The 57,671-nt window shown below is 51.2% G+C and carries 54 protein-coding genes and 1 pseudogene (1 of these 55 only partly in view); 31 read left to right on the plus strand and 24 right to left on the minus strand.

What is annotated here, in order from left to right:
- Positions 1-90: 90 nt before the first annotated feature.
- The 3 genes and pseudogenes from DW47_RS0105960 to DW47_RS17835 all read left to right on the plus strand — a co-directional run.
- Positions 91-342: a YdgH/BhsA/McbA family protein gene (locus DW47_RS0105960; RefSeq protein ID WP_029685479.1), complete on the plus strand. Its 252-nt coding sequence runs from the start codon at positions 91-93 to the stop codon at positions 340-342.
- 56 nt (positions 343-398) lie between these two features.
- On the plus strand, positions 399-740 hold the full coding sequence (locus DW47_RS0105965; RefSeq protein ID WP_029685480.1) for a helix-turn-helix domain-containing protein: 342 nt from the start codon (positions 399-401) through the stop codon (positions 738-740).
- Positions 741-812: 72 nt separating this feature from the next.
- Positions 813-1,093, plus strand: a pseudogene (locus tag DW47_RS17835) (type 2 periplasmic-binding domain-containing protein); the annotation flags it as partial.
- 440 nt (positions 1,094-1,533) lie between these two features.
- On the opposite strand, the gene yjjJ reads toward DW47_RS17835, so the two are convergent.
- Positions 1,534-2,841: a type II toxin-antitoxin system HipA family toxin YjjJ gene (gene yjjJ, locus DW47_RS0105970; RefSeq protein ID WP_029685481.1), complete on the minus strand. Its 1,308-nt coding sequence runs from the start codon at positions 2,839-2,841 to the stop codon at positions 1,534-1,536.
- A 280-nt stretch (positions 2,842-3,121) separates the two neighbouring features.
- Here yjjJ and DW47_RS0105975 point away from each other — a divergent pair, with 280 nt between their 5' ends.
- Entirely contained in the window at positions 3,122-3,613 is a 492-nt protein-coding gene (locus DW47_RS0105975; RefSeq protein ID WP_029685482.1) for a M48 metallopeptidase family protein, read from the plus strand.
- Positions 3,614-4,004: 391 nt separating this feature from the next.
- On the plus strand, positions 4,005-5,162 hold the full coding sequence (gene hpxO, locus DW47_RS0105980) for an FAD-dependent urate hydroxylase HpxO (RefSeq protein ID WP_029685483.1): 1,158 nt from the start codon (positions 4,005-4,007) through the stop codon (positions 5,160-5,162).
- A 36-nt stretch (positions 5,163-5,198) separates the two neighbouring features.
- Here hpxO and xdhC read toward each other — a convergent pair whose 3' ends face one another.
- Genes xdhC through guaD form a run of 4 tightly spaced genes read right to left on the minus strand, consistent with a single transcriptional unit; the run spans position 5,199 to position 11,093 of the window.
- Positions 5,199-5,978, minus strand: a complete 780-nt coding sequence (gene xdhC, locus DW47_RS0105985; protein WP_029685484.1) for a xanthine dehydrogenase accessory protein XdhC — start codon at positions 5,976-5,978, stop codon at positions 5,199-5,201.
- Complete coding sequence (xdhB, locus tag DW47_RS0105990) at positions 5,971-8,331, minus strand: xanthine dehydrogenase molybdopterin binding subunit (RefSeq protein ID WP_029685485.1); 2,361 nt, start codon at positions 8,329-8,331, stop codon at positions 5,971-5,973. The genes xdhC and xdhB overlap by 8 nt, the downstream gene beginning before the upstream one ends.
- Positions 8,321-9,769 carry a xanthine dehydrogenase small subunit gene (xdhA, locus tag DW47_RS0105995; RefSeq protein WP_029685486.1) on the minus strand — a complete coding sequence of 483 codons (1,449 nt, stop codon included), beginning with the start codon at positions 9,767-9,769 and terminating at the stop codon, positions 8,321-8,323. Before xdhA ends, xdhB begins: the two co-directional genes overlap by 11 nt.
- Entirely contained in the window at positions 9,750-11,093 is a 1,344-nt protein-coding gene (gene guaD / locus DW47_RS0106000) for a guanine deaminase (protein WP_029685487.1), read from the minus strand. The genes xdhA and guaD overlap by 20 nt, the downstream gene beginning before the upstream one ends.
- A gap of 364 nt (positions 11,094-11,457) precedes the next feature.
- On the opposite strand from guaD, the gene ydfG reads away from it, so the two are divergent.
- The 3 genes from ydfG to DW47_RS0106015 all read left to right on the plus strand — a co-directional run bounded on the left by ydfG (position 11,458) and on the right by DW47_RS0106015 (position 12,995).
- Complete coding sequence (ydfG, locus tag DW47_RS0106005; RefSeq protein WP_029685488.1) at positions 11,458-12,204, plus strand: bifunctional NADP-dependent 3-hydroxy acid dehydrogenase/3-hydroxypropionate dehydrogenase YdfG; 747 nt, start codon at positions 11,458-11,460, stop codon at positions 12,202-12,204.
- A gap of 128 nt (positions 12,205-12,332) precedes the next feature.
- Positions 12,333-12,677: a DUF1283 family protein gene (locus tag DW47_RS0106010; protein WP_029685489.1), complete on the plus strand. Its 345-nt coding sequence runs from the start codon at positions 12,333-12,335 to the stop codon at positions 12,675-12,677.
- A gap of 39 nt (positions 12,678-12,716) precedes the next feature.
- On the plus strand, positions 12,717-12,995 hold the full coding sequence (locus DW47_RS0106015) for a DUF1161 domain-containing protein (protein ID WP_029685490.1): 279 nt from the start codon (positions 12,717-12,719) through the stop codon (positions 12,993-12,995).
- Positions 12,996-13,034: 39 nt separating this feature from the next.
- Here the strand turns inward: DW47_RS0106015 and bioD are convergent, their stop codons facing one another.
- Both bioD and DW47_RS0106025 read right to left on the minus strand, forming a co-directional pair.
- Positions 13,035-13,715, minus strand: coding sequence for a dethiobiotin synthase (gene bioD, locus DW47_RS0106020; RefSeq protein ID WP_029685491.1), 681 nt, complete (start codon positions 13,713-13,715; stop codon positions 13,035-13,037).
- A 672-nt stretch (positions 13,716-14,387) separates the two neighbouring features.
- Complete coding sequence (locus DW47_RS0106025) at positions 14,388-15,278, minus strand: LysR family transcriptional regulator (protein WP_029685492.1); 891 nt, start codon at positions 15,276-15,278, stop codon at positions 14,388-14,390.
- Positions 15,279-15,370: 92 nt separating this feature from the next.
- Here DW47_RS0106025 and DW47_RS0106030 point away from each other — a divergent pair, with 92 nt between their 5' ends.
- Together DW47_RS0106030 and DW47_RS0106035 are read left to right on the plus strand one after the other, a co-directional pair.
- The gene (locus tag DW47_RS0106030; protein WP_029685493.1) at positions 15,371-16,636 is read left to right on the plus strand and encodes an MFS transporter; all 1,266 of its coding nucleotides are present in this window, start codon (positions 15,371-15,373) and stop codon (positions 16,634-16,636) included.
- Between the two features lie 266 nt (positions 16,637-16,902).
- Positions 16,903-18,123 carry a sugar transporter gene (locus DW47_RS0106035; protein WP_152473137.1) on the plus strand — a complete coding sequence of 407 codons (1,221 nt, stop codon included), beginning with the start codon at positions 16,903-16,905 and terminating at the stop codon, positions 18,121-18,123.
- Between the two features lie 107 nt (positions 18,124-18,230).
- On the opposite strand, the gene DW47_RS0106040 is transcribed toward DW47_RS0106035, so the two are convergent.
- Positions 18,231-18,794 (minus strand): Smr/MutS family protein, encoded by a 564-nt coding sequence (locus tag DW47_RS0106040; protein ID WP_029685495.1) that lies wholly within the window; start codon positions 18,792-18,794, stop codon positions 18,231-18,233.
- A 304-nt stretch (positions 18,795-19,098) separates the two neighbouring features.
- On the opposite strand from DW47_RS0106040, the gene DW47_RS0106045 reads away from it, so the two are divergent.
- The 4 genes from DW47_RS0106045 to DW47_RS0106060 all read left to right on the plus strand — a co-directional run bounded on the left by DW47_RS0106045 (position 19,099) and on the right by DW47_RS0106060 (position 23,771).
- Positions 19,099-19,854 (plus strand): FNR family transcription factor, encoded by a 756-nt coding sequence (locus DW47_RS0106045; RefSeq protein ID WP_029685496.1) that lies wholly within the window; start codon positions 19,099-19,101, stop codon positions 19,852-19,854.
- 148 nt (positions 19,855-20,002) lie between these two features.
- Positions 20,003-20,959 carry a universal stress protein UspE gene (gene uspE / locus DW47_RS0106050; protein ID WP_029685497.1) on the plus strand — a complete coding sequence of 319 codons (957 nt, stop codon included), beginning with the start codon at positions 20,003-20,005 and terminating at the stop codon, positions 20,957-20,959.
- A 223-nt stretch (positions 20,960-21,182) separates the two neighbouring features.
- Positions 21,183-22,136: a DUF1471 family protein YdgH gene (ydgH, locus tag DW47_RS0106055; protein WP_029685498.1), complete on the plus strand. Its 954-nt coding sequence runs from the start codon at positions 21,183-21,185 to the stop codon at positions 22,134-22,136.
- Between the two features lie 234 nt (positions 22,137-22,370).
- Complete coding sequence (locus tag DW47_RS0106060; protein WP_029685500.1) at positions 22,371-23,771, plus strand: basic amino acid/polyamine antiporter; 1,401 nt, start codon at positions 22,371-22,373, stop codon at positions 23,769-23,771.
- Between the two features lie 5 nt (positions 23,772-23,776).
- On the opposite strand, the gene DW47_RS0106065 is transcribed toward DW47_RS0106060, so the two are convergent.
- Positions 23,777-24,184, minus strand: coding sequence for a hypothetical protein (locus tag DW47_RS0106065; RefSeq protein WP_029685501.1), 408 nt, complete (start codon positions 24,182-24,184; stop codon positions 23,777-23,779).
- Between the two features lie 165 nt (positions 24,185-24,349).
- On the opposite strand from DW47_RS0106065, the gene rstA reads away from it, so the two are divergent.
- The 6 genes from rstA (at position 24,350) to DW47_RS0106095 (ending at position 29,576) form a co-directional block, all read left to right on the plus strand.
- The gene (gene rstA / locus DW47_RS0106070) at positions 24,350-25,075 is read left to right on the plus strand and encodes a two-component system response regulator RstA (RefSeq protein WP_029685502.1); all 726 of its coding nucleotides are present in this window, start codon (positions 24,350-24,352) and stop codon (positions 25,073-25,075) included.
- A complete protein-coding gene (gene rstB / locus DW47_RS0106075; protein WP_029685503.1) occupies positions 25,075-26,403 on the plus strand; it encodes a two-component system sensor histidine kinase RstB in 1,329 nt (442 codons plus the stop codon). Before rstA ends, rstB begins: the two co-directional genes overlap by 1 nt.
- Entirely contained in the window at positions 26,396-27,880 is a 1,485-nt protein-coding gene (locus tag DW47_RS0106080; RefSeq protein WP_029685504.1) for a carboxypeptidase M32, read from the plus strand. Before rstB ends, DW47_RS0106080 begins: the two co-directional genes overlap by 8 nt.
- Before the next feature lie 183 nt (positions 27,881-28,063).
- The gene (gene asr / locus DW47_RS0106085; RefSeq protein WP_029685505.1) at positions 28,064-28,468 is read left to right on the plus strand and encodes an acid resistance repetitive basic protein Asr; all 405 of its coding nucleotides are present in this window, start codon (positions 28,064-28,066) and stop codon (positions 28,466-28,468) included.
- A 104-nt stretch (positions 28,469-28,572) separates the two neighbouring features.
- On the plus strand, positions 28,573-28,650 hold the full coding sequence (gene ydgU / locus DW47_RS17935) for a small membrane protein YdgU (RefSeq protein WP_479650930.1): 78 nt from the start codon (positions 28,573-28,575) through the stop codon (positions 28,648-28,650).
- 110 nt (positions 28,651-28,760) lie between these two features.
- Entirely contained in the window at positions 28,761-29,576 is an 816-nt protein-coding gene (locus DW47_RS0106095) for a trypsin-like serine peptidase (RefSeq protein ID WP_029685506.1), read from the plus strand.
- 41 nt (positions 29,577-29,617) lie between these two features.
- Here the strand turns inward: DW47_RS0106095 and hrpA are convergent, their stop codons facing one another.
- Positions 29,618-33,520 (minus strand): ATP-dependent RNA helicase HrpA, encoded by a 3,903-nt coding sequence (gene hrpA, locus DW47_RS0106100; RefSeq protein ID WP_029685507.1) that lies wholly within the window; start codon positions 33,518-33,520, stop codon positions 29,618-29,620.
- Between the two features lie 251 nt (positions 33,521-33,771).
- Between hrpA and DW47_RS0106105 the strand changes: the two genes are divergently transcribed.
- Positions 33,772-34,371, plus strand: coding sequence for an FMN-dependent NADH-azoreductase (locus DW47_RS0106105; protein WP_029685508.1), 600 nt, complete (start codon positions 33,772-33,774; stop codon positions 34,369-34,371).
- Positions 34,372-34,424: 53 nt separating this feature from the next.
- Here the strand turns inward: DW47_RS0106105 and DW47_RS0106110 are convergent, their stop codons facing one another.
- Positions 34,425-34,619, minus strand: coding sequence for a YnbE family lipoprotein (locus DW47_RS0106110; RefSeq protein WP_029685509.1), 195 nt, complete (start codon positions 34,617-34,619; stop codon positions 34,425-34,427).
- Positions 34,619-37,249, minus strand: coding sequence for a YdbH family protein (locus DW47_RS0106115; RefSeq protein WP_029685510.1), 2,631 nt, complete (start codon positions 37,247-37,249; stop codon positions 34,619-34,621). The genes DW47_RS0106110 and DW47_RS0106115 overlap by 1 nt, the downstream gene beginning before the upstream one ends.
- 177 nt (positions 37,250-37,426) lie before the next feature.
- On the opposite strand from DW47_RS0106115, the gene DW47_RS0106120 reads away from it, so the two are divergent.
- Entirely contained in the window at positions 37,427-38,419 is a 993-nt protein-coding gene (locus DW47_RS0106120) for a 2-hydroxyacid dehydrogenase (RefSeq protein WP_029685511.1), read from the plus strand.
- 24 nt (positions 38,420-38,443) lie between these two features.
- Here DW47_RS0106120 and DW47_RS0106125 read toward each other — a convergent pair whose 3' ends face one another.
- The 3 genes from DW47_RS0106125 to zntB form a co-directional block, all read right to left on the minus strand.
- Positions 38,444-38,719, minus strand: coding sequence for a putative hemolysin (locus tag DW47_RS0106125; RefSeq protein WP_029685512.1), 276 nt, complete (start codon positions 38,717-38,719; stop codon positions 38,444-38,446).
- A gap of 162 nt (positions 38,720-38,881) precedes the next feature.
- Positions 38,882-39,775: a tRNA 2-thiocytidine(32) synthetase TtcA gene (ttcA, locus tag DW47_RS0106130; protein WP_029685513.1), complete on the minus strand. Its 894-nt coding sequence runs from the start codon at positions 39,773-39,775 to the stop codon at positions 38,882-38,884.
- Positions 39,776-40,109: 334 nt separating this feature from the next.
- On the minus strand, positions 40,110-41,093 hold the full coding sequence (gene zntB, locus DW47_RS0106135) for a zinc transporter ZntB (RefSeq protein WP_029685514.1): 984 nt from the start codon (positions 41,091-41,093) through the stop codon (positions 40,110-40,112).
- A 274-nt stretch (positions 41,094-41,367) separates the two neighbouring features.
- On the opposite strand from zntB, the gene tpx reads away from it, so the two are divergent.
- Entirely contained in the window at positions 41,368-41,871 is a 504-nt protein-coding gene (gene tpx / locus DW47_RS0106140; RefSeq protein ID WP_029685516.1) for a thiol peroxidase, read from the plus strand.
- A gap of 35 nt (positions 41,872-41,906) precedes the next feature.
- On the opposite strand, the gene tyrR is transcribed toward tpx, so the two are convergent.
- From tyrR to pspA, 7 genes are all read right to left on the minus strand, one after another.
- A complete protein-coding gene (tyrR, locus tag DW47_RS0106145; protein WP_029685517.1) occupies positions 41,907-43,475 on the minus strand; it encodes a transcriptional regulator TyrR in 1,569 nt (522 codons plus the stop codon).
- A 203-nt stretch (positions 43,476-43,678) separates the two neighbouring features.
- The gene (locus tag DW47_RS0106150; protein WP_029685518.1) at positions 43,679-44,758 is read right to left on the minus strand and encodes a YcjF family protein; all 1,080 of its coding nucleotides are present in this window, start codon (positions 44,756-44,758) and stop codon (positions 43,679-43,681) included.
- A complete protein-coding gene (locus DW47_RS0106155) occupies positions 44,755-46,143 on the minus strand; it encodes a YcjX family GTP-binding protein (RefSeq protein ID WP_029685519.1) in 1,389 nt (462 codons plus the stop codon). The genes DW47_RS0106150 and DW47_RS0106155 overlap by 4 nt, the downstream gene beginning before the upstream one ends.
- Positions 46,124-46,372: a phage shock protein PspD gene (locus tag DW47_RS0106160; RefSeq protein ID WP_029685520.1), complete on the minus strand. Its 249-nt coding sequence runs from the start codon at positions 46,370-46,372 to the stop codon at positions 46,124-46,126. The genes DW47_RS0106155 and DW47_RS0106160 overlap by 20 nt, the downstream gene beginning before the upstream one ends.
- A 31-nt stretch (positions 46,373-46,403) precedes the next feature.
- A complete protein-coding gene (pspC, locus tag DW47_RS0106165) occupies positions 46,404-46,766 on the minus strand; it encodes an envelope stress response membrane protein PspC (RefSeq protein ID WP_029685521.1) in 363 nt (120 codons plus the stop codon).
- A complete protein-coding gene (pspB, locus tag DW47_RS0106170; RefSeq protein WP_029685522.1) occupies positions 46,763-46,993 on the minus strand; it encodes an envelope stress response membrane protein PspB in 231 nt (76 codons plus the stop codon). Before pspB ends, pspC begins: the two co-directional genes overlap by 4 nt.
- Before the next feature lie 33 nt (positions 46,994-47,026).
- Positions 47,027-47,698: a phage shock protein PspA gene (gene pspA / locus DW47_RS0106175; protein ID WP_029685523.1), complete on the minus strand. Its 672-nt coding sequence runs from the start codon at positions 47,696-47,698 to the stop codon at positions 47,027-47,029.
- A 169-nt stretch (positions 47,699-47,867) separates the two neighbouring features.
- Between pspA and pspF the strand changes: the two genes are divergently transcribed.
- The 3 genes from pspF (at position 47,868) to sapB (ending at position 51,587) form a co-directional block, all read left to right on the plus strand.
- Complete coding sequence (gene pspF / locus DW47_RS0106180; RefSeq protein ID WP_051150846.1) at positions 47,868-48,914, plus strand: phage shock protein operon transcriptional activator; 1,047 nt, start codon at positions 47,868-47,870, stop codon at positions 48,912-48,914.
- Between the two features lie 82 nt (positions 48,915-48,996).
- Positions 48,997-50,625, plus strand: coding sequence for an ABC transporter substrate-binding protein SapA (sapA, locus tag DW47_RS0106185; RefSeq protein ID WP_029685525.1), 1,629 nt, complete (start codon positions 48,997-48,999; stop codon positions 50,623-50,625).
- Entirely contained in the window at positions 50,622-51,587 is a 966-nt protein-coding gene (gene sapB, locus DW47_RS0106190; RefSeq protein WP_029685526.1) for a putrescine export ABC transporter permease SapB, read from the plus strand. The genes sapA and sapB overlap by 4 nt, the downstream gene beginning before the upstream one ends.
- A gap of 82 nt (positions 51,588-51,669) precedes the next feature.
- Here sapB and DW47_RS0106195 read toward each other — a convergent pair whose 3' ends face one another.
- On the minus strand, positions 51,670-52,137 hold the full coding sequence (locus DW47_RS0106195) for a hypothetical protein (protein ID WP_029685527.1): 468 nt from the start codon (positions 52,135-52,137) through the stop codon (positions 51,670-51,672).
- A 368-nt stretch (positions 52,138-52,505) separates the two neighbouring features.
- On the opposite strand from DW47_RS0106195, the gene sapC reads away from it, so the two are divergent.
- From sapC to fabI, 4 genes are all read left to right on the plus strand, one after another.
- Positions 52,506-53,396: a putrescine export ABC transporter permease SapC gene (sapC, locus tag DW47_RS0106200; RefSeq protein WP_029685528.1), complete on the plus strand. Its 891-nt coding sequence runs from the start codon at positions 52,506-52,508 to the stop codon at positions 53,394-53,396.
- A complete protein-coding gene (sapD, locus tag DW47_RS0106205) occupies positions 53,396-54,391 on the plus strand; it encodes a putrescine export ABC transporter ATP-binding protein SapD (protein WP_029685529.1) in 996 nt (331 codons plus the stop codon). Before sapC ends, sapD begins: the two co-directional genes overlap by 1 nt.
- Before the next feature lie 2 nt (positions 54,392-54,393).
- Positions 54,394-55,200 carry a putrescine export ABC transporter ATP-binding protein SapF gene (gene sapF / locus DW47_RS0106210; RefSeq protein WP_029685530.1) on the plus strand — a complete coding sequence of 269 codons (807 nt, stop codon included), beginning with the start codon at positions 54,394-54,396 and terminating at the stop codon, positions 55,198-55,200.
- A gap of 141 nt (positions 55,201-55,341) precedes the next feature.
- Complete coding sequence (gene fabI / locus DW47_RS0106215) at positions 55,342-56,130, plus strand: enoyl-ACP reductase FabI (protein ID WP_029685531.1); 789 nt, start codon at positions 55,342-55,344, stop codon at positions 56,128-56,130.
- Positions 56,131-56,227: 97 nt separating this feature from the next.
- Here fabI and DW47_RS0106220 read toward each other — a convergent pair whose 3' ends face one another.
- Positions 56,228-57,154: a LysR family transcriptional regulator gene (locus DW47_RS0106220; protein ID WP_029685532.1), complete on the minus strand. Its 927-nt coding sequence runs from the start codon at positions 57,152-57,154 to the stop codon at positions 56,228-56,230.
- A 214-nt stretch (positions 57,155-57,368) separates the two neighbouring features.
- Here DW47_RS0106220 and DW47_RS0106225 point away from each other — a divergent pair, with 214 nt between their 5' ends.
- Positions 57,369-57,671, plus strand: partial view of an FdhF/YdeP family oxidoreductase gene (locus tag DW47_RS0106225; protein ID WP_029685533.1) — the beginning only. It continues 2,007 nt past the right edge of the window; 303 of the gene's 2,310 nt are visible here — the first part of the coding sequence; its start codon is at positions 57,369-57,371; the stop codon falls past the right edge of the window.

Consider the following 57,671-nt stretch of genomic DNA (forward strand, 5'->3'; position numbering starts at 1 on the left):
CTTAGGTCTGTATATTTACATATACAGACGGGGATAATTCCCCTGATACGAATCCAGTTTTAAACATAGATTTTAAAATAGGTATTAAATATGAAAGCACTACTTATTACTACATTGGTCATGGGATTTATTTCAGTGAATAATGCCTCTGCTGACCAAGAAATTAATCATGCAGATGGGAAAGAAAAGATCGGTGTCGTCTCAACCAGCAATGCCTATACGCTTGATGAGTTATCGGATGTTCTTTCTCGCAAGGCTGACGAGCAAGGGGCAACCTCATTCAAAATCCTGTCGACAGCGGGGGATAATAGACTACACGGGGTTGCTGAAATCTATAAATAAATCATAAGCATCCCGAACAGGATGTGTCACAGCCCTCTTAAAGTGAGCGTCGATATATGTTCAGAACAGAAGGGATCATCGATGAGATAACTCAATGGATTGATTCAAACTTACACAAGCCGCTGAAGATAGAGGATGTTGCTGCGCGGGCAGGTTATTCCAAGTGGCATCTTCAGCGGATTTTTGTGCAGGTAAAAGAAGTTAGCCTTGGAAAGTATATTAAAGATAAAAAGCTCAGACTTGCGGCGAAAGATCTTATTGAAACTAATGAACCAGTGATAAACATAGCCTTTAAATATGGATTTGATTCACAACAGACTTTCACTCGGGTGTTCTCTAAAAAATACAAATTGCCACCATTAAAATATCGAAACACCGAAAGGATAAGAAACATGTAACTTTGCAGTCGATTCATGGCACAAAGCGGAAGAGCCAACAAAGTAGAAGGTCCGATGTGAGCGATATCCGCCGTCAAGGAAGATGTAGTTGCCTGGCGATTATCTCCAGATGTACGCTGAGTTATCGCCTCATCTCCGGACTACCTGGAACGCTACGGAACAACTGAACATTCAGATGATTTATTTCACAATTGCTGGATAAGCAACCGTCTCAGTGAAGATCGTAGTTATCGCTGGGAACGCTTAAAAAACGGCGAATCGTATCAATCACTATGCCTGACTCAGTGACGGTCAATCAGCTTGAAACGGGTTTTGTGGCCGTATTGTGCGGGGCTAGCCAAATGCATTTACCGCTGCACCTATTGTCGGAAAGGTACTATGCAATCGCACATCGAATATAAATTAATATTACTGAACCCTAAAACCTGATCTAACTCACAAAATTAAAATGTTTAGTTCATGAACTAATGGACGCAACTGAGGGTGATTTATGGACACTTTTCAACACAGTTATGAACCGAAACTTAGTTCATAACTGTAAATTAGGATTTAACTTTTAAAAATATAATTTTAAAACAACTGGTTACGCTAAATCTTGTGATGCTTCAGATTATGTATATTCCTCAAACCCAGAATAGTTAAATCAGATAATGTGCATAGGGACTCGCCATGAATCGGATCTTCTGACTAACTCTACGATCGTAACGCTAACCTATAGCCTCTACCCTTCTTATCCAGCATCCAATATTGGCCGGTTTACGTATCCATCAAATACGTTAGCGGCCAAAGGTTATTATGCCAGCCGCGCAATACGTCTTGCTGCATCATCAAGATGCTCACGTAATGCCTGTAAGCAAGGTTTGAAATTCTCTGACAACAGACTGCTGTCATTAGCCAAACTCACAAACTGCTCTGCCAACTCTAAAGCCTGGTGCCATATTGCTACTGAAATAACTTCCGGTAATGCGATCGCTCGTAGGCTGTTAACCAGTTCTCCTCCAGATTTCGGCGCAAAGCCCATTGGTAATATGTCATAGGCTGGAGCCAAATGGTATGGCCGACCATGGCTACTGATAAAGGAAAGGTTTCCGTGATGCATATCGGTATTACCCGTCAATGTGCCATAGGCCCACAGTAACGCGACCTGATCAGCCGCGCTGGCTTCAACATGTTTTTGCTTGATTAATTCCTCGACCAGTACTGGCCAACTTTCTCTGGCCCGCCCAGTAAACTCAGCATCTAATGCCCGTAATGAAAACAGTCCAATACGGCCTAATCTACCCACACGATCAAAACGCGGGATCTCAAGAAAGCGCTGGCCAGAGAAATCGAAAATGTCAGTCTCCACGCCTAACACTTTTAAGGAAAGATGTTCAGCAGCCAGCAGATCCCGCCAACGCTCGCTGACAGGATGATTATCTGCAGCAGAGAACTTTACCAATACATGGCCTCGGTCGGTGAAAGTACAGAATTTGGGTTGTTCACCACCTGCGGAAGACCCTGGGATCTCTCCAGAACTTGCCGCTTTAGCCAGTGCAGGAAAACCAACGTCCCGGTCAATGGCCACTGGAGCTTGCATGTTTAGGAACTGCTCTCGTGCTTGTTCACCGATCAATAAATTACCTATTGCATCCGCGCCATGAGCCAGCAATGAACGGATAACTTCCGCATCGTTCCAATGCTCAGGATTTGCGGGTAGTCCTAGCGTCGCGGAAAAACGAGAGGCATAAGCTCGACCAAGATATCCTTGTGGACGCATATCGAACAACCACCATGGCAGACTGTCACTGTAAATGCTCTTTCCATCTGTTTGCTGCATCACAAAACCGTGAGGATAAACCGGAACTAATCGCCCCAGTGCACTCACCTGCCCTGCTTCGCTGATACGATAAACCGGTGCCGAACTAAACCCCCGGAAGCGATCATAAAGCGCATACTGAATAGATGGACCCGCGCCAATCCTAACAACCTCGTCAGCTACTGCTTTCAGTTCACGAGACAGTGTTGGTTGGCTAATTCCAATATTATCAGCAAGTTGCCTTGCATTCATCGGTGACTGACGCAGTAGACTGCGTAGTGTATCTGCTCGGGTAGTTGCCATTATGAATAGGTTATTGAATAGGTTATTGAATAGGTTGTTGAATAGATAAAATAGCAGATATTGTTGTCGCTGTCATCCTGATAGGACTCATCGAGATGCTCAGTAGATGACTTACGCCCGACATTACGGTCCTGTCACAGTATCTACTGGCCGTTTGGGATCCTGCGCGATCCAAAAGTACAGTCAGGCGCCTGGAACTGTGCCCCGCTAGCCCTTTAGCAATACGGCCACTCTCGTGTATTGTGCTATCATGCTCTCTTTTCCAATTAATGCCATGACTATGACACAGTTAAAATATTTGCAGGGTTACCCTGCAGATATCCTCAATAAGGCACAAACTCTGGCTGAACAGGGGCGCCTTGCTCCTTGGATTGAGAATAAATATCCAGAGGGTCATCAGGTGCAAAGTGATAAATCACTGTATCAGTTTGTTGACCGTTACAAGCAGCGCTTCCTGAAAAATAGTCCATTGATATCAAAAGTTTATTACGACAATAAACAACACCCTATCACTGGTACATTAGGCACCCATAGTTATGTCTCGCGAGTTCAGGGTGGAAAACTCAAATCCAACCATGAAATCCGTATCGCGACCCTATTCCGCAAAGCACCGGAACCTTTTTTACGGATGATTGTGGTCCACGAACTGGCCCATATAAAGGAAAAGGAACATAACAAGGCGTTTTATCAACTATGCTGCCATATGGAGCCAGATTACCATCAGCTAGAGTTTGATATGCGCTTATGGCTAAATGTCCGTAACAGTGCTTAAGCTTTGTCTTCGCCTGTAGATATTTTGTTTTCGTGACTTGATGTACGACACCAATCATTAAGGCATACAATGTATGTTGTAACTAATAAAGTGGAAATGAAACCACTTTTCCAAGTAGTTAAAGCCACCATATGTGACAATGTCACTTTTATAATACTAATACGAATCTTTCAGATATAATATTGAAACGTTTGATTCATCTACTCTACACTGCCGCATAAAAGTGCCCTTTATTACCCTCTTTGCACTATTCAGGTTCATCCTCGCTTATCAAAAATTAAGCCGCAATTCTTATCTTATTGATTTTGTAAAGTAAAAACTATATTACCCTGTTCATTGCGGACTGGTACAAAAGTTGCAGTCTTAGGGTGATGAGAATAAGGAGAACATGATGAAAGCACTGATTATCGGCGCCGGTATTGGCGGTATGAGCACTGCCCTAGCCCTAACGCGTTGCGGTTTTGATACTGAAGTCTTTGAAGCAGTTAAAGAAATAAAACCTGTCGGCGCGGCAATTTCTATCTGGCCAAATGGGGTGAAATGCCTCAATTACCTAGGGTTAGGTGAGCAGATCAAAGCGCTGGGTGGTAATATGGCCTGGATGGCCTACCGCGATTTCAATCATGGCAACGATCTCACCCGCTTCAGTCTTGCACCGCTGGTTGCTCGTGTTGGGGAATACCCCTATCCGGTCGCTCGGGCCGAACTTCAAGGTATGCTTATTAACAGCTATGGTGCTGAAAAAATTGCCTTTGGAAAACGAGTCTGTGCAGTACAACAGGATGATAACGGTGTAAGTGTCCAATTTGATGATGGCACCACTGCAAGCGGTGACTTCTTAATCGCCGCCGATGGTACCCATTCGGTAGTGCGTGAGTATGTGCTCGACAAGCGTGTTGAACGCCGTTATGCCGGCTATGTGAACTGGAACGGATTGGTTGAGATTGACGAAAAAATAGCCCCTGCTGACCAATGGACAACCTGGGTCGGTGAAGGTAAACGTGTTTCGCTGATGCCGGTGAATGGTAACCGCTTCTATTTCTTCTTTGATGTCCCTCTGGAGAAAGGTCTAGAAGAAGATCGCTCAACCTTGGTCAACGACTTGAAAAAATATTTCGCTGGCTGGGCGGATCCGGTACAGCAGCTGATCGCTAACATTAACCCTCAAACCACCAATCGGGTGGAGATCCACGATATAGAACCCTTTATGCAGTTCGTGAAAGGCCGTGTTGCCCTGCTGGGTGATGCGGCCCACAGTACGACGCCAGATATCGGTCAGGGCGGATGCGCAGCGATGGAAGATGCAGTGGTGTTGGCGACCACACTGGCCAGTCACTCATTGGGGATCGACGATGCCTTATTGCGTTATCAGCAGCGCCGTAATGAACGCGTAAAGGATCTGGTACTGAAAGCCCGTAAGCGCTGTGATGTCACCCACGCAAAAGATCCACAAACCACCGCAAATTGGTACCGAGAATTATCCACCGAAACCGGTGAACGTGTATTGGCGGGTATGTGTGACACCATCGAAGGCGGCCCACTCGGCTGATCGGTTATCTAGAGCCGGGAAACCGGCTCTAGATGGTTATTGCATGGATTGTCGCTGATATTCCGCGATGATTTCACCGCTGATGGAAACGGCAATTTCTGCAGGCAATTTACCGGTGACTGCATTCAGGCCCGCCGGACAACGAAACTTCTCCAGCTGCTGGTCACTAATCCCTTTACCGCGTAGTCGATAACGAAAACGCTGGCTTTTAGTCTGTGAACCAATAACCCCTAAATACCGAAAATCTTCACGGCGTAAAATCTGCTCTGTGAGGTGCAAATCTAAATCGTGGTTATGCGTCATGACCACAAAATAGCTGCCCGCCGCCGCTCGACTCACCACATCCGACAACTCCTCCTCTAAGCACAGCTCGACACCCGGAGCTGGGTGCGTGAGATATTCACTGCGACTATCGGCCCAAATTACGTGACAGGGTAACGTTGATAAAATCGAGGTGAGCGCCCTGCCAACATGGCCAGCACCAAACACAATGATCTGCGGCTGAGGCGTGATTAAAGGCTCAAATAACACAGTAACCGCGCCGCCACAACATTGGCCACTGCGGGCGGCCAATGGAAACTGTTCACAGCGGGGCTCAGCATCTTGCTGTTGCAACATCTGCCGTGCAATGTCCATACAGCGATATTCCAAATTACCACCACCGATGGTCAACCAACTTTGTTGCGCCGTCACCACCATCTTACTGCCGCCACCACGGGGCACAGAACCCCGTTCGGCCATGATAGTGATCAGTACACAAGGCTGCCGCTGCTGCTGCAGCGTGTTCAGTAACGGGATCCACTCTTCGTTATGCATCGACCGTTTCCCGTAAGCGCTGGATCCCCTGCAGTACCCGTTCTGGGGTCACTGGACTGTCGGTGAGCGGATAACGCCCCTGCGTAGAAGTGGCGGCAATCGCGTCCTGCAGGGCACTAAATACCGAGATGGCCAACATAAACGGCGGTTCCCCCACTGCCTTAGAATGATAAACCGTCGGTTGCGCATTGCTGCGGTTTTCCAGTAGGCTGACGCGGAAATCCGCCGGCATATCACTGACCGCAGGGATTTTATAGCTGTCCGGTCCGCGGGTCATTAGGCTGCCTTTGTCATTACGGTACAGCTCTTCGCAGGTCAGCCATCCCTGCCCTTGGACAAATCCCCCCTCAATCTGACCAATATCCAACGCTGGATTAAGTGAACGACCGACATCATGCAAGATATCAGTGCGCAATAACCGGTATTCGCCGGTCAAGGTGTCGATAATCACTTCACTGCATGCAGCACCATAGGCGAAATAATAAAAGGGTTCGCCACGTCCTGCGTCGCGATCATAATGCAGACCAGGCACTTTGTAATAGCCGGTGGCAGAAAGTTGTACTTGACTAAACCACGCCATAGAGGCGACTTCCGCGAAGCTGTAATAGGTTTCGCCGACCCGCACTACACCGTGACGAAAATCAATCTCTTCTGGCGCACATTGCTGCTTATCAGCCAGCATAGTGGTCAGTCGCTCGCGTAAGGTATGTGCGGCAATTTGTGCCGCTTTACCGTTAAGGTCGGCACCACTTGACGCAGCAGTAGGTGAAGTATTAGGCACCTTGCCGGTATCGGTGGCCATCACACGGATCTGCTGTGGATCAATACCCAACACCTGAGCCACTACTTGAATCACTTTAGTGTTCAGTCCTTGGCCCATCTCGGTACCGCCATGATTGAGTTGAACCGTGCCATCGGTGTAGATCAGGAGCAGTGCTCCGGCCTGATTAAGGAAGCCAGAAGTAAAGGAAATGCCGAATTTCACTGGGGTCAGGGCTAAGCCGCGTTTCAAGGTGCTATGGCTGGCATTGAACTGGTGAATGGCTTCTCTGCGGGCATAGTACTCCGCACTCTCGATAAGTTGCGCCGTAATTTCCGGCATCCGGTCATCATTAACCGGCTGGTAATAATGGGTCATATTGCGCCCTTCACCGCCGTAATAATTCAGTTGGCGGATCTCCAGCGGATCACGCCCAAGGAAGCTGGCGATATGCCCCATAATCTGTTCAATCGCCATCATCCCTTGCGGCCCACCGAATCCGCGATAAGCGGTATTCGAGGCAGTATGGGTGCGGCAGCGGTAACCGGTGATGCGGGCATCCCCGAGATAGTAGGCGTTATCAGCGTGGAACATGGCACGGTCAACAATCGAACCGCTGAGATCCAGTGAATAACCACAATCTGCCGCCAAATCGATGATGACCCCCTGCAAGCGACCGTGCTGGTCAATCCCCACCTGGTAACGCACCAGGAACGGATGACGTTTACCGGTAATTTGCATATCGTCACTGCGAGCTAAACGCATTTTTGCAGGTCGTCCGGTCAGCCGGGCAATCACTGCGCACAGACAGGCGACGCCTGCGGCTTGGGTTTCTTTCCCCCCGAAACCACCGCCCATACGCCGCATATCGATATTCACTTGGCTCATGGGCACTGCCAACACCGAGGCCACCAGCTTCTGAACTTCCGTCGGGTTTTGAGTCGAGGAATAGACCGTCACACTGGCGTCTTCGCCAGGAATGACCAGCGCCGTCTGGGTTTCTAAGTAGAAATGCTCCTGGCCGCCAATATGAAACTCGCCCTGTAAACGGTGAGCGGCACGCTGCAACGCACTGTCTGCATCACCACGTTGATGACGATGCGGTTCCTGAACATAAAACTGCTGCTTCAGTGCCTCACGTACATCCAGTATCGCGTCCAGTGGCTGATACTCTATCTTAGCCAATGCCGCAGCTTCAAAAGCGGCCTCACGGTTTTCCGCGGCAACCACCAGCAGCACTTGGCCGACATAAAAGACGTCATCTTCCGCCAGTAGAGGGTCACCCGCCTCCAGGGGTCCGACATCGTTAATCCCAGGCACATCTTGATAGGTGATGACCCGTACCACTCCCGCCACCTGATAGCACGGAGTGGTATCTATAGACAGGATCTTGGCGCGGGCATGTTCACTTAGACGTGGCGCAAGATGCAACGTACCGGCCTGATCGGCCTTGTCGTCAATATATTGCGCCGCCCCGGTGACATGCTTAGTGGCGCTTTCGTGGATCAGGCTCTGGCCCACTATCTCACTGGCAGAGCGATGAAAAAGGGCTTTCAATGTTTCGCGGTCAATCGGGGCTGAATTATGAGACATAGTCGGCGATCTCCATAACATCGCGAGGGGCACAGTGACAGAAGTACCAGTGACGCAATAGATTAGCCGCTACCTGACGACGATAATCAGCGCTGGCACGGAAATCCGACAGGGGCGTAAAGTCGGTCGCTAATGCCTGGCAGGCTTGCTCAATGGTTTGAGTACTCAATCGTTTACCGATCAAGGTAGTTTCACAGCCTACAGCCCGTGCTGGCGTTGCGGCCATACCACCAAAGGCAATCCGCGCGCTGGTCACAACGTCTTCAGCATCAAGGGTAAGATTAATGGCCGCAAACACCGCAGAAATATCATCGTCGAGACGTTTAGAAATTTTTCTCAAATACAGTGACTGACAGTCCGACAGCGACGGGATAATAATCGAATGAATAAACTCTCCAGGTTGTAACAACGTTTGACGATAGCCGACAAAGAACTCATCTAAAGGAATCTGACGTTGGGTGTTTCCCTGTTGCAGTACCAGCTGTGCGCCCATCGCCAGCAGCATGGGGGCGCAGTCACCTACCGGCGAGGCATTAGCTAGGTTACCGGCTAGGGTGCCCTGATTACGGATCTGTAATGAGGCAAAACGCTCAAAGAAGGTTTTAGTCACCGGTATATATTCACTGAGAAACTCCGCCACCTGATTCAGGCTGGCTCCGGCACCGATCACTAACGATTCACCCTGATGCAGACACTGCTTCAATTCTGTCACCTCTTTCAAGGCGATCAACGTCGAAAAACGCTGATGATTCCGGGTGACTGCCAACATCAAGTCGGTACCACCGGCCACCAGCCGTGCCTCTGGAAACTGGCGATACAGCGCCGCCAGTTGCGGCAATGTTTTCGGTAGATAGCAGACCCGATCCTGGTAGTGCAGTGTTTCAATGTGTTCCGTCACCATCTTCGACAACTGTTGACGGGTATCCTCTTGCCAGTGAATAAACGCATCCATAATCGTCGTCTGAGAGGTGATCTGTCGAGCAGCATCCAGTATCGGGCGGTAGCCGGTACAACGACACAGATTACCGGCTAGCGCCTGCTCGATTTGATGTTGCGGATGATGAATAGGTTGTTTACTGAGGGCAAACAGTGACATAACAAAGCCTGGGGTACAGAATCCGCACTGTGAGGCATGACTATCAACCATCGCCTGTTGTACCGGATGCAGTTGTTCCCCTTGCTGCAGGTCTTCTACAGTAATCAGTTGTTTGCCCTGCAGCGCACTGACCGGCGTCAGACAGCTATTAACGGTCTGATACTGCAACTCGCCATCGGTCACGGACGCCAATACAACCGTACAGGCCCCGCAGTCACCAGAGGCACAGCCTTCTTTGGTGCCACATTTATGTTTCTCTTCGCGCAAGTAACGGAGAACCGTCATATTCGGATCGATCTCCTCGATACTGATCCGCTGCTGATTAAGCAAAAACTGCATGATGACTCTCCTCTGTGATGCCCTGTTGCCAGACACATTCGCCGTTCACCCAGGTCTGTGCAATATTACGTTCATCTCCGAGGGTCATCAGAACAAATAGTTGCCCGAAGATATCTTTACTGTTGTGATGCCGTAGTGCTTGCAATGGCGTCACCGCCGGATCAATGACAATGAAATCCGCTTCTTTACCTGGGGAAAGGTTACCGATCACTGAGTGCAGATCCAGCGCATGCGCTCCGCCGAGGGTGGCATGATAGAAAGCTTCACAGGCATTCAGTTTATAATTCTGCAATTGCTGCACTTTATAACCATCGCCTAAGGTACGCAGTAGACTAAAGCTGGTTCCTGCCCCAACATCCGTCCCTATACCAACCGGGATATGGTGCGCTTTAGCGGCTGACAGATTAAACAAACCGCTACCGAGAAACAGATTCGACGAGGGGCAAAAAGAGACCGAGGAACCGGTATTATGCAGACACTGCCACTCCTGGTCTTCCAAGTGGATACAATGAGCAAACACGCTGCGTTTACCTGTAAGACGATAATGATCATACACCGCCAAATAACTCTCCTGCTGTGGATAGAGCTGTTTGACCCAAGCAATCTCTTTCTGATTTTCACTCAAGTGGGTCTGCATCCACACATCCGGATAGCGCTGCCGCAGCTCCCCTGCTTTTTCCAGCAGTTGCGGTGAGGAAGTTGGAACAAAGCGCGGAGTAATGGCATAGCCTAAACGCCCCTTACCGTGCCAACGTTCAATCAAGGCTTCCGTCTGTTGTACACTCTGTTGCACCGTTTCTTCTAATCCCGTCGGCACATTACGATCCATCATCACTTTGCCGGCAATCAATCGCATTGCATATTTTTCAGCTTCACCGAACAACGCCTCTACCGACTCCGGGTGTACCGAGCCGAATACCAGCGCAGTGGTAGTACCATGACTGAACAATTGGCGAATGAAAAAGGTCGCCATCTGCCGAGCATAAGCTTCATCACCGTATTTACTCTCGGTAGGAAAGGTATACTGCTCAAGCCATTCCAACAGTTGCTCACCAAAGGCGGCGATCATTTCTGTCTGCGGGTAATGAATATGGGTATCAATCATGCCAGGCATAATGATTTTACCGCGTAAATCCATGACCTCACAGGCGAGTTGCTGTTCTGCCTCAAGGGTCCAAGGTAACAGGTCACGAATTTTCCCGTCCTCAACCACCAGCAGACCGTCTGCAATATATCGAAACTGCTCAGCAATCTGTTCGCTACTGTGCGCCAGATCGTTAAAATCCACCAAGGTGGCGCGGAATGCCTTAAGCGTAGTGTCTGACATTATGGTTCCTTATCGTCACTGCTGTGGTTCAGTAGGCAGATCGTGTGAAGAGCATTAAGTATTGATAACGCTACTGCAAGTAGCGTGCCACACAGAAAAACTCATTTAAACTCATTAATATCAATCACTTACAAATCACCTCTATTAAAAACCCAAACCCACCGAGCAACCATTTGCTTTGCCATTGCAATCGGTTGCTTTTGATAATATTTTGGGGGCGCCAATAAATACGCACACTTTAGGTGCAAACCCTCGAAAATTAGCACATCTTTAGTGCGACTCTATTCTGAGTGGGCATCCCGCCAAGAACAATGCTATGTTTACTCATACCCCCTGATATAACCCCCCATAGGAAGGTACTGATATGATTATTTTGGTGACAGGCGCAACCGCAGGATTCGGAGAAGAAATTACCTCTCGCTTTATTGATGCGGGCCATAAGGTGATTGCCACCGGGCGCCGTGATGAGCGCCTACAGCAGTTAAAGGATAAGTTTGGTGAAAGTGTTTATCCGCTGAAAATTGATGTTCGCGATCGTGCCGGTATCGAAAAAGCGATCGCCTCTTTACCCGAAGAGTGGCAAGCCATTGATGTGTTAGTGAATAACGCAGGTTTGGCATTAGGCATGGAAGGCGCGCCAAAGGCCAATCTCGATGACTGGGAAACCATGATCGACACCAATACCAAAGGCGTGGTCTTTATGACCCGTACCGTGCTGCCACTGATGGTAAAACGTAATAAAGGCCATGTGATCAATATTGGTTCTACCGCGGGCAGTTGGCCCTATCAAGGCGGTAACGTCTACGGTGCCACCAAGGCATTTGTCCGTCAGTTCAGCCTGAATTTGCGGACAGACCTGCACGGTACGCCACTGCGCGTGACCAACATCGAGCCAGGCCTGGTGGGTGGAACCGAATTTTCGAATATCCGTTTTAAGGGCGATGATGCCAAAGCCAACGCCGTTTATGATGGAGCCCAGCCTCTAAAACCTGAGGATGTCACTGAAGCAGTTTATTGGGTGGCCACCCTGCCTGCCCACGTCAATGTGAATACCCTAGAGCTGATGCCTGTCTGCCAAACTTACGCAGGATTAAAAGTCGATAAGGTCTGATTAGGGCGACAGAGTACTGTTCTGTAAGGCGGCATAGGGAAGTAGCCGCCTGTTTCGGACAAATGTTATACTTTCGGGTGGCAGGGGTCCCTGCCGGTTTGTCTGGCTGCGTCAATAAGGAAATTACGATGAGAACAGCATTAAAAAGGTTACCGGTAGTCATGGGCATGGCACTGTCTGTTAGCCTTTTCTCCCTGGCCCCTCAAGCCAGTGCCACCACCCGCTACCTCAGCATTGATAACGGCGACAATGCCCTGACCCGTGAACAGGCCAGAGAGCAAAAAGAACAGTGGGATGATACCCGCGCCCTGCGCCGTCAAAAGAATCAGCGTGCCGGAAAAGAGTTTGATAAAGCCGACCGCGCGTATGATGCCCAAGATAAGTGTATGCAGAGTGAAAATCTGAACGCTTACTGGGAACCACAGACCAGACGTTGTCTGGACCGTCAGACAGGTCGTCCGGTTAAGCCTTAACTCACCCGATATTGCGGGTCTTTCAAAAAAGAGTCGATTATGAAATCTAAATATCTTGTTGCTGTCGCATTGCTGGCTGCCTGTCCATTACTGGCTCAGGCTTCTTGTGATTCGGTGAAAGCCGATATCAGTAAAAAAATCGTCGCTAACGGTGTACCGGAATCTGGTTTTAGCTTAGACATCGTGCCGAGTGACCAAGCTTTTCAGGCCGGTGGTCTGGTTGTTGGTCATTGCCAGAACGATACTCAGAAAATCGTTTACAAGCGTCTGAGTAATGACGACGCTGGCAGCAGTGCCGCCGCCTCAGCCAGCCAGTAATCGCTGGACAGGAACAGCGACCTGCTGTTCCTGTTTTCGCTAGGCCGTGGTGAGAGAACTTTGTAGACGACTGAGATCAAGATACCGAGTGAGATCGCGCTGTTCAGCCCTAGGAAGATAAGGGATTTCTCCGAGTAACGGCGCCGGCAGCTGTTTTCCCAGTACACTAATTATACTGGCATATTCTGCCAAGCCAGGATTGATACGATTCGCTATCCAGCCACATAGCGGCAAACCATCACCAAGGATCGCTTCCGCGGTTAACAATGCATGATTGATACAGCCCAGTTTAATGCCTACTACTAAGATCACCGGTAACTTTTCGCTTATCACCCAATCGGAGAGTGGTCGTTCATTGTTCATTAAACAACGCCAGCCGCCAGTCCCTTCGATAACAACTTGCTCAGCAGAGCCACTGAGGGCTGATAAGCCCTGACTCAAGGTCGCGTAATCCACTCTGCATCCCGGACTGGTACTGATTTCATCCCCTTCGAGAGCAAAGGGGTTAATGGCTGGATAGGCTAATGTCAGTGCAGACGCTTGTTGTAACAATAGGGCGTCGCCATTACGCATCCCCTCCTCTGTCTGGCGGGCATTTTTAGCAACCGGTTTATAACCGACACAACAGATCCCCGCCGCTGCTGCCACCTGCATCAGCGCCAATGAGACCACTGTCTTCCCCACGGCAGTATCAGTTCCAGTAATAAAGACTTTGTTCACGTCAGCTCCCTGGATCAATCCTTACGATTGTTCAGTGATTTATTGGTAAAAAGCATTGTAGGAGAGCTGCTAGGTGCATTAATTGCGTTAACGCAAGTTTATCGCTGCTAGCCCTGAAAAGATGCGTTAACAGCCGCCCATTATGCAGGGCATCTTTGACCAGTACAGTGGCAGCGTTGATGAAACCAAGACTAAAGAAAGAGTTGTAGCACTTCTGTTAACACCGTACAGAATATTTCTGCTGAAGGGTTCAGCGGTGAATTAATTAACAAAAATTCACTGTTGAGCGTTGAGCAGCGCCACCAGACTAGCCTGCGCAGCGATAAGCCCTGTAGCCGGATGCCCCGGCCCCCAACGATTTCAGCCTTAGCATCACAGACAGGACCTGCATTTTTTAGCACACGAGTACTTTTAGTGACACTGGCCAGTGCCAAAAGTGCCAACTCAGAAAGAGCAATACGGAACACCGGCCCACAGGTATCACTTAGCCGGTAGACTCACCCTATATGGGTCGGTCGGATATCGTCAACATGTCCTGCCGTGTTTTGCCACCGCACAACGTTCCCGTTAAGCCAGTCAATGTGCTAAAGATACGGGGGATTGTGCGACAAGCTGTCACGGAGTAGTCAGCCGAACAGAGGAAGTGTGAGTGATTTCACGGAACCATGGTGTTCAGTGTAGCGAAGACATCAATTCCAGCATGTGCTGCAACGGGGCCGTTATCTGACGTTGTGCTGACCACACCAGCCAAAGTTCTGAACGGGCATCGGCTTCACTCAGTTCCAGCCATACCACTTCACTGAGCCGTGCACGGCGGAACGAGGAAGGGAGTATCGACACACCGAGACCAGTTGCCACCAGCCCGAGAATGGCCATTGCATCCCCGACTTCCAAGGTAATGTCCGGTGTGATCTGGTAGCGTTGTAATAACCCAAGTATTTCACTGTACAGGGCGGTCCCCCCCTGGTGGTCAAAGAAGATAAAGGGTTCCTCGCGTAACTGGCGCAGAGAAATACGCCGACTGCCCGCCAGAGGATGATCTTTATGCACCACCGCACACATCGCTTCTTCCTGTAATAAACGGTATTGTAGATCATCGGGTAGTGGCGTATTACGCATTATCGCCAAATCCATCTTTCCTTCCTGTAAGGGGGTCAGTAAATGACGACTATTGCGATCCTGTAGGTGCAGGTGAACATCCGGATAACGACGACGAAACTGATAGACCACGTCAGGGATTTTTTTAATAAGTGGCGCGGAGGAGGTAAATCCAATCCGCAATTCACCGCTGTCCCCGTAATGGAGACGTGAAGCGCGCTCACTGGCCTGATCAACCTGCAATAAAATCCCACGGGCATCTTTAAGAAATTGTTCCCCAGCACAGGTCAACTCAACACGGCGGTTATTACGCACAAACAAGCGGGCATCTACCGCCTCTTCCAATTGACGGATCTGCTGGCTCAGCGGCGGTTGTGAGATATTCAGTCGTAGTGCTGCACGGCCAAAATGAAGCTCTTCGGCCACAGCAATAAAATAACGCAGGTGCCTTAACTCAAGATTCATATTTAAATTATCTTATTTGAGATTATTAATATATTAGACAACTTATTGGCGGTTTCCTAGAGTATCAACAACTGAATAACAGAGGAAAACCCATGAACAGCAGCACCCGGGCGACCACACTTCCGATTGCGGAAGAAGAGAGTCCTGACCAACGCCGCAGCCGATCTCCCTATATCACCCGCGGCACCCGTACTTTCCTTCAGGTCACCCTCGCCCTCTTCTCCGCCGGCCTCGCCACCTTCGCCCAGCTCTATTGTGTACAACCTATCTTACCCATGTTGTCACACCAGTTCGATGTCACCCCTGCTATGAGCAGTGTTTCTCTGTCTATCTCTACCGCTTGTATGGCGATTGGTTTACTGATCACCGGCCCCATATCCGATGCCATCGGTAGAAAGCCAATGATGGTTGGCGCACTATTGCTGGCAGCGGCCTGTACCGTTGCCTCAGCCATGATGACTAGTTGGGGAGGAATACTAGTTATGCGCGCCTTACTAGGTTTCTCCCTCAGTGGTCTGGCCGCGGTGGCTATGACCTACCTCAGTGAAGAGATGCATCCCGGTGTGCTGGCATTTTCTATGGGGCTGTATATCAGCGGTAACTCGATTGGTGGCATGAGTGGTCGTCTGCTGACTGGGGTGATCACCGACCTTTCCAGCTGGCGGGTCGCGTTGATGAGCATCGGCTGCTGCGCCTTGGCGGCGGCGTTTATGTTCTGGAAAATATTACCGGCGTCCCGCCACTTCCGTCCAGTGCCACTGCGCCCTAAAGCGCTACTGATTAATTTCCGTCTACATTTCCGTGATAAAGGTCTGCCGTTGCTGTTCATTATCGGTTTCCTAGTGATGGGGGCGTTTGTCACACTGTTCAACTATATCGGCTACCGCTTACTACACGGTCCGTATAATATGAGTCAGGCCACCGTCGGTCTTATCTCAGTGGTCTATCTGGCTGGCTCATGGAGTTCGCCAAAAGCGGGTGCCCTGAGTGCACGATACGGACGCGGACCGGTATTTCTCTTCTCTACGGGGATGATGCTGGCTGGCGTAGTGTTATCACTGTTTGCCTCAGTGTGGTTAATCTTACCGGGCTTACTGATGTTTACTGGGGGCTTCTTTGCCGCACACTCAATTGCCAGCAGCTGGATTGGTCTCCGCGCTCGCCGTGCCAAAGGTCAGGCTTCCTCCATGTATCTGTTCTGTTATTACGGCGGCTCCAGCATCGCCGGCACCTCAGGGGGCATTTTCTGGAAAAATTACGGCTGGCCAGGGGTTGCTGGTTTTATCGCCGTGTTATTACTGTTAGCCCTGGCTGTCGGCTATAAACTGATGACTCGATTGAAACAAGTCAACGCCTAATCCTTAGGGTGAGCCTGTCATGGGCTCATCCTAACCTCTCCTATGACGCAGAAAATACCGTCAGCCTGCTGGGAGACTTCCCTATTTTGTTCTCCCAAGCCCCTCAATACAGAATATGCTATCGACAGTGCTAACTCCCACAAAATAACGCGCGATTTTCCGTGTAATAAAGAGAATTAAAGGTTTAATCCGCCCTGCAAAATCGTACAATTGTTCTATAGTGTGATGTAGATCACTTAAAACTGACTAAGGTAAATGATTCACTTATGACAGCAGATTCACCAGAACTGCAGGAAAACAGCCTGCATGCCCCGCATGTTTCCCGCAAGGTCGCTTGGTTGCGGGTATTACTTATGGCTATTGCTGCCTTTATTTTTAATACCACAGAATTTGTCCCTGTTGGGTTGTTATCCGACATTGCCAGCAGCTTTGATATGAAGACCGCAGACGTCGGTATTATGCTGACTATTTATGCTTGGTGTGTGGCTCTGCTGTCGCTGCCACTGATGCTGCTGACGAGAAATATTGAACGGCGCATGCTGCTGGTCGTCTTGTTGGTGATCTTTATCGCCAGTCATATTCTGTCGGCGATGGCTTGGAACTTTAATACACTATTGGTTTCTAGGATCGGTATTGCTATCACCCATGCGGTGTTCTGGTCGATTAATGCGTCGCTTGCGATCCGTATTGCGCCACCAGGCAAACGTACCCAAGCCCTCAGTATGATTGCCACCGGTACTGCGCTGGCAATGGTTCTCGGCGTACCACTGGGGCGTATCATCGGTCAGACCATGGGTTGGAGAACCACCTTCGGTATTATCGCTGTGGCCTCGTTTGTGATGATGTTGATGCTTGCAAAACTGCTGCCGAAACTGCCAAGTGAACACTCAGGCTCGCTGAAAAGCTTGCCGGAGCTATTCCGCCGTCCAGCGCTGGTCAGTATTTATCTGTTGGTCACCCTGGTGGTCACCGCACACTACACGGCTTATAGCTATATCGAACCCTTTATGCAGCAGATTGGTCATGTGGATGAGAACTTCACCACCCTGTTACTGCTGCTATTCGGCGGTGCGGGCATCCTTGGTAGTGTACTGTTCAGCGCCATTGGTAAACGTCTGCCATCAGCCCTACTAGCCGGTGCTATTTTCCTTATCACCCTCTGTATGGGCCTGCTGTGGTTGGCTGCCACTCATCCGCTGGAAATCAGCGTACTCTGTATTGTCTGGGGTATCGCCATGATGTCGATTAACCTAGCGATGCAGGTTCGGGTACTGTCACTGGCACCGGATGCCACCGATGTTGCCATGTCTCTGATGTCTGGGATCTACAATATCGGTATCGGTGCTGGAGCGTTGATCGGTAATCAGGTCAGCAGTCATGCGGGAATGACCTGGGTAGGTTATGTCGGTGCCGCATTCGGACTGATAAGCCTGTTGTGGTGTCTGTTCAGCTTGAAACGTTATCCGCAATTACGCTCTAACCTCTAATTTGTCCACTGCTGAATGCGAGAGCTAAACACCCCTGCTAACACAGGGGTGTTTTTTTGTTCGTCGATAACCCCAACTCGTTTTTCCTGCTGCGAGTCATTCTCTCCTCAGCGCTGACCGGCTCGGCCACCGTGGAGTTCTCGTGTGTGATCGCGCTGGGCTTCACTTTTCGACAGCGCCACATAGAGCGCACCCGAGCCACCGTTTTTCCGAGCAGCCACGCAAAAAGTAGCCACCTCCTCCAATTGTGATAACCAATTCACGAGGTAACTGCGGCGGACATTCGCCGGACCATCAGCCTCCCGAGGCTTACCATGAACGATCAGTACATTTCGTCCGCCGCGCCGCTGCACTTCCGCCAAGAACACCAGCAGCGCATGACGGGTTTGCTCCGGCGTCAAGTGAAGCACTGATAAGCTACCGTCTAGCCGGTATCCACCACGCCGCAGCTTTTCCATTACGCCTGGCTGGACTCCGTGGCGACGAAATAACGGACTTTCGTCTGTATCAAGCAGCACCAGCGGGTCAAGCGGTAAACGTTGCTCCTCAGAGGAACGCGGTTGCGGACATTTTCGGCTCCGCGGTGGCTGATAAGGTTGCTGAGTTTGTTTAAGCGGGCTGACATCGTTCATCGCCGTTAAAAACAGCGCGTGGTCATCGGAATCGGTCATCGGGCTTTACTCCGGATTTATCTTTCTGTAAAACAATTCGTCGTCCTTTGTCAGCAGCAAAAGAGAATACTTTCACTTTCAGTGACGCTGGATAGTCGTTATCGGCTAAAATCCTCAACTTAGGAAAAGGTTAGCGCCACTGTCCTCAATGCTAGTCAGATAACTAACATGATGAAATTCTGACACATTTACAAATATATTTTAAAATTTAAAAATATTTAGATAGCATTCGGTGGCATAACCTGTTTTTTTTCGCGAAAAATGTTAAAATTATGGTCAGTTAATCACTACCGGAACTGAATGTATGATTCCAGAAAAAAGGGTTATTCGACGGGTACAATCAGGCGGTTGCGCGATCCATTGTCAGGATTGTAGCATCAACCAATTATGTATCCCCTTTACCCTCAATGAGCATGAGCTAGACCAGCTTGATAACATCATTGAGCGTAAAAAACCGATTCAGAAAGGCCAGTCGCTTTTCCAAGCCGGTGACCAGCTAAAATCTCTGTATGCCATTCGTTCCGGTACCCTTAAAAGTTACACTATTACTGAACAGGGCGATGAACAAATTACCGGTTTTCATCTTGCCGGAGACTTAGTCGGTTTTGATGCCATTATTACCAGTCACCATCCGAGCTTCGCGCAAGCATTAGAGACCTCAATGGTCTGTGAGATCCCCTTTGATACCCTCGATGATCTCTCCGGTAAAATGCCTGCCCTGCGTCAGCAGATGATGCGTTTGATGAGTGGTGAAATCAAAAGCGATCAAGATATGATCTTGCTGCTATCGAAAAAAAGTGCCGAAGAGCGTTTGGCGGCCTTTATCTGGAACCTATCGCGTCGTTTTGCCCAGCGCGGATTTTCACAACGTGAGTTCCGTCTCACCATGACCCGAGGTGATATTGGTAACTACCTCGGATTGACCGTGGAAACCATTAGTCGTTTACTCGGACGTTTTCAGAAAAGCGGTATGTTGGCGGTGAAAGGGAAATATATCACCATCGAAAATCACGCCATGCTCAGTGACCTAGCCGGCCAAGTGCCTGCCTGCAGTAATTAATCTCCCCCCTGACAGCTACCCTTAGGGTGGCTGTCTGCCGGTTGTCCTTATTGACGTTATTGCTGACACCCTTAATAACTTTGCTTCTCCCTGCGGATAACTTAGGCTATCTTTAGTCATCAAAGTCCCTTTGCATGGAGATGTCATTATGTCCCGATACCAAAACGTGTTGGTCGCTATCGACTCTGAGCAGGATGATCAGCCCGCACTGCGCCGTGCGGTTTACCTCAACCAGCGTATCGGCGGGAAAATTAAAGCCTTTCTGCCTATCTATGACTTTTCCTATGAAATGACCACCTTGTTGTCTCCGGATGAGCGACTCACCATGCGCCAGGGCGTGATTGACCAACGAACGGAGTGGATCAGACAGCAGGCACAGGCCTACATCAATGCCGGCGTACAAATAGAAATAAAAGTGGTGTGGCATAACCGCCCCCACGAAGCCATCATCCAAGAAGTCATTGATTTCGACCATGACCTGGTGTTGAAAATGGCTCACCAGCACGACCGGCTCGAATCGGTGATTTTTACTCCTACCGACTGGCACTTGCTACGCAAATGTCCCTCACCGGTATGGATGGTTAAAGACCAGCCGTGGCCGGAGAACGGTAAAGCACTGGTGGCAGTAAACTTGGCCAGTGATGAACCCTATCATGATGCACTTAACCAGAAACTGGTCCGCGAAAGCCAGAGTCTGGCAGAAATGGTCAACCATACCGAGGTGCATCTGGTGGGCGCCTACCCTTTGACGCCGGTGAACATTGCCATTGAATTGCCAGATTTCGATCCAGAAACTTATAACGAAGCCATACGTGGCCAACATCTGATCGCCATGAAAGCCTTACGCCAGCAGTTCTCGATTGGTGATGAATTTACCCATGTGCAAAAAGGTGAAGCGGAAAACGTGATCCCGGAAACCGCCGCGCAACTCGATGCTGGGGTTGTGGTACTGGGGACTCAGGGCCGCACTGGGCTTTCTGCGGCGTTTCTCGGTAATACCGCTGAACAGGTGATCGATCATCTTCGCTGTGATCTGCTGGTGTTTAAGCCGGATGATTTTGAAAGCGCTGTAACTGGCGACGAGACACTGCCACCCGCATCATAATAAGTATCATTCTCCTGGGGCGATGCGCCGGGAGAGTAGCCCTATCCCGCTGCCCATCTTCTGTCTGCAACCTTGGCTGCTTGACTCACAAATTCGCCAGTTAAATCACTAAATTGACTGAGACAGCACCCGTATTCCATGCAATAATCGGACGCAAACAGGTCAAACAACAACGTCCAGCACAGTTTTACACGCTATTGCGAATGGGGAAGGATTAATTTTGATGAAGCTAAAAAACACATTTATGCTGGCAGCGCTGCTCTCAGCGACAGTCGTCAATGCGTACGCTGCCGAGGAGTATACCCCAGAAAAAGCAGCCAAAACCCAACCGTTCACCCGCATCAATATCAGTGGTCGCTTTAACTCGCTGATCGACGCCAGTGATGCGATATCAAAACGCGCTGATGAGATGGGTGCTGCCGGCTTTTATATTCAGAATATTGCTGATGCGACCGGTAACAGTGGCAACTGGCGTGTCACCGCCGATCTCTATCGTGCCGATGCCCCTCCAGTGGCAAAGAAAGCCCATTACAGCACCTTTAATGGCGTCCAGCAGTTACCGAAAACCGTGGCCTACCGCCTCGTTCCTTTTGATACGGTGTCAGTCAGCGGCTATTTCCCTGCCCAGCCAGATGTGATCGATGCCATCAGCCGAGCCGCGAAAGACAAAGGTGCTGCCTCCTTCTTTATCGTTCGGCAGATCGACGCCAACAATGGTGGTAATCAGTTTGTTACGGCGTTCGTCTATAAAGCCGATGCTAAGCAGCGCCAAGTCCAAAGCCCTGATGCAATTCCTGCCAACTCACAGGCCGGTAAAGCCGCGCTCGCGGAAGGCGGAGCAGCGGCGAAGAAGGTGGAGATCCCAGGGGTCGCCTCTTCAGAGACACCAGACAACAATGTCGGTCGTTTCTTTGAAACTCAGTCATCCACCGGTAAACGCTATACCGTTAACCTGCCGGACGGCCGCTCTGTTCAGGAATTGAGTGCCATTACCGCGGCTCAGATGACCCCGTTCAGCTCCGTCACCATTACCGACCACTTCGGCACACCAACCGAGATTTCCGAAGCGATCGCCCGCAGTGCAGCGGATAAAGGCGCCAAGTACTACCACATTACCCGCCAGTGGCAGAACCAAAGTGGGGGTAACCTGACGGTAACCGCCGAACTGTTCAAATAAGCCTCTCTAAGGGTGATAGGGTTGAATTACCCGTCACCCTTTTTGCATAAATCCGCACTTTCGCGCTGTTTTCGCATTGCGTTCCCTGCAATGACTCCGTAAAATCCCCGCCCTGTTTCTTTGGTCATTCAAACCAATGGAAATCATTTTGTCAGCAGCTTCTGCTATCTCATAAACAGCAGATAGCTGTTTTTGGTATTAAGATCGAATATCCGCAGAATATCTGAGAACATCATGTCAGAGAAAAAATTAGGCTTTGGAGCCTTAACCGCCCTGGTCCTCAGTTCGATGCTGGGTGCTGGCGTATTCAGTCTGCCGCAAAATATGGCGGCGGTAGCCGGCCCAGCAGCCTTGATCTGTGGCTGGCTTATCACCGGTGCCGGCATTATTTTTCTGGCTCTAGCGCTGTTACTGCTTAGCCGCTTGCGTCCAGACTTGGATGGCGGCATCTTCACCTATGCTCGGGACGGTTTCGGCGAAGTGATCGGTTTCTGTTCCGCCTGGGGCTACTGGTTGTGTGCGGTAATCGCCAACGTTTCATACTTAGTGATTGTATTTTCGGCCCTCAGCTTCTTCACCGATGTCCCAGGTCGGGTCGTGTTTGGGGTCGGCAACACCTGGCCGGCGATCATCGGGGCCTCACTGCTGCTGTGGCTAGTGCATTTTCTGGTACTTCGCGGCATTCAAACCGCCGCTGCCATTAACTTACTGGCCACCTTGGGTAAACTGGTGCCCCTCGGCCTGTTCGTGGTATTAGCGGTATTCGCTTTTCACGCAGATAACTTTATTCATGATTTTCGTGGTATCAGCCTCGGGATGCCAGTCTGGTCACAGGTCAAACAGACAATGCTGATCACCCTATGGGTATTTATTGGCGTCGAAGGGGCTGTGGTGATTTCCTCCCGTGCTCGTGACCGCCGAGATGTGGGGCGAGCAACCCTATGGGCAGTGTTGGCAGCGTTGGTGGTCTATCTGTTAGTGACTCTGCTGTCGCTGGGTATTGTTCCCCGTCAGCAACTGGCGGTGATGCACAATCCGTCAATGGCCGGACTAATGGAGTCGATGATTGGCCACTGGGGCACAGTGATCATTGTTGCCGGTCTGGTATTGTCGGTCAGCGGTGCTTACCTCAGTTGGACAATTATGGCGGCTGAAATCCCCTTTTTGGCGGCGCAGACCGATACCTTTCCACGGATCATCGCACGGCAAAACCGCGTTAATGCACCCTCTGCCTCGCTATGGCTAACCAATGGCAGTGTGCAACTCTGTCTGCTGATTATCGGCATTACCCATGCAGATTATAATAATCTGCTGACTATCGCCTCAGAGATGGTGCTGGTGCCCTACTTGCTGGTGGGATTATTTCTGATGAAAACCGTGCGTCATCAGGGCGTTAGTTCTTCCCTGATGGTGGCCCTAGCCGCATCTGCTTACGGTGTCTGGCTATTATATGCTTCTGGGCCGGTAAATCTGCTGATGTCGCTGATGCTGTATGCGCCGGGACTGCTGCTGTTTTTCGCTGCCCGTTATATGGCCCCACAACCGCTGCCTTTAAGCCGTAGTGATAAAGTTCTGATCGCGGTGCTGGTCGTTGCTGGGACAGCCACCGCCCTGACTCAAGCGCCGTTCTTATGACGCCATTAGTTACACGGAAGGATGATACTCAGACAATCTCCGGATTGTCTGAGCGTCAGAGGTTTGCGATACTCTTCATGAATACCGGCTAACTGCAGTTCTGACAACGGATAAGGAAGCTGAATTTCAAAGCTAACAATTTTTTGCTGCTCAGCTAGGGTGATCAAACGGGCGATATTAATTTCATCGCTGACCTGGGTGGAGATAATCTGCAGCGCCATGGCTTTGAAGTGTTCCGCATCGCTGACTTGGTGGCGAGGGTTTTTACGGGTCACCATACCAAACACCGGCAACACTCCGTAAATCGCATCCACAAAACTCCAGTGTTTTTTACAGGATGAGGACAAATAATCGCTGTAATTAAAGCAGATGCACCTATCCGCTCCGCCTGAGGCTAATTTATCATCAGACACTCAACCCCCTTTGTCGATTCGTTCCTTCGGCAACCAGTTTACAAAAATAATAATGGCATATTATGTAGGGAATACACCAGTTAGTGATATCTTTTTCGTGCTAACGTATCAGATATAATTGATGAAAGTTATTTTCATGTTAAATACAAATAATTATTGTTAACTATGAATAGAATAGTTTATGTGGAAGATGAACCAGAGGTTGGCGAATTGATCGCCGCTTACCTTAGAAAACATGATTATGAGGTAGTCGTCGAAACCAGAGGAGACCGTGCTGAGGAGACGATCCTTCGCGAACAGCCCGATCTGGTCATGCTAGACATTATGCTACCCGGCAAAGACGGCATGACCTTATGTCGTGACCTGCGTACCCGTTGGTACGGACCGATCGTACTGCTGACGTCCCTAGACAGTGACATGAACCATATTTTGGCACTGGAGATGGGGGCAAACGACTATATCCTAAAAACCACCCCACCCGCTGTCTTACTGGCACGTCTTCGCCTGCATCTTAGACAGTCACAGCAGATCCCGCATACCGAGGAAACTACCCTAAGTACAGCACCTGCGCGGCTGATTCGTTTCGGTTCTCTAACGATAGATATGCTGAACCGTGAAGTGACACTGGCGGATGAAGTGATCCCGCTCTCCACCGCGGACTTTGATTTACTATGGGAACTTGCCAGCCATGCCGGTAAAATCCTTAATCGGGATGCTTTACTCAAGACCCTGCGCGGCGTCAGCTATGATGGAATGGATCGCAGTATTGATGTCGCCATTTCGCGTTTGCGCAAGAAGCTGCATGATAATGCCACTGAACCTTACCGCATTAAAACGATTCGCAATAAAGGTTACCTGTTTGCCCCGCAAGCTTGGGATACCCACTCCTAATGAAAAAGCTCTTTATCCAGTTTTACCTGTTATTGTTTGTCTGCTTCCTGGTCATGACACTACTGGTCGGTCTAGTCTATAAAATGACCGCCGAACGGGCTGGCCGGCAGTCGATGAATGACCTGATGGCCAGTTCTTTGTACCTGATGCGCAGCGAGCTACGAGAGATCCCACCGCGGGACTGGAACAAAACCATCGATAACCTAGATCTCAACCTCTCCTTTAAACTGCATATTGAGCCAATTACCCGTTACGACCTAGACCCGGCGGACATGCGCCGCTTACGCGCCGGAGAGATTGTCGCCCTAGACGATCAATATACCTTTTTACAACACATCCCGCGCAGCCATTACGTCCTGTCGGTAGGCCCGATCCCGTACCTGTTTTTCCTGCACCAGATGCGACTGTTGGACATTGCGTTGTTAGCCTTTATCGGCATGTCGCTGGCATTGCCCGTTTTTATCTGGATGCGCCCCCACTGGAAAGAGATGCAGCGCCTAGAGCGCACCGCCCAGCAATTCGGCCAAGGGGATTTAGACGCCCGCACCCGCTTTGACTCCACCTCTAGCCTGTATCGCCTTGGCATTGCCTTTAACCAGATGGCGGAAAATATCAAGGTCCTAGTGGCCAGTAAAAAACAGCTGATTGATGGTATTGCCCATGAGCTACGAACCCCGCTGGTACGTCTGCGCTATCGGCTGGAAATGAGTGATAACCTCACCGAAAATGAGGCCGCCGCCCTGAATCGTGATATCGGCCAATTGGAAGGGCTGATTGAAGAGCTGCTCACCTATGCGCGCTTGGACCGACCAGAAGTGGAAATGAAACTTCAGGATATCGATCTGGCCCACTGGCTGGAAGAACGTGTTGACGATATCCGCTCTCTCCACCCGGATCACAATATTGAAATGGATATTCCCCAACAGCAAAATCGTGGCTATACCGACCTGCGGCTGATGGAGAGGGTTCTGGATAACCTCGTCAACAACGGGCTGCGTTATTCCGAACAGCGGTTACGTGTTAGCCTGTGGTTTGATGGTCCCGTTGGGATATTGCAAGTCGAGGATGACGGTCCAGGTATTCCGCCGGAAGAGCGTGAACATGTCTTTGAGCCATTTGTCCGCCTAGACCCAAGCCGAGACCGCGCCACCGGCGGTTGCGGCCTAGGACTGGCGATTGTCTACTCCATTGCCCAAGCCTTCCGCGGTCAGGTCGCTATAGACAGTAGTCCGTTGGGCGGTGCTTGTGTCCGTTTCTGCTGGCCCGTTATACCGCCAAAAGAGACGCCTTCCACCCTTATCAGTTTGCCGGGAAACAGAGATGAATAATGCCTATACACAACTTTGTCAGCGCTTCCAACGCTTATCACGCTTGAGTCATCTATCGGCAATTGCCGGCTGGGACATGCAGACTATGATGCCCGCAGGAGGAAGCCAGGCCCGTGGCGAAGCCCTTTCTGAACTGGGTCTGATCCGCCATCAATTACTGACCGATGCTGATATGCCTGCCCTGCTTTCTGCTGCTGCCAGTCTGTCGCTGACAGAAGCTGAACAGGCTAACTTACGGGAAATGAACCGCCATTACCATCATGCCTCAGTATTACCGGCTGAGCTGGTGGAAGCCAAATCGATCGCCGGTATGCGCTGTGAACACGCCTGGCGCAGCCAGCGCCCCGCCAATGACTGGCAGGGATTTGCTGCCAATTTGCGGGAAGTGGTGACATTGAGTCGTCGGGAAGCAGATATTCGTGCAGAAGCCACGGGTACTTCTCGCTACGATGCGCTGTTGGATCTCTATGAGCCGGGTATGAACCGCCAAACCTTAGATCGCGTCTTTAATGAGCTCAAACAGTGGCTGCCGGGCCTGCTCAAACAGGTTACCGAAAAGCAGTCTGCAGAGGCGACCTTACCGGTAGAGGGACGTTTTCCTGAAGCCGCGCAAAAAGCCCTAGGCCTGAAAGCCATGGAAGTGCTGGGTTTCGACTTCAATCATGGTCGCTTGGATATCAGTGCCCACCCGTTCTGTGGCGGCGTCCCCGAAGATGTGCGCATCACCACCCGTTACGATGAAAACCTGATGCTAAGCGCACTGATGGGGGTGATCCATGAGACCGGCCATGCCCGCTATGAGCAAAACCTGCCCCGTGATTGGGCCGGTCAACCCGCCGGTGAAGCACGTTCCATGTCGGTCCATGAATCGCAAAGCCTGTTTATGGAGATGCAGATTGGCCGCAGCCGCGAGTTTCTGACTTTTATCCGGCCACAGATTGTCTCGGCCTTCGGCGATCAAGCCGCACTAGAAACTGAGAACTTTATCCGTATCGCCCAACAGGTCAAACCAGGTCTCATTCGTATCGAAGCCGATGAAGTCAGCTATCCAGCCCACATTATGCTGCGCTATGATATCGAGCAGGCACTGATCGAAGGAGAGATCGAGGTCGAGGACATCCCTGCACTGTGGGACGAGAAGATGCAACATTATCTCGGTCTTGACAGCAGGGGAAATTTTCGTGACGGTTGCATGCAAGATATTCACTGGACCGACGGGGCATTTGGCTACTTCCCCACCTATACTCTAGGCGCCATGTATGCCGCACAGTTGTTTGCCAGTGCCCAACAGCAGATCCCGGAGCTGCCAGCACAAATTCATGACGGAGATACACGGGCAGTTAACCACTGGCTTAAGGAAAATATCTGGCAGCATGCGAGTCTGTACAGTACTGAACAGTTATTCAAAAAAGCTACCGGAGAAGCGCTCAACCCGCACTATTTCCGTCGCCACCTAGAACAGCGTTACCTAGGTTAACTCATTGTTCGGCAGTGGTTTTCTTACCCCTGCCGGACAGGAAAATCCTCCACCTTCCCCGTTTGTACATTCCGTTACACGCCGATACTAATCAGCAACGGACGCTTCGATTTTATTCTCCTATAGTGACTTCACCGGCCCCGCAGTGGGCTATTAAATGAAAATGAATTCGAGGATTTTGCAATGAAAAAGTTATTTGCACTGGTAGTTGCCGCTGCTATGGGTCTGTCTTCAGCTGCTTTCGCTGCAGAGACTACTACTACTCCTGCTCCGGCGGCGACCACTACTGCTCCAGCAGCTGCTCCTGCTGCAACTGCAAAACACGTTGCTCATAAGCACAAGCGCAAGCATCACCACAAAAAAGCGGCTAAGAAAGCGGCTGCTGCACAGAAAGCACAGGCTGCTAAAAAGCACCACCACAAAAAAGTTGCTAAGAAAGCGGCTGCAGAACAGAAAGCTCAGGCTGCTAAAAAGCATCACCACAAAAAAGTAGCTCACAAAGCTGTTGCTCAGAAAGCTCAGGCCGCTAAAAAGCATCATCACAAAAAAGTTGCTCACAAAGCCGCAGCAACTAAAGCAGCTAACTAATTAATTAGTGATCTGACCGGTCAGTACCCTTTCTGACAATGCGTCAACATCATCGAAAACACCCGGTTAAGGCCGGGTGTTTGTTTCCCGGAGCCACCCTTATGATGCGACGTTTCCGCTTCGAAATCATTCTGGTCAGTGTCATTCTCTGCGGTGTCGTCGCTGGCAGCTTTTTTATCTGATCCTCCAGTCCGGTAAACATTCAATTTTTCTCCCTTTTCCTGAAAACAACGACTATATTACAGGTCGTGCCCCACACTTTATCTACAGACTTCCTGCCGTTGAGAGAGCTATGCGCCTGCTGACTGTACTTGTTTTAAGCTTATTTTGTTTCAGCGTGCAGGTTCACGCTGATGACGATGATGATGACACGCCAACTGCTGCGGAAATTAAAACCCTGTTTTTCGGCCATGATCACCGCCAGGCGATCACTGATATTACCGCAGCCCCTTGGGATGCGATTGGTCAGTTGGAGACAGACAGCGGTAACCTCTGCACAGCTACACTGATTTCAGCGCATATTGCCCTCACTGCAGGCCACTGTCTGCTGACGCCGCCTGGTAAATTCGACCCGCCGGTAGCTATCCGCTTTATGGCAGGCGCAAAAGGCTGGCGTTATGAGATCCATGATATCGATGCCAAGGTGGAACCTTCCCTAGCCCGCAGGCTAAAAGCGGATGGGGAAGGCTGGATTGTTCCTGCCTCCGCAGCCCCTTATGATTACGGGATTGTGATTATCCGTAATCCGCCATCTGCCATCACCCCGTTGCCACTCTTTTCTGGCAGTCGCAGTGACTTAATTGATGCCCTGAAAGCCACCGGTAATACTGTGACGCAAGCTGGCTACCCAGCAGATCATCTTGATAACCTATATGCACATCAGGATTGCCACATCACTGGTTGGGCGCAGAAAGCGGTGTTATCTCACCGTTGTGATACCCTGCCCGGTGACAGCGGCTCGCCGCTGTTACTCAACACCCCTGATGGCTGGCAGGTCATTGCAGTACAAAGCTCAGCACCGGCCGCGAAAGACCGCTACCGTGCCGATAACCGTGCCATTGCGGTGACCTCGTTTTACCAAAACCTGAAGAATATGACTCCGCAGTGATCATGGCGGCGGTGAGCGAATGGCTCACCGCCCACTGTCCATTATAAACTTTTCTGTTCCATCGCCTGCAGGATACGCTTCTCAGAAACCGGGTAAGGTGTCCCTAATTGCTGTGCAAACAGACTGACCCGCAGTTCCTCCAACATCCAGCGCACCGACAGCACATCTTCGTCGTCACGGTTCTTTTCCGGCAGCTTATTCAACCACTGCTGCCACGCCTGAGTCACCTGCTGTACTTTTAACATTCGCGCGCGATCACTGTGTGGGTCAACAGGCAGTTTATCCAGTCGCCGTTCAATCGCTTGCAGGTAACGCAGCGTATCCGCCAGCCGCTGCCAGCCATTACCGGTCACAAAGCCACGATACACCAAACCCGCCATTTGCGTTTTAATGTCCGACAGGGCCAGTGCTTGGTTCATGTCGACTTTACCTTTCAGACGTTTGTTGATCTGGAACACGCAAGTCAGGATCTTTTCTACCTGAATGGCAATGGCTACCACCGTTTCATTAAGGTGCGCACGGACCGCCTCCCGTAACAGATTAAACCTTTGTTCGGTCCACGCTGGGCCACCGTGTTCGGCCATAAGCTTATCGATCCCGCAGGAGATACAGTCGTCAATGAGGTCGGTCACCTTGCCATAGGGGTTGAAATAGAGACCCAACTTGGATTTGTTAGGCAGCTTCTCATGCAGATATTTCACCGGCGAAGGAATGTTCAGCCACAGCAAACGACGCTGACCACGCCACATATTTTTTTGTTGCAAGGCTTCACTGTCAAACAGGCGGATCGCCACACTGTCTTTTTCATCCACCAGTGCAGGCCAGGCCTGAAGCTGGTAGTTGCCCCGCTTCTGCTGATACTGCTGCGGCAGATCCCCGAAGCTCCAGATATGCAGACCTTGCTGTTCAACACCGTCATCTGCCACATCCGAAAGAGTTTCCTGCACTTTGTCCTGCAGGGAGGCTTTCAAGGTAGTGAGATCTTTCCCCTCAGCTAAGGTCTTATTACGCTCATCAACGATGCGGAACGTCATACGCAGGTGAGCCGGTACCGATTCCCACTGCCAGTCTTCACGCTCAATGGTCACGCCACTCATTCGACGGAACTCACGCTCAATCTGATCGGTAAGCGGTTTGCTGGTGTCAGTCACCCGTTGCAGGAAGGCTTCGGCATAGTTGGGCGCAGGCACGAAGTGACGCCGTAACGGTTTAGCCAGGGATTTAATCAGGGCGATCACCAATTCACGGCGGATACCTGGCACCTGCCATTCAAAACCACTGTCTTCAACCTGATTTAACAGCGGCAACGGAATATGTACTGTTACGCCGTCCGCGGCAGTACCTGGCTCAAACTGATAGCTTAATTTCAGTTTAAGGTTGCCCTGTTGCCAAAAGTCCGGGTAATCGAGACGGCTAACCTTGCCAGCCCCTTCCTTAATCAGCATCTGTTTATCAAAACTCAACAGATCGGGCTGCTCCCGACTGGCCAGTTTCCACCATTGATCAAAATGCCGAGCCGACACTACTTCCTGGCCGATACGTTGATCATAGAAATCATACAGGGTTTCGTCATCCACCAGGATGTCGCGACGCCGTGATTTATGCTCCAGATCGCCAACTTCCGCCAGCAGTTTACGATTCTCTCGCATAAAGCTGTGACGGGTTTGCCAGTCGCCTTCGACCAGGGCATGACGGATAAACAACTCACGGGATAACTGCGGGTCAATGCGTCCGTAGTTCACTTGGCGTGCGGCCACAATTGGCAAGCCGTAGAGGGTCACTTTTTCAGAAGCCATAACCGCCCCCTGGGATTTAGACCAGTGCGGCTCACTGTAATGATTTTTCACCAGATGTTTTGCCAGTGGTTCAATCCACTCGGGATCGATACGTGCCGCACCCCGTCCCCACAGGCGGCTGGTTTCCACCAGCTCCGCCACCATTACCCATTTAGGGGGCTTTTTAAACAGCCCCGAACCTGGGAATAAAGAGAAACGTGCGTTACGAGCGCCGGTAAATTCCTGCTTTTCGACATCCTTCTGGCCGATATGGGACAATAACCCGCACAGCAGTGCCGTGTGGACCTCGCGAAAAGGTGCCGGTTCGCTGTTGATCGGCAGGCGTAACTCTTTCACCACTTGGCGTAACTGGGTGTAAATATCTTGCCATTCCCGTACCCGCAGATAATTCAGGTAATCGCTGCGACACTGACGGCGAAACTGGTTACCGGTTAACTGCTGTTGCTGCTCCTGCAGATAATTCCACAGATTGACCCATGCCATGAAATCTGAGTCTTTGTCGGCAAAGCGACGATGTTTTTCATCAGAGGCTTGCTGTTTATCCACCGGTCGCTCACGCGGGTCCTGTATCGATAACGCGGCGGTAATGATCATCACTTCACGTACCGCGCCAGTGTCCTGGGCCGCCAGAACCATCCTGGCCAGTCGTGGATCGACAGGTAACTGTGCCAATTGACGGCCCAATGACGTCAATTTGTATGCCCCTTCGTAGGCAGGCAAAATACCGCCAAGCTCTTCAAGCAGACGGACCCCGTCCTGGATATGGCGTTTGTCTGGGGCTTCAACAAACGGGAAAGCAGCAATATCTCCCAGCCCCAGCGCAGTCATCTGTAAGATCACCGAGGCCAAATTGGTCCGCAGAATTTCCGGATCGGTAAACTCTGGGCGATTAATAAAATCATCTTCTGAATAAAGACGAATACAGATCCCCTCGGAAACCCTACCACAACGTCCTTTACGCTGATTCGCCGACGCCTGTGAGATCGGCTCTATGGGTAGACGCTGTACCTTGGTGCGATAGCTGTAGCGGCTGATACGGGCTGTACCTGGATCAATCACATACTTAATACCTGGCACGGTCAGAGAGGTTTCGGCCACGTTGGTGGCCAGCACGATGCGACGGCCGCTGTGTGACTGAAACACGCGGTTCTGCTCCGCGTTGGAGAGCCTGGCATATAACGGCAGCACTTCGGTATGGCGTAACTCACGGCGATTGAGGGCATCGGCGGTGTCACGGATTTCTCGTTCACCGCTCATAAAGATCAAGATATCCCCAGGCGGTTCCTGCAGTAATTCATCGACCGCGTCGAAGATGGCCTGTAGCTGGTCACGATCGCCATCACTGCTCTCTTCGACCACCGGACGGTAACGTACCTCTACCGGATAGGTACGCCCAGACACTTCAATAACCGGCGCATTATTAAAATGTCGCGAGAAGCGCTGCGGGTCGATGGTGGCAGAGGTAATAATCACTTTCAGGTCAGGACGACGCGGCAGCAGTTCACGCAGGTAGCCGAGCAAGAAATCGATATTCAGGCTGCGTTCATGGGCCTCATCGATAATCAGCGTATCGTACTGCATTAACAGACGGTCTTGCTGGATCTCTGCCAGCAGGATCCCGTCGGTCATCAGTTTGACGCGAGTATTATCACTGACCTGATCATTGAAGCGGACTTTATAGCCGACCACCTCTCCCAGAACGCTGTTCATCTCTTCTGCAATACGGGCCGCGACAGTTCGGGCCGCCAGTCGCCGCGGCTGAGTATGCCCGATCACACCACGGTTACCGCGCCCCAAGGCCATACAGATTTTTGGGATCTGTGTGGTTTTACCGGAGCCGGTCTCCCCAGCAACAATCACCACCTGGTGGCGACTGATGGCCTCGGCAATCGCCTGTTGTTTCTGGCTGACCGGCAGGTTATCTGGGAAAGTAATCTCCGCCGGAGCCGACGCCAGACGTACGGCAAGCCGCTGTTCTGCCGCGCTGATGTCCTGTTCAATCTTCTGGATTATCTCCGCAAGGGCCTGCGGATTTTTCACCTTTTCGGCACCGGACAGCCTGCGCCGCAGTTGCTGTCGGTCGCGCAAAATCAGTGGCTCAGTGCGCTGGCGGAGAAGTGACAGGGATGAACGATCCTCAGATGACATAGTCGTGTGTTACCTTGATTTGATAGGACAAAAAGACCGGCGACCGAGATTTTCGCACCGGTTGTCTGCAATGACTGTTATTGTAACATATCAGCCGCCAGCGCGTACCGGTTGCGGCAGCAAGCAGCCCAGTGATCTTATTCAGTTTTTTCGAATATAGATCTCGAAATTATCAGCTTTTCTCTGCGCACGAAGCGCCGTAAAGTGACAACATTCAGCGGTTGTACCGCCCCAATGATAGGAAAAATGTAATGAGCAAAGTACTCGTTCTGAAATCAAGTATTCTGGCCGGTTATTCTCAGTCTAGCCAGTTGGCAGATTATTATGCAGAGAAAGCGACTGCTAAAGGTGACACTGTCACTATTCGTGACCTAGCAGTCGATCCTATCCCAGTACTGGACGGTGAATTGGTCGGTGCCCTGCGCCCTTCAGACACCCCACTGAACAGCCGTCAGCAAGAAGCACTCGCGCTGTCTGACCAGCTGATCGAAGAGCTGCAGGCCCATGATGTGATTGTTATCGCCGCGCCGATGTACAACTTCAACATCTCAACACAGCTGAAAACCTATTTCGATCTGGTCGCCCGTGCTGGTGTGACTTTCCGCTATACCGAAAACGGTCCAGAAGGCCTGATCAAAGGTAAACGCGTATTAGTGATCTCTAGCCGTGGTGGTGTACACAAGGATACGCCAGCAGACCTGTTGACCCCTTACTTGAAACTGTTCCTCGGCTTCCTGGGAATGAGTGACGTGAACTTTGTGTTCGCTGAAGGTTACGGTTACGGTCCAGAAGTTGCTGCCAAAGCGACCACCGACGCCAAAGCTGCTATCGACTCAGTACTGGCAGCCTAATGTCCGTGCAGACGGCCTGTCTCAGGCCGTCTGCATCCCTCTGTGTCATGCCTTCATTTGCCACTCTCATCAGAGTTTTCGAGTAACTGCTCAACATTCTTATCCGCTTTCACCGTGATTTGATGATCGATTTTCACATTCATATCGATGGTGATCGGTTTCGAGGGCGGAGTGACTTCAATACGCGGAATACAGCCGCTCAGTAATACCACGCCGGACAAGACCGCCGCTGAGATGGTTATTTTCATCATTTCTCTCCCGCCGCAGGCCATTTCAAGTTACGTGATAATAATGACTGTAAATTACTGCCAAAATTGAGGCTCTTCCAGAGCATAAATATGTTTTCCTGATGATGATAATTAACCACGACCTGTTGGGTATGCTCACCGAAACGGCTGGCACCCTGAACGGCAGAGTGCATCGTCAAGTCGCCATTACTTTTCAGCACCACATCCGCAGCAGTTCGGCTGATTTCCATATAGCGTAGTGCATCGCTGACCACCTCGGAGCCAATACTGTGCCCTGCAATAGACTCCGCCAACTGTTTATCGATCCTGAGGGTTAACGGCCCGTCATTACGAACCTTACCGTCACGGATAATATAGTGCGGATCATTGACCCACAGTGGAAACTCGCCGTGAATGGTGCCGGACATGGCAATCTGTTTAGGATGTAATGCAGTGACCAACCGGCTGAGACTGATATGGTCGGCCCGTAACAGCGCGGCTCGCTGCTGGGGTAGCCTAAGTTCGTCCAAACTCACCGAGCCCCCCAGAACACCGGTGCTAACACCGGTGAGTCGTAGCGGTGCCCGCTGACTCCACGGATAATAGCCCTGAAGATCCGCCGTGACATCGGTTAAGCCGAAGCTATTTTCTACTCGGTCAATGGTCAGCTTTACCGGCTGATTATAACCGAATTGCCAGCGCTGCTGACGATAGCGAAACGGCAGAGAAAAATTGACGCCTTGCAACTGATTGTCCGGGGTAGCAGCCGCCCCGCGGCGGATCACCCATAATCCCCCGGCCTGAAACCCGTCTTTCGCAGACAGTGAAAAGGCGGCTTGCGCCCGCATTTTACCGCCAGTGATCGCCAGTTTCACATTCGGGGCGATCAGCGGCTGGAACACTTCCAGTGGCTGCGATGGCCACCACGCTTGGCCGCGTAACCGACGACCATCCCAGCGTCCTCGAACCGTCAGTGGCCCGATATCCCCCGCAGACAGTTTGGCAAGCAACTGAAAATGATCGGGGTCCTGGCCACTGACGGTAAACGGCAGACACAGCGGGGGGAGTTTACCCCCATAGCTGAAGCCGGTGGTGCGCGAGCTAAATTCAAAGGCTCCATTCAGGGCCGGTGAGGTTTGGCTATGATCCCATACCAGTGGACGGGTCAATGTCAGACGTGGCGCCGAGGCATGCAAGCTACCATAACGGATCTGGTCAAAACCGGTCGATAAGCGTTGCAGGGTGATCACCGGACCTTGCCACTGCCCAGTCCCCTGCAGATCCCAATTGGCCCGCAAAGGTGTCAGCCGACCACGTCCCCAGTAGCGCCATTGCCAATCGCCCTTATCCGGCCAGAAATCTCGAGCTTGGCCGGCCAATTGCAGTCGATAACGGCCATAGTCACGGTTATGTACCTGTAGAATGGCCTGTAGCGGTCCGTTAACGCCTTCGGCGGACAGATGAACACCTGCCAGCGGCCAGCGGGCTTCATCCACTTCCAGGGTGTCGAGCAAAGTACCACGCATCCGTAATAAGGCTCCGCTCTGAAAACGGATACTTGGAGAAGTTAGTGGGCCACTTAACAGCGCTGGCAGTCCAGCATAAAACTGCAAGGCTAAGCTGTTAGCGGTACCGGTGAGGCGCAGTGGTAGACTGCTGTCTTTGAGACTGAGTTTTCCTGGCCCAGCGCTCAAAACCACATTCCCCTTCCCCCCTTTGCCAGCAGTCAGAATATTCATCCGTCCGCTGAACAGGGTATTCTCCAACCCCTGATGCCAATTTGCCGCATTCAGTGCAATACCCCCTTTTAAGGGCTGATCGCCATAAGGCCACTGCCACTGTCCCCCGCTGACAGCAATCAGTTGCGAATTGACGCTCCACGGCAGTGTCAGCAAACGCTGCTTATCATCGCGGCGACTGACGATCAATTGTCCCTGTTGCTGTTGCTGTTGCTGTTGCTGTTGCTGTTGCCATTGTAGGGTAGCCATCAGCGGGATCCCCGCAATATATACCCCTGCTTGCAGATCTCCTGACGACGGCCATTGCGTGGGGTCGCCATCGAGGGTCAGCGACCCCTGCAGGCTGATGGGGTTACTGCCGACTAACGCGTAGTTCAATCGAGTGATCTGCAGTTGCTGTTGTTTAAGGTTTGCCGTCAGTTGTAGCTGTTCGCCGTCCAACATCAGGGTCTGCACCCCATCTTGACTGGACAGGGTCAACTGCCCGTCCAGTGCGGGCTGAGAAGAAACAGACAAGTGATCGACGCGGTAATGTCCGTCGGGCAACTTCTGCTGCCACTGCGCCAGGCTGAGAGGCTGGCTGCTCGGCTCACCGCTCGGCATCTGTGCTAAACAATCACTATCGATGGCAACACCGGTGGCGCTTACCTGCCACAACGACTGGCGAAACCCAAGCGCCAACCCTGTAATTTTCACAGCTTGGCACTGCTGATAGAGAAAATGGATATCCGGCAACTGCAATTGACCATGCTGCCAATGTACATTTCCCTGCCATGCTAAGCTACTGCCAGCAGGCAGAAAGCGGCCAGCTACCGTTGGCAGCCACCAACGGGGCGTCAGTATCAGCCCCGCCGCCACTGCTGTCAGCACGGCGGCCGAAATCAGAACTCCCTTTCGTTTGCCTATCTTCACATTAGCACCTGTTTCCCGTCGGTGGATGTTTAGTTAAATGAATTAATGATTCCGTTTTGAGATTATCTGGGCATTATAGTTAACTGGGCTCAGATATTTCATATCACTTTACAGAAAAATACCCTGATCTTTAGTCCTGTTACTGATCATTCCCTGCCATTACTCCGGAGCTTAGCTATGAAGATCGCGGTTTACAGCAGTAAACAGTATGACCAGCAGTCTCTTTTACAGGCGAATCAGCCGTTCGGCTTTTTCCTGACCTTTTTCGACTTCAAACTCGACCAACAGACCGCGAAAAATGCCGCCGGTTTTGACGCTATCTGTATCTTTGTGAATGACCAGTGTCAGGCCGATGTAGTGAGTGAACTGGCGGCCCTGGGCGTACGCTATATTGCCTTGCGCTGTGCCGGTTTTGACAATGTCGACCTTAACGCAGCGGCCAGCGAAAGGATAAGCGTAGTGAGAGTACCAGCCTATTCTCCCGAAGCCGTCGCTGAGCATGCTATCGGTATGATGATGGCATTGAACCGGCATATTCACCGCGCCTATCAACGTACCCGCGAAGCTAACTTTTCTCTAGAAGGTCTCACCGGATTTACGTTACACGGTAAAACCGCCGGTGTGATTGGTACTGGGAAAATTGGCGTGGCGACACTGAAGATCCTCAAAGGGTTTGGCATGCGCCTACTGGCTTATGATCCTTACCCGTCAGAACAGGCCCGTGAAGTCGGAGCGGAATATACCAGCCTGGATCAACTGCTGCGGGGATCAGAGGTGATCAGCCTGCACTGCCCATTGACACCAGAGAACCATCACCTGCTGGACAGTGCCGCCTTCAGTAAAATGAAGCCAGGAGTGATGATCATTAACACCAGCCGCGGCGGACTGATCGATTCAGGTGCAGCCATTGACGCACTCAAACAGCGAAAAATTGGCGCGTTGGGGATGGACGTTTATGAGAACGAGCGCGATCTCTTCTTTGAAGATAACTCCAATGAGGTGATCCAGGATGATATCTTCCGTCGCCTCTCATCCTGTCATAACGTGCTATTCACCGGCCACCAAGCCTTTCTGACCCACGAGGCGTTGCAAGCGATTGCCACCACCACCTTGGAAAACCTGCAGCAATTAGCGGCCGGTCACCACTGCGTTAATCAAGTGACAGCCTAACCGCAAAACAGGAATGCGCCCTGTTTAGCGGGCGCAGTTACCACTAATCAATGCCGTTTCGCTGCACTGTTTACCATTCATCAAGCGACACATCCCGATACGACTGCCATCCAGTTGCCGCGCATAGGCGAGGCTCCCCCCGGCATCGGCGCAGTTAGTTTCCGCGACAGAAGACATCACGACCGGCTGAATGTGTGCTGCAGTGGCCTGTTGTGGCGGGTCATTATCATCGTTGTTATGGCTGCTACAAGCAGAGAGAAACAGGCTGGCTGCCACCAGCAATAATGCGGCACTTTTCATTCATCGGGCTCCGGGAGGATAGTCGGGTGAGTCCACAGAATATGATAGTGCTGGCTGCGGGTCGATATCTGTTACTTATTTTTACGATTTAAACACGATGGCTAAGAAAAATGCCCGCAGTAATGCGGAAATAACGCCTACCGATCGGCAGGCGTTGGAGGGTTAAAGATTAGTGATATCGATATATAAAGAGTGATCGATATTGGTTGAAGAGACTGTCGCCTCACTGAACCCATAGGCTTCCCGCTCGCCTTCACGGTCGAGTGGCAAGTTTTCAAAATCAAATAACTCGCGGTCCGCCAACTGACTCGGGCTAACATGTTGCAATGATTTAAACACGCTCTCAACGCGGCCCGGCTCTTTTTTATCCCAACCCGTCAGCATCGCTTTGATCGCCTGACGCTGCAGGTTTTCCTGTGAACCACAGAGATTACAAGGGATGATCGGGAAGGCTTTATGGTCGGCGTAACGGATGAGATCTTTTTCTCGACAATAGGTTAGCGGGCGGATCACCACATTACGACCGTCATCAGAACGTAGTTTCGGTGGCATTGCTTTCATCCTTGCACCGTGGAACATATTGAGGAACAGCGTCTCAACGATGTCATCCATGTGGTGGCCCAGGGCTATCTTGGTGGCACCAATTTTTTCCGCAAACGAGTAGAGGGTTCCACGACGCAGGCGTGAGCACAGCCCACAGGTGGTTTTCCCTTCTGGGATCTTCTCTTTAACCACCGAATAGGTGTCTTTGTCGACGATATAGTAAGGAATATCCAACTGCTCGAAATACTCCGGCAGGATATGCTCCGGAAAGCCGGGTTGCTTCTGATCGAGGTTGACCGCAATCACGCTAAAGTTAATCGGCGCCACTTTTTGCAGGCTGAGCAGAATATCCAGCATTGCAAACGAGTCTTTGCCACCACTCATACAGGCCATCACCACATCATTTTCTTCAATCATCTGATAATCGGTAATAGCATTGCCAACATTTCTGCGCAGACGTTTCTGGAGTTTATTGAATTCGAGGGTATCTTTTCTGGTATCTGTCTGATTCATAGCGTCTGTTCACACTGCCGGAATACCGGCGATTAAGGTCCTGGTTGTGTACCTGCGGGCATGGGCGCGGATTATACGGATTTTTAGACGGCGGGGAAATCACCTTTCACCGAGAAGTGACTAGTGGGAGAAACAGAAATAAAAAAAACCGGCGTGGTTAACGCCGGGGTCATAAGAATTAAATGTGCTATGCAATAATTCAAAAAGTAAGACAATGTGGAGCACAACGCCCATCGCTTGACGTTGCATTCACCTGCGGGAAGGAGTATCCGTCATCTGCGCCGGCCATGCGTTGACACAGATCATTTTTTTGCTATTAAGTCTTTCCGCTGTTTTATAACCACTTACGATCTTTAAGCCACCAGGTAACGCCTAGGGCAATCAGTAGCAACACACCACAGAATACCGCGAAACCATAATGCCACTGTGCCCCCGGCATACCACCGAGATTGACGCCAAACAACCCAGTCAGAAAACTGGCGGGTAAAAACACCATCGCCAGCAATGACATAATATAAGTACGACGGTTCATCGACTCTGCCAGCAGCGCATCGATTTCATCGGTGAGCACCGCGGTACGGGCAATACCGGCGTCGAGGTCTTCAATCCCCCTGCCCAACTTATCCGAAATGTCCTGCATCAGGCGTCTTTCCGCATCACCCATCCAGTTGAATTTCTCACTGGCAATACGCGCCAGCACATCCCGTTGCGGGGCCATATAACGGCGCATCACGATCAACTGTTTTCGCAGTAACGCCAGTTCACCGCGTCCCGGCACCTGAGCTGCCAGTAAGTTATCTTCCATGTCGATGATTCGGTCATGGAGATCTTCGATAAATTCACTGATGTGGTCGGTCAGAGCATCACAGAACTCCACCAGCCAGTCGCCAGCATCGTCCGGACCATTGCCCTTTTGTAATTCTGCCCACACATCTTCAACGGCGGCCACTTTGCGTTGCCGGGTGGTAACAATCAGCTGATCATTAATAAAGATCCTCACCGCCACCAGCTCATCCGGTCGAGCATTTTCATTGAAGTTGATGCTGCGCAGCACAATCATAAATCCGTCAGCCAGTCGACTAACACGCGGGCGCATACTCTCTCCGGCCAATGCATCACGAACTTGATCCGGCAATAGAGGTGTATTTTGCAGCCAATCGGCACTCTGCTGTTGGGCATAATTGAGATGTAGCCAGCAAGGGCGTTCACAATTCACCACTTCGGTGGCGCTAATCGGCAGCATGCCTCCTGTCCCGTCAAGCTGACAGGAAATGATCGCATCAGAGCTGTGCAGGTCTTTACCGTCAATGGTGTTCACATCGTCCCCTTACTGCGGTTGCCATTTGTAAATATCACTATTGTAATGATTTAGCTCCGACTGGCGAATCGTAAAGCGTAAATAGGCATGACATTCGTCAAGCTTAGGGGGCCCAACCATATTCAATCACGGCGGTAGTCTGGCTATTTATCCATCATTCAGCGCACGCGGCGTCTAATCAGCCGTGAAATCTGTGATAGATTAACCGATAACTTGCACTGCCCGCGGCCCCTCCGTGCGGCAGCCATCTGTCAACGATAAGAAGGAATCTATGATGTCTCAGACCGTCACCTTAAAAGGCCAGCCTATTGCCGTTGCAGGCCAGATCCCTGCAGCAGGAACCTCCGCTTCGGCTTTCACGCTGGTCGCTAAAGATCTGAGCGATGCGACACTGGAGAGTTATGCCGGTAAGCGCAAAGTCCTAAACATTTTTCCGAGCATTGATACCAGCACCTGCGCCACGTCGGTACGCCGTTTCAACCAACTGGCCTCTGATTTGGATAACACCGTAGTCCTGTGTATTTCTGCTGACCTGCCGTTCGCCCAGAGCCGTTTCTGTGGTGCCGATGGTCTGGAAAATGTCGTGACCCTCTCCACTTTCCGTGGCAGCAACTTTAGCGCCGATTACGGTGTGGAAATCCAGGAAGGGCCGCTGAAAGCCTTAACTGCCCGCGCAGTGGTAGTACTGGATGAAAACAATCAGGTGCTGCACGCCGAACTGGTCAGCGAAATTGCTGATGAGCCGAACTACGACGCTGCCCTGGCTGTTCTGAAATAAGGGTGATTAAAGGGGCTCGACGCCCCTTTAACCTTTTACTCCTCAGCGTCAGCTTTTTTCTGACTGAGTCCGTATTCCCGTAACTTATTGGCTATCGCGGTATGAGAAATACCCAGCCGTTTGGCCAGTTTACGCGTGCTTGGATAATGGTTGTATAACCTCAGTAATACCGCCTTTTCGTAACGACCGGTAATGTCATCTAGTGAGCCTTCCAGATCTTCTTCCGGCAACAGCTCCGCCTGAAACTGTTCAGGTAAGGTAATATCACGGGGTCGCAACTCGTCGCCTTCCAATTGGGTCATCGCACGATACAGGGTATTCCTTAACTGACGGACGTTGCCCGGCCAGTGATAGCGGCAAAGAAAGGGGGCCAATTGCGGGGAGATAAGCGGACAAGTAATGCCCTGCTCATCCGCATATCGGGCGACAAACATCTCAGTCAACGGCAGGATGTCGCGGGTGTGCTCACGCAGTGGTGGCAAGTTGAGAGTCAGCACATTCAACCGATAAAACAGATCCTCACGGAATTGGCCACGGTTAACCAGTTCCTGAAGGTTTTTCTGGGTGGCACAGATCACCCGTACATCGACATGCACCTCGTGCTCTTCACCCACCCGGCGGAAAGTCCCGTCATTAAGGAAACGTAGCAGTTTGGTTTGCATACGTGGCGACATTTCACCGATCTCATCCAACAGTACCGATCCGCCATTTGCCTGCTCAAAAAAACCTTTTTTATTTTCAAAAGCATTCGGATAAGCCCCAGCGGCATGACCGAACAGTTCACTTTCTGCGACATCATCGGGCAATGAGGCACAGTTCAGTGCCAGAAAAGGTTTATCGCCGCGATGACTGCGTTGGTGGCAAGCTCGGGCCAACATATCTTTGCCGGTACCGGTATCCCCGATGATCAATAACGGCGCATCATGCATCGCTAACTTTTTCGCTTGAGTCATTAGTAGCCGCATTTTCGGACTGACTGCCACAATATGTTCAAAACCAGTATGATCGCCAACGGTCAAATGCTGTAACTGATGGCCCATCCGGGCGGTGGATTTCAGCATAATCATCGCACCTACCGGCAACATTTGCTGCTCTTGTTCTCCAGGCAGATAGATAGGCAACAGTTCCATCACAAAATCGCGACCTTGGACCACCACCGACTGGGTTAATGACGTGACAGTGTCACCATTTGGCCAGTCAGAAAATTCTACCCCTTCAATTAAGTGGCTGACCGGATGGAGGTGCATTTTCTCAGCATCCATAGCGAAGAGATTTTGTGCTGCCGGGTTGGCGAGCTCAATTCGCCCTTTTAGGTCGATAGACAATACCGGCTCTGGCATCGCCTGTAGCAGTGAATTCAAGGCTCGGTTTTCACGCTCAGAAGGCATATCGGTGACAGTACGCACATCTGCGACTCCCGTAGTGCGCCGGATCTCTGCCATCAGCGAACTGAATTCCTCGAAAGGAATAGTACTGAAACGTAGGTAGAGACGCTCCAAGGCAACGATTTCAATGCCATAAAGATCAATATTACGCGCTACCAGCAGGTCAAGAAGTTCACGAACCAGCCCTAGCCTGTCTTTACAGATAATTTCCAAGCGCATCAACGATATCCACTCATTCAGATTATTGCAGCAATATAACCCGTGCGCCGGTGTGGAAGGAAGCTATGTGGCAGGAAAAGTTGACAGTATATAGGCGAATAGTAGAAGAAAGTGTCCATGGGATCACCCATAAGCGCCCAATAGAAGCGAAAGAGTGTAAATCAGAATGACTGCTGTCACTGGATCATGACAGCAGTAGCGACTTAACGGTGATGGCGGCTTTCTGTAGAAGTAGCCGGTTTCTTTTTCAGGGCTTGGCCAAGCTGATCGATAAGCTCAGAACGGAAATCACCCAGGCGTGGTTTCTCCCCAGGTTGCCAAGGTATAGGTCTGCATAACTCCATCGCCTTAAGGCCTAACCTCGCGGTTAACAGCCCAGCACCAATACCTTGAGCCGCCCTACCAGACAGCCGTGCCATCAGATCTTGCGACATCCAGTCAAAGCCGACCTCACGCACCAGTTCAGTGACACCAGCGAAAGCAATATTAAACAGTACCCCGCGCAACAGGCGGATGCGGCTGAAATAACCGAGCTCAATACCATAGATGCGGGCAATCTGATTGATCATACGAATATTGCGCCAACCGATAAACAACATATCCACCAGCGCCAACGGACTGACGGCGATCATCAGTGTTGATTCGGCCGCATAACGACTGATTTTCTGCCGCGCCTGTTTATCTGCCTGCGGCATGACCATGGCAGCATAGAGTTTAATCACTTCCTGGTCATTGTGCTGGTCTTCAAGGACGGACAGCCAGCGGCGGTAAGCCGGATGACTGCTATCTAGACCACTGCTCGCGGCCAACTGCTCACAGAATTCACGTCCAGCATCGGTGCCATGGCTGTTAAGTAACTCCGCCGCCTGATCACGCTGCTGTGCGCGGTGACGCAGTCGCCACAGTTTACGCCATTCGCCAATCAAACTACCGACCCCAGCTACCATCACCAGTAACAACGACAGGGTTCCCCCGAGGGCGAACCAGTCCGCACGGTGCCAAGCAGCCCATAACCACTGACCGGCCTGCGCAACGACGCTTATCATCAGCAACAGCACTGCTAGCATCAGCAACCGTCGCCACAGAGATTTCCGTGGGCGCAGCACTGAGGTGATCACTTCGTCATCCGCCAATCCGTCTACCGAGGTTTCCTCCACAGACGGATCCGCAATAAATTCTGCCTCTGCGTCGGCAAAGTGTTGGGCAGGTCGCAGAGACGGCGGCGGCTCTGGCGATTGAAACGGCGCATCCACCCGTGGCTGCAGCGGCTTATCCTGACTCATCGTAATTTGTCTCCCAGTAAAAACTCCAGCGCACTGTCCATACGGATATGCGGCAATGGCCGATTCGGGTCCATCACTGCCGGACGAAAGGACTCAAAACGAAACCCGCCCTGCTGCCAAAAGTCGGCAGCCGGTAAGCGGGCCGGAACGTCACCTGGATAAAAAGTCAGCGGGGTGCCCTCGGTTAACAGATGTCCGCGCAGCGCAGGTAGAGTCCGCTGTTGCCAATTAAGGCTGCCCGCTTCGGTGGCCCGTATCGACGCCAGCCCTAAGCACTCCATTTTTATCCCTTCAAAGGCTGCATGTTGGCGGGCATCCTGCACCATTTGTTGTAATAGTGAGACCAAGTTTGCGTGCTGGTTAGCGGTAATATGATCCGCTTTGGTGGCGGCAAACAGTAACTTATCAATGACCGGAGAAAAAAGTCGGCGAAACAGGGTGCGCTGACCGTAATGAAAGCTTTCCATCAATTGTGTCAGTGCCATTTGCATATCGTTAAAAGAATCAGGGCCGCTGTTCAACGGCTGTAGACAGTCCACCAGCACAATTTGGCGATCAAATTTAACGAAATACTCTTTATAAAAACGTTTTACGACATGTTGGCAGTAGTAACGGTAACGGGCTTGCAACATACCGAAATTGGTACTGTCCCCAGCAGTTGAAGGATCCGCCGTTACCTGTGCTGGCCAAGGGAAAAATTGCAGCGCCGGTGCACCGTCCATATCCCCTGGCATCACGCAGCGACCTGGTTGGATAAAGTGCAAGCCACTCTGTTTACAATCATGCAGGTAGGCCGTCCAGGCCGCAGAAATCTCCGCCAACTGATTTTCATTGGCAGGAGCCAGTGGGTCCAACTTCACCGCGAGACGCTGCCACTCGGCAGCTTTTTTCCCTCTCTCACCTTGCAGTAGCCCCGTCATCTGCTGTGACCAGCTTAGATAATCTTGCCCCAACATCGGTAGGTCTAATAGCCATTCGCCGGGATAGTCGATCAGCTCTACATAGAGGGTTGAAGTCTCTTTGAGGTAGCGCAACAGGGAGTCCTGAGGACGGTAACGTAATGCCAATCGCATTTCGCTAATACCCCGAGTCGGGCTCGGCCATTGTGGTGGCGTGCCATAGAGTTCGCTGATGCCACTGTCGTAACTAAAACGGGCGATACCCATATCCCGTTGCGGGACTCTACGTACGCCGAATAGGCGCTCATCCCGTACCACCGTGAACAGTGGCAGGTTAGCGCCGTTATGGACATTAAGCAGTTGGTTAACCAGAGAAGTAATAAAAGCCGTTTTTCCGCTACGGCTCAGGCCAGTGACCGCCAAGCGCAGATGTTTATCTGCGCCACGATGTACCAGCGAGGCGATTTCATTTTGCAGTCTCTTCATGCTTTTCCCTGAACAGGCGGGCGGATACTTTTTTCATTATCGCAGATAATGCCGGTTCCAGCACCAAGGCCAGGGCTATCCGTACCGGTTTACGGCCCACACGGTGCAGCACCCGGGCTGCCAGCCCGGCCGGTGTCCGGCTGAGAGCGGTAATAATTACAAATTTTGCCGCAGACTGCAGAACGGGTGACACTTTTTTCAAGGTGTCATGCTGACGGGTCGTTTTCATTGTTTCTCCTCATAGATCCCGTAGGATCCTGTTAAAGCTGCCGGAAACGACTCCTTACAGAGAAGGTTTCCGAGGTAACATAGCGTTCAATTTCCCGAACCCGCTGTTCATCACCACTCAGTTCGGTTTCCAGTTGGGTCAACCGTTCTGAGGCGGTCGGGGTATCTGCCTCCTCGCCAGCCTCACCAGGTGCCTTTTTGTCGAGAAACCAGCCGAGGGCGAAATAGACCACCAGAGTCAGTACAAACAGCCCAGCAAACATCGAGATAATGACCATTACACGGATCAGGGTAACGGGTACATTTAAATACTCTGCCAGTCCGGCACAGACCCCCATGATTTTCCCCTGCTGCGGGTCACGTCGCAACGGACGTTCAGGCAAGCTGATATTCATCGTGGTTCCCTCCACTGTGGGTTTTCAGCATCCAGTATCGCTTCCAATGCCTGAATACGCTCACGCATCCGCGCGGCATCGGCGCTAACCTGTTGCAAACGCTGCATCTCCTGCGGCGATAATGCGTTTAGGCTGCGATTACGATTACTGTAGTGCAACCACAACCAAATTGGGGCCACAAACAAAACAAAAATAGTCAGCGGAATGACTAACAAAACTGCGCTCATAGATCCTCCTTCACTGTGTCGCAGTAACGGGCATTACTGCCCGTCGGTACGCTGCATTTTTTCTTTTAGCGCGGCCAGCTGCTGACTGATTTCGTCGTCTTCACGCAGGCTGGCAAACTGCTGGTCCAGTGACGGCGATTTACCAAAACGCTGGCTTTCCGCCTCGGCTTCCATATGATCGATACGGCGTTCAAAGGACTCAAAACGCGCCATCGCTTGATCGATTTTACCGCTATCCAGCTGACGACGCACATCGCGCGAGGTGGACGCCGCCTGATAGCGTAGCGTCAGTGCCTGCTGACGAGCACGGGTTTCAGTGAGTTTGCTTTCCAACTCCGTGATTTCCGTTTTCATACGGTCCAGGCTTTCTTCTGTCTGCGACAGTTCCTGGGTCAGCGTTTCGGTCACTGCGGTTAATTTCTGTTTTTCCTGCAACGCTGCACGGGCCAAATCATCTTTGTCTTTACGCAGTGCCAATTCGGCTTTTTCCTGCCAGTCCTGAGACTGCAACTGCGCCTGATCGATACGACGCTGTAATTGTTTCTTTTCTGCCAGTGCCCGCGCGGAGGTGGTACGTACCTCAATCAGCGTGTCTTCCATTTCCTGAATCATCAGGCGCACCATCTTTTGTGGATCTTCGGCGCGTTCCAGCAGTGAATTGATGTTGGCATTCACAATATCGCTAAAGCGTGAAAAAATTCCCATGTTTTCTTCTCCTCAATGTCTTTGATAACCAAAATTGTGTTGTTTCCGGTATTACTTGCAAACCCCATGCCAATTTTTAATTTATTGATTTTATTTGATTTTATTTCATTGAGAAGCCTAGCAGTTCCGGTAAAATAGTGAAATTAATTACTAAGTGGTCAATTTAATCATGAATGAACGCCGCGACAGTCTGCTGGGTGAGTCCAATAATTTCCTTGCCATGTTGGAACAGGTCTCTGCACTAGCACCGCTGAATAAGCCAGTGCTGGTAGTCGGTGAACGGGGAACCGGTAAAGAATTGATTGCTAGCCGCCTACATTACCTCTCCTCGCGCTGGGATGGACCTTTTGTGTCATTGAACTGCGCTGCCCTGAACGAAAACCTGCTGGATTCGGAATTATTTGGTCACGAAGCTGGGGCGTTTACCGGAGCCCGCAGCCGCCATCTGGGGCGATTTGAGCGGGCAAATGGAGGTACGCTGTTCCTAGATGAGTTAGGGACAGCCCCAATGATGGTGCAGGAGAAATTGTTGCGGGTCATCGAATATGGTCAACTTGAAAGGGTCGGCGGCAGCCAACCATTGCAGGTCAATGTACGGCTAGTGTGTGCCACTAACGAAGATTTGCCTGCCATGGCAGCAGCAGGCCGCTTCCGTGCCGATTTGCTCGACCGTTTGGCCTTTGACGTGGTCACTTTGCCGCCCCTGCGTCAGCGCCGTGCCGATATCTTACTGCTCGGTGAACACTTCGCTATTCAGATGTGCCGTGAACTGGGGCTGCCCCTATTTCCTGGCTTTACCCCTTACGCCCGTCAGCAACTGCTCGACTGGCCGTGGCCCGGTAACATCCGTGAATTGAAAAATGTCATAGAACGCTCGGTCTATCGCCATAACGATAGCGAACGGCCGATGGATCATATTATTTTTGACCCGTTTCACCAGCAGCCGCTGAACGACTTCCCCAGTCCAGAATCGTCTCTCCCTAACTCAGCAACACTTCCCTCTCTGCCAATGGATTTACGCGACTGGCAAAATCGTCAGGAGCGCGAATTGGTGGAGCACAGTTTGCAGCAGCATCTGTACCACCAGCGTAACGCAGCGCAGGCGCTGGGATTGAGTTACCATCAGTTAAGGGCGTTGATCAAAAAGCATCATATTTCTACCGATCGTGGCGCTAGCGGAGGGCTGCCGCCTATTGCTGATGCGTCAAAGCAATAGGCGGCAGAATGCAGACGAGGCTTGGGGTCAGTCGCCGGTTTGCGATACACTTCAACAATACTGTTAAAAATTCCTGAGTATTATGCTGAAATTATCCTCTGCCCTGCTGCTGGGCCTGACGCTAAGCCTAAGTAATGCCCTGGCGGCCAGCCAGCCGGATATCAGACAAAGTGGTTTTGTCTACTGCGTCAATGGGGTACTGAATACCTTCAACCCGCAGTTAGCCAGCAGTGGTCTAACCGTGGATACCCTCGCCGCCCAATTGTATGACAGTCTGCTGGGAGTCGACCCCTACACTTACCGGTTAGTGCCGCAACTGGCCTCTTCGTGGGAGGTGAAAGATAACGGCGCGACCTATATTTTTCATCTCCGTCAGGGAGTCCCTTTCCAGACCACCGCATGGTTTACCCCACACCGCACCATGAATGCCGATGATGTAGTATTCAGCTTCTCACGGATGTTTAACCGAAATGATCCTTGGCATGAGATTGGCGGCGGCCATTACCCTTATTTCGACAGCTTGCGCTTTCCGGATAATGTTAGCAGCATCAAGAAACTCGATAATATGACCGTTGAGATCCGGCTGAAACAACCGGATGCCTCGTTTTTGTGGCATATCGCCACCCACTATGCACCGATCCTGTCTGCCGAGTACGCACATCAACTCAGCGCCAGCGGCCAAGAAGAGCAGATGGATCGTCAGCCGGTGGGAACCGGCCCTTTTCAACTCAGTGAGTACCATTCTGGTCAGTTTATCCGCCTAGCGCGCAACCCCCACTACTGGAAAGGGATGCCACGCATGAAGCAGGTGGTGATTGATATCGGTGCTGGCGGCACCGGTCGCCTATCTAAATTGCTCACCGGTGAGTGTGATGTGTTGGCTTACCCCGCCGCCAGTCAATTAGATATTCTACGTGATGATCCACGACTGCGGATGAGTTTACGGCCGGGCATGAATGTGGCCTATCTGGCGTTTAACACCCGTAAGCCGCCACTGGATAATCCGCAGGTGCGTAAAGCCCTGTCATTGGCGATCAATAATGAACGCTTGATGTCGTCAATTTATTACGGCACCGCAGAAACCGCAGCCTCCATTCTGCCGCGCGCCTCTTGGGCCTATGATGCGCAGGCCAGTGTTACCGCCTATGATCCCATCAAGGCACAGCAACTGCTGAAACAATTGAATGTGCATGATTTACAGCTGAAACTGATGGTGCCTACCGCCTCTCAACCCTGGAACCCCAGCCCGATGAAGACGGCAGAACTTATCCAAGCGGATCTTGGCCGAGTTGGCGTCAGTGTGGATATTGTGCCCGTAGAGGGCCGTTTTCAGGAGGCACAGTTAATGTCGCTCAATCATGATATGACCCTAGCCGGCTGGGCCACCGACAGTAACGATCCTGACAGCTTTTTCCGGCCCTTACTCAGTTGTGCCGCTATCAGTTCTGCCACCAACTATGCGCACTGGTGTTATCCGCAATTTGACCAGATTGTCCATAATGCGCTGATTTCTCAGCAGCTTTCGGAACGTATCGATGACTATCATCAAGCTCAGCAAATGTTGTCCGAACAGATGCCGGTGCTTCCACTAGCTTCTTCGTTGCGTTTACAGGCTTACCGTTACGACATTAAAGGCTTGGTATTTAGCCCGTTTGGCAATACCTCCTTTGCCGGCGTTTACCGTGACGATTCTGAGGATAATCAACCATGATTATTTTTATTCTCCGCCGATTAGTACTGCTGGTAATCACCCTATTTCTATTGTCACTGGTGGCCTTCAGCCTCAGCTATTTCACTCCCCATGCCCCGTTGCAGGGTGCTTCCCTGAAGGATGCTTGGTGGTTTTGGTTTTCCAGTATGTTACAAGGCGATTTCGGCGTTTCTAGCGTCAACAGTCAGCCAATCACCGAACAATTATCTGAGGTGGTACCTGCTACCCTGGAACTCTGTGTGTTAGCCTTTGCACTGGCCCTGATTGGCGGTATTCCCTTGGGGATCACTGCTGCCGTGATGCGCCGTAAGTGGCAAGACACTTTAATCAGCGCCCTGGCTCTGCTGGGCTTCTCGTTGCCGGTATTCTGGCTGGCACTGCTGCTGACGATGTTCTTCTCCCTGACGCTCGGCTGGCTTCCGGTATCCGGTCGGCTAGATCTGCTTTATCCACTGCCACATATTACCGGGTTTGTGCTAATCGATGCTTGGCTGTCTCATTCACCGTTACGCCATGAGATGCTGCTAAATATTCTTCAGCACCTGTTATTGCCGGTGATCACTCTGGCGGTGGCACCGATGACGGAGGTTATCCGCTTAGTGCGCAACAGTAGCTTGGAGGTAATTGATAAGAGCTATGTGAAAGCGGCTATTACCCGCGGACTGTCTCGGGTGACGGTGATCCGTCGCCATGTGCTGCACAATGCCCTACCGCCGATAATTCCACATCTCGGTTTACAGTTTTCCACCATGCTAACGCTGACGATGATCACTGAAGTGGTGTTTAACTGGCCAGGTCTGGGCCATTGGCTGATTGGGGCTATCCGACAGCAGGATTATGCCGCCATTTCAGCCGGGGTGATGGTGATTGGCAGCTTAGTGATGATTGTCAACGTGCTCTCCGACATACTCGGTGCAGCCCTAAACCCGCTGAAACATAAAGAGTGGTACGCGCTGCGCTGACAGGTAATGCTCAACTTAAGGCCTTGTCAAAGGGATGATATCAGTGCTGTGGCTGGCTAAAGCAGACCACAGCACTGTATAACTACTGGGTGATACAGCGGTTGACACGACCTGCGACGGCAGCCAGTGCATCCACCAGCGGTTGCGGGTTTGCGGTCAGCCACTGACTGCTGGCGGGGACACTGCCCTCAACCGGTGCTTGGCGAATATCCCGAAAATGATAACGGGTCAGTGGTGCATCATTCGTCACCTGCAGTTGATAGCTGACGTTAAAGGTATTGCTTTCTCCTAGGCGCTCTACCTGATAGTGACTGTTCCCCACGTAAACGTTCCCTTGCGGTGTCAGCCCTTCACTGCTGAGACACTGCCCAATACGTTGCGTGTTCAGCACGGTATTCGGGGGTTGCGGGAAGGTTTTCTCATAGCCGGACTGTCCGTCTGCTTCTGCTATGACCCCTTTGATCTGCGGTGTAGAGGGTGATGTCAATGCGGCACAGCCGGACAGTAATACGGCGGCTGATAACAGGGTCAGCCCTGTGTAATTTCTCATTGGTCTCTCCCTGATTAATTAAAAAAAGTGTCCCCTGACAATACTCTGCACCGTTGGTAATGAGAACGTTTTTTCACATAGCCTCGCTTAAAAGCTGCCAGTAAAGACCATTGCTGGGCGTTTAACGGCCGGTAAAATCAGGATTTATCACCTTCCAACCCTTGCATCCGCCAGCGGGTGCGACGGATAATTCAGGGCGCGGACTGTGATAACCGCCCACCTGAAAGGGTAAATAAAGGTATACTGACTGAGTGACGGCTTTCACAGTATCGGCCCCTCGGTATAACGGTAACCGCTACCTAGGCGGCGTCAAGCTGCAAAAAGTAAAGCGATATTCATAATGTTAATTTTATGCAAAGCAGGTCAGGATGCCTTCAGATAATGTCTACCAGGAAAAACGCCTACCCGGTGCGTTCCGTCAGTCTTGGGCTAAGTTTTACCATGACACCTCGGCAATGGTCGGCCTTTACGGCTTTGCCGCGCTGATTTTCCTCTGCCTGTTTGGCGGTTTGCTGGCCCCCTATGGGGTCGATCAGCAATTTATGGGCTACCAATTATTGCCCCCTTCTTGGTCCCGCTATGGGGATGTCTCCTTCTTTCTCGGCACCGATGACCTGGGACGGGATGTACTGAGCCGCTTATTAAGTGGTGTTGCCCCAACGGTCGGGTCTGCCCTACTGGTAACGCTGTTTTCTGCGCTCTGCGCCCTGATACCGGGGATCGTCGCCGGGTTAACCCGCGGATTGCGTTCTGCGCTGATGAACCACATTCTGGATACCCTGCTGTCGATCCCGTCGATGCTGCTGGCCATTATCGTCGTCGCCTTCGTTGGCCCCGGGCTGTTTCATGCTCTGGTGGCGGTATGGCTGGCGCTGATGCCACGGCTGATCCGCGCGTTTTATATGGCTATCCATGATCAGATGGAAAAAGAATATGTGGTCGCGGCACGGCTGGACGGAGCCAGCCTGGTTATTCTGCTGAAAGACACCATTTTTCCCAATGTATTACCGGTGTTGGTCAGCGAGTTTACCCGCGGTTTTTCGATGGCTATCTTGGATATTGCCGCCCTCGGTTTTCTTGGCTTGGGTGCGCAATTACCCTCGCCAGAATGGGGAGCGATGCTCGGGGATTCATTAGAACTGGTTTATGCGGCCCCCTGGACAGTGATGCTGCCCGGGGTGTTACTGATGGTCAGTGTGTTGATCATTAATCTGCTGGGTGACGGTGTCCGTCGTGCCATTGAGGCGGGAGTCAAATAATGCCATTACTGGATATCCGTAATCTGACCATTGAGTTTTTTACTGCTGAAGGTCCCGTTAAGGCGGTGGATCGTATCAACCTCACCTTAACGGAAGGTGAAATTCGCGGCTTGGTCGGCGAGTCTGGCTCCGGAAAAAGCCTGATCGCAAAAGCGATCTGTGGCGTTACCTCGGATAACTGGCGGGTGACTGCCGATCGGATGCGTTTTAATGATGTGGATTTGTTGCGCCTGTCACCTCGCGAACGCCGTAAAATTATCGGCCACAATATTTCGATGATTTTCCAAGAGCCGCAATCTTGTCTCGATCCCTCGGAAAGTATCGGACGGCAGTTGGTTCAGGCGATCCCAGGGTGGACTTTTAAAGGCCGCTGGTTCCAGCGCTGCTGGTTCTGGCGTAAAAAGCGGGCCATTGAATTACTGCACCGTGTTGGCATCAAAGATCATAAAGATATTATGCGCAGCTTCCCTTACGAACTGACCGAGGGGGAGTGTCAAAAGGTGATGATTGCCATTGCCTTGGCCACTAAACCCCGTCTGCTGATCGCGGATGAGCCAACGAATGCCATGGAGCCGACCACCCAGGCGCAGATTTTCCGCCTGCTCAGCCGCCTCAACCAGAACAACAATACGACCATCCTGCTGATCAGCCACGATTTGCGCACCCTGGGTCAATGGGCTAACCGGATTAATGTGATGTACTGTGGACAGACCGTCGAAACGGCGGTCAGTGATGAGCTGATCGCCAGTCCGCACCACCCCTATACCCAAGCATTAATCCGCTCAATGCCCGATTTTGGTCAATCCCTGCCCCATAAAAGCCGCCTGAACACACTCTCTGGGGCAATTCCCTCGCTGGAACATCTTCCTATCGGCTGCCGACTGGGACCACGCTGTCCCTATGCCCAGCGTAAATGCATTGAGGCCCCGGCGCTGACTGGCACTAAAAGCCATAAATACGCCTGCCACTTTCCACTCAATAAAGAGTTGCAGTAACTATGGAAACCTTACTCGAAGTCCGCGATCTGTCGAAAACCTATCGCTACAAAACTGGCCTATTCCGTCCACAACATGTGGATGCGGTAAAAAATGTCAGTTTTACCCTGCGTGAGCGACAGACATTGGCGATTATCGGTGAAAATGGCTCGGGTAAATCGACCCTGGCCAAGATGCTGAGCGGAATGATCGAGCCTTCCTCCGGCGAAATTATCATTAATAACCATGCGCTAAGTTTCGGTGATTACGGCTACCGCAGCCAAGTGATCCGTATGATATTCCAAGACCCCAGCACCTCATTGAACCCCCGCCAACGGGTCAGCCAGATCCTTGACTTGCCCTTACGCCTAAATACGTCATTGAACCCGCAACAGCGTGAAGCGCGTATTATTGAGACATTGCGCAAAGTCGGCCTGCTGCGTGACCATGCTGGCTATTTTCCGCATATGCTGGCGCCTGGACAAAAACAGCGCCTAGCGTTGGCCCGTGCCTTGATCCTCCAGCCAAAAGTCATTGTCGCAGATGAGGCCTTAGCCTCCTTGGATATGACCATGCGCTCGCAACTGGTCAACTTGATGCTCGAGCTACAGGAGCGGGATGGTCTGTCATTTATCTATGTGACCCAACATATCGGCATGATGAAACATATCAGCGATTTTGTGATGGTGATGCATCAGGGTGAGGTAGTAGAGCGTGGCGGCACCGCCGATGTACTAGCCTCGCCGTTGCACGATCTGACCAAGCGCTTGATCCACAGCCATTTCGGTGAGGCACTGACCGCTGAGGCTTGGCGAAAAAACCAACGATAACCGGTATAATCAGGCTCAGTTGTCGCGTATCTTTACCTGATAGCACAATGTCGTGTTAGAATCCCCCCATTGAACATTGCGGCTGGCTTGCTAAATCAACAACCGCCGCCAACAACAATAACCATTTTAAGGATTACATCTATGGGTTTTCTTTCCGGTAAGCGCATTCTGATCACTGGTGTTGCCAGTAAATTATCCATCGCATGGGGTATTGCCCAGGCTATGCATAAGCAGGGTGCGGAACTGGCTTTTACTTACCAAAATGAAAAATTAAAAGCCCGCGTAGAAGAATTTGCCAAAGACCTGGGTTCAGACATCGTTCTGCCTTGTGACGTTGCCGAAGACGAAAGCATTAAGTCCCTGTTCACCGAACTGGAAAAAGTCTGGCCAAAATTTGACGGCTTTGTTCACTCTATCGGTTTCGCACCAGGGGATCAGTTAGACGGTGACTACGTTAACGCAGTGACCCGTGAAGGCTTCAAAATCGCTCACGACATCAGTGCTTATAGCTTTGTAGCAATGGCTAAAGAGTGTCGTGCCATGCTGAATCCGAACGCTGCCCTGCTGACCCTATCTTACCTGGGTGCAGAACGCGCTATCCCTAACTACAACGTGATGGGTCTGGCAAAAGCCTCTCTGGAAGCTAACGTTCGTTACATGGCTAACGCTATGGGTCCAGAAAGCGTACGTGTTAACGCCGTATCTGCCGGTCCAATTCGTACCCTGGCCGCTTCCGGAATCAAAGATTTCCGTAAGATGCTGTCTCATTGTGAAGCGGTGACCCCAATTCGTCGTACTGTGACCATCGAAGATGTCGGTAACTCCGCAGCCTTCCTGTGTTCAGATCTGGCGGGTGGTATCACCGGTGAAGTGGTTCACGTTGACGGCGGTTTCAGCATCGCGGCAATGAACGAACTGGAACTGAAATAAGTTCCCTAGCAGGCGGTGTTCACCGCCTGCTTTTTTAGTTCTCTTCCCCCGCCTGCTTTGCCCTGAAGCCGCGCAGTTCCCGTTCCTACCCGAACAATCAGTCTGTTATCATCTCTGCCTGCTGGCTAATTCCACGCAATGCATATCGCGCTTCGTCAAAAAAGTGTTGTACCAGCGGTGTCGCTTTACCGGCACCGGCGATCACCATCGCCCCCTGACGCCCCATGGTAGGCATATCCACGGCAGACTGCGTCAGTCCTTGCTGCAAGGCGGGCAGGATACTGCTTTTCGGAGCCAGCATTACTCCCATACCGAAATGGGCACTTTCAAGCAATTGCAATACCGAAGCACTTTCGATGATCACCCGTAGCGACAACCCCGCTTGGCGAAAACAGGTATCCAGGTAACGACGAAAATAGCGGGTCGGTTCGGCCAAACAGAGTGGGTTTACCGCAACCTCCTTCATTGATAGCCGGTGTTTGCCAACCAAAGCTGGGAAATGTTGCGCCGCATACAGGGCCACCACCCCACCATCCGCAAATAGCGCATCCTGAAACTGCAGCGAACGCAAGGTAGACATCTCAAAGAAGCCGAAGGCAACGTCGACAGTGTGGCTATTAATTGCCTCCAATAACTGGTCGGCACTCATCACCTCCACGCGGTAATTAATTTCCGGATAACGTTGTGACACAGCATGCAAAACACTGCTTAACGTAAGGCTGCATTGCGGGACCACACCAATACGTAAGGTGCCTTTGATACCGTGTTTCATGGCATCGACTTCCAGTTTTAATCCTTGATAGACGGACACCATTTCCCGCGCCCAGGTCAATACCCGTTCCCCTTCCGGCGTAAAACCAGAAAAGCTATTGCTACGATTGATCAGGGAAACCCCCAACTCATTTTCAAGATTTTTGAGGCGCATGGACAGGGTCGGTTGGCTGACAAAACTGGCTTCTGCCGCACGGCCAAAATGCTTTTCCTGTTCAAGGTTACATAAGTACACCAGCTGTTTTAAATCCATGCTCTCCTGCCCTGAATCTGAAGATGACACTACATCTGTTTTGACACATCCCGCGAGTGTCAAGCGATAGAGGAGATTATACACCCACCTGACGATAAGCGACCTCTATCGCTCGTTTATTGCAATCAATTAGACATCCACCGCCCACATAAGCACAATTGAACCTCATTGTCGCAACAGATCATTAACATCAGCAAACAGAAGCGGTCAATTTATGAAATTCAAACGCCAGATCAAGCCTTATCACGCCGCCGCCGGAGGCTGGGGTTCATTGGAAGCAACCACCCGGTTTGTCCTGGACAGTAAAGCTGCATTAAAAAATATGCGTAATCTGATGCGTATGAATAAAGCCCGTGGTTTTGATTGCCCTGGTTGCGCGTGGGGCGATGATAATAAAAGCACGTTTAGCTTCTGTGAAAACGGCGCTAAAGCGGTGACCTGGGAAGCGACCCGCCGCACCGTGGATCCGGCCTTTTTTGCATCCCATAGCGTCAGCCGCTTATACGCGGAAAGTGAC

This window comes from Tatumella saanichensis (genome assembly GCF_000439375.1).
Taxonomy (GTDB): Bacteria; Pseudomonadota; Gammaproteobacteria; order Enterobacterales; family Enterobacteriaceae; genus Tatumella; species Tatumella saanichensis.

Coding starts and splice junctions, on each gene's coding strand:
- ttcA (WP_029685513.1), bottom strand. CDS start 39,775: ATGAATCAGACAGATACCAGAAAAGATACCCTCGAATTCAATAAACTC.
- pspF (WP_051150846.1), top strand. CDS start 47,868: ATGAATGAACGCCGCGACAGTCTGCTGGGTGAGTCCAATAATTTCCTT.
- DW47_RS0106195 (WP_029685527.1), bottom strand. CDS start 52,137: ATGAGAAATTACACAGGGCTGACCCTGTTATCAGCCGCCGTATTACTG.
- sapF (WP_029685530.1), top strand. CDS start 54,394: ATGGAAACCTTACTCGAAGTCCGCGATCTGTCGAAAACCTATCGCTAC.
- uspE (WP_029685497.1), top strand. CDS start 20,003: ATGTCCCGATACCAAAACGTGTTGGTCGCTATCGACTCTGAGCAGGAT.
- DW47_RS0105965 (WP_029685480.1), top strand. CDS start 399: ATGTTCAGAACAGAAGGGATCATCGATGAGATAACTCAATGGATTGAT.
- sapC (WP_029685528.1), top strand. CDS start 52,506: ATGCCTTCAGATAATGTCTACCAGGAAAAACGCCTACCCGGTGCGTTC.
- DW47_RS0106045 (WP_029685496.1), top strand. CDS start 19,099: ATGATTCCAGAAAAAAGGGTTATTCGACGGGTACAATCAGGCGGTTGC.
- sapA (WP_029685525.1), top strand. CDS start 48,997: ATGCTGAAATTATCCTCTGCCCTGCTGCTGGGCCTGACGCTAAGCCTA.
- DW47_RS0106160 (WP_029685520.1), bottom strand. CDS start 46,372: ATGAAAACGACCCGTCAGCATGACACCTTGAAAAAAGTGTCACCCGTT.
- guaD (WP_029685487.1), bottom strand. CDS start 11,093: ATGTCAGACACTACGCTTAAGGCATTCCGCGCCACCTTGGTGGATTTT.
- DW47_RS0105960 (WP_029685479.1), top strand. CDS start 91: ATGAAAGCACTACTTATTACTACATTGGTCATGGGATTTATTTCAGTG.
- DW47_RS0106110 (WP_029685509.1), bottom strand. CDS start 34,619: ATGAAAATAACCATCTCAGCGGCGGTCTTGTCCGGCGTGGTATTACTG.
- DW47_RS0105975 (WP_029685482.1), top strand. CDS start 3,122: ATGACACAGTTAAAATATTTGCAGGGTTACCCTGCAGATATCCTCAAT.
- ydfG (WP_029685488.1), top strand. CDS start 11,458: ATGATTATTTTGGTGACAGGCGCAACCGCAGGATTCGGAGAAGAAATT.
- hrpA (WP_029685507.1), bottom strand. CDS start 33,520: ATGTCATCTGAGGATCGTTCATCCCTGTCACTTCTCCGCCAGCGCACT.
- DW47_RS0106060 (WP_029685500.1), top strand. CDS start 22,371: ATGTCAGAGAAAAAATTAGGCTTTGGAGCCTTAACCGCCCTGGTCCTC.
- yjjJ (WP_029685481.1), bottom strand. CDS start 2,841: ATGGCAACTACCCGAGCAGATACACTACGCAGTCTACTGCGTCAGTCA.
- DW47_RS0106150 (WP_029685518.1), bottom strand. CDS start 44,758: ATGAGTCAGGATAAGCCGCTGCAGCCACGGGTGGATGCGCCGTTTCAA.
- pspC (WP_029685521.1), bottom strand. CDS start 46,766: ATGAATATCAGCTTGCCTGAACGTCCGTTGCGACGTGACCCGCAGCAG.
- DW47_RS0106035 (WP_152473137.1), top strand. CDS start 16,903: ATGACAGCAGATTCACCAGAACTGCAGGAAAACAGCCTGCATGCCCCG.
- DW47_RS0106095 (WP_029685506.1), top strand. CDS start 28,761: ATGCGCCTGCTGACTGTACTTGTTTTAAGCTTATTTTGTTTCAGCGTG.
- DW47_RS0106080 (WP_029685504.1), top strand. CDS start 26,396: ATGAATAATGCCTATACACAACTTTGTCAGCGCTTCCAACGCTTATCA.
- xdhC (WP_029685484.1), bottom strand. CDS start 5,978: ATGCATAACGAAGAGTGGATCCCGTTACTGAACACGCTGCAGCAGCAG.
- DW47_RS0106105 (WP_029685508.1), top strand. CDS start 33,772: ATGAGCAAAGTACTCGTTCTGAAATCAAGTATTCTGGCCGGTTATTCT.
- sapB (WP_029685526.1), top strand. CDS start 50,622: ATGATTATTTTTATTCTCCGCCGATTAGTACTGCTGGTAATCACCCTA.
- tyrR (WP_029685517.1), bottom strand. CDS start 43,475: ATGCGCTTGGAAATTATCTGTAAAGACAGGCTAGGGCTGGTTCGTGAA.
- asr (WP_029685505.1), top strand. CDS start 28,064: ATGAAAAAGTTATTTGCACTGGTAGTTGCCGCTGCTATGGGTCTGTCT.
- rstB (WP_029685503.1), top strand. CDS start 25,075: ATGAAAAAGCTCTTTATCCAGTTTTACCTGTTATTGTTTGTCTGCTTC.
- pspA (WP_029685523.1), bottom strand. CDS start 47,698: ATGGGAATTTTTTCACGCTTTAGCGATATTGTGAATGCCAACATCAAT.
- pspB (WP_029685522.1), bottom strand. CDS start 46,993: ATGAGCGCAGTTTTGTTAGTCATTCCGCTGACTATTTTTGTTTTGTTT.
- fabI (WP_029685531.1), top strand. CDS start 55,342: ATGGGTTTTCTTTCCGGTAAGCGCATTCTGATCACTGGTGTTGCCAGT.
- ydgH (WP_029685498.1), top strand. CDS start 21,183: ATGAAGCTAAAAAACACATTTATGCTGGCAGCGCTGCTCTCAGCGACA.
- tpx (WP_029685516.1), top strand. CDS start 41,368: ATGTCTCAGACCGTCACCTTAAAAGGCCAGCCTATTGCCGTTGCAGGC.
- DW47_RS0106120 (WP_029685511.1), top strand. CDS start 37,427: ATGAAGATCGCGGTTTACAGCAGTAAACAGTATGACCAGCAGTCTCTT.
- rstA (WP_029685502.1), top strand. CDS start 24,350: ATGAATAGAATAGTTTATGTGGAAGATGAACCAGAGGTTGGCGAATTG.
- DW47_RS0106125 (WP_029685512.1), bottom strand. CDS start 38,719: ATGAAAAGTGCCGCATTATTGCTGGTGGCAGCCAGCCTGTTTCTCTCT.
- DW47_RS0106040 (WP_029685495.1), bottom strand. CDS start 18,794: ATGACCGATTCCGATGACCACGCGCTGTTTTTAACGGCGATGAACGAT.
- sapD (WP_029685529.1), top strand. CDS start 53,396: ATGCCATTACTGGATATCCGTAATCTGACCATTGAGTTTTTTACTGCT.
- ydgU (WP_479650930.1), top strand. CDS start 28,573: ATGCGACGTTTCCGCTTCGAAATCATTCTGGTCAGTGTCATTCTCTGC.
- hpxO (WP_029685483.1), top strand. CDS start 4,005: ATGAAAGCACTGATTATCGGCGCCGGTATTGGCGGTATGAGCACTGCC.
- DW47_RS0106010 (WP_029685489.1), top strand. CDS start 12,333: ATGAGAACAGCATTAAAAAGGTTACCGGTAGTCATGGGCATGGCACTG.
- DW47_RS0106025 (WP_029685492.1), bottom strand. CDS start 15,278: ATGAATCTTGAGTTAAGGCACCTGCGTTATTTTATTGCTGTGGCCGAA.
- xdhB (WP_029685485.1), bottom strand. CDS start 8,331: ATGTCTCATAATTCAGCCCCGATTGACCGCGAAACATTGAAAGCCCTT.
- DW47_RS0106155 (WP_029685519.1), bottom strand. CDS start 46,143: ATGAAGAGACTGCAAAATGAAATCGCCTCGCTGGTACATCGTGGCGCA.
- DW47_RS0106030 (WP_029685493.1), top strand. CDS start 15,371: ATGAACAGCAGCACCCGGGCGACCACACTTCCGATTGCGGAAGAAGAG.
- DW47_RS0106015 (WP_029685490.1), top strand. CDS start 12,717: ATGAAATCTAAATATCTTGTTGCTGTCGCATTGCTGGCTGCCTGTCCA.
- DW47_RS0106220 (WP_029685532.1), bottom strand. CDS start 57,154: ATGGATTTAAAACAGCTGGTGTACTTATGTAACCTTGAACAGGAAAAG.